The following is a 57,671-nucleotide window of genomic DNA, read 5'->3' on the forward strand; positions in this document are numbered from 1 at the left end:
CTCAAGTTGTATCGACCGTACAGCAAAACCTGCTGCCGAATCTCGCTTTTGGTATCCTTTTATGTCTGAGCCGGAGAAAAGCGCCTCTTCCTGACCTGTGCACAAAAACAGCTGAAATACTTGCCACATTGCGGAATTGCGACCTCAACAGCTCGTTATAAGGCGAATGATTCAGCCCGACCCCACAACGATCGAGCATCCTGACATTCAGGACGGAACGATCGACCAGTGTGGGTTTCAACACGTGCGAGGTTGGCGTGGAGACAGCCTCCAACAGCTCCTCAACCTGGCCGTATTGACAAGCGGCTGATGCCATCGATCGCCGCGTACCACACCTCCAAGGAAAGCACATGACGACAACCATTGAACGATTCGAAACGGGTCAGCGTATGAGCAGAATCGTGCGGCACAATGGCTTAGTGTATCTGAGCGGGCAGACGGCCGCGAGCGGTGCCGGAGACGTGGTCCAACAAACACAGGAAGCCTTAGCTCGCGTGGATGGGTTGCTCGCGCGGACGGGAACTGACAAGACCCGCATCCTGTCGTCGCTGATCCACTTGCGCTCAATGAGCGACTTCAGATCAATGAATACAGTCTGGGAAGCCTGGATGCCTGTTGGTGCGGCCCCGGCGCGCACTACAGTCTAGGCCTCGCTGGCCGCGCCCGAACTACTTGTCGAAATAACTATCGTGCGGTGGCCGATGCTGCGGCTGCTTAACCGGCTGAGGCTGAGATGTTAAACACCAGACATTTGACACAGTATCATACCCGTAGCGGATGGAATGCCCTGCTGCCTCCACGCGTACCGCACGATCAGAAGCCGGCGAACACTCGCTTTGCTTCCATCGTGATCGGGGCGGGGTACACTGGTTTGGCAGCGGCCCGCCGCACTGCCGAACTTGAACCCGCCAAGGAAGTGCTCGTGCTGGATGCGTCGGAGATTGGCGAAGGACCGTCCGGGCGCAATTCTGGTTTTGCGTCGGTCTTCCCATCGAATCCGACGGCGAGCGAATACGGCTCTGCAGATCATGACGCCATCCGGAAGGTCCGAATATCTATGGCCGGACAGGAGTGGCTTCGCTCGTTGATCCGGGAGCACAACATTGATTGTGATTGGGACGAAGAGTCGCTGCGCATTAATGCCGCCGCGACGCCCGAGGGCGGCGTGGCCGCCAAAAACTGGCTGGTGTCACTCCGCAGGTGGGGCTTCAATTGTAGGGTCCTGACCGACGAGGAACGTGTGGCTCAGCTCGGGACGAATTACTACACGACGGCTTTCGATGTCCGCCCTCGCGCACTCGTTCAACCTGCCGCCCTAATCCGTGGGCTGGCAGCAAGCCTGCCGGCGAACGTGACGCTCCTCGAGAGAACAGTCGTGACGCGGGTCGAAGGCAACGGCCCGTTTAAAGTCCATAGCGCGAAGGGCACCTTCACCGCTGACCGACTATTTATTGCCAACAATGCGCAGGCCAGGGATCTTGGGATCCTGCCTGACCGCACCGTCACCATCCTGACGTATGCCGCACTCACGCCTAGCCTGGACCAGGACGAGCTCGCCAAGCTCGGTGCCGCTCCGATCTGGGGGATGACGCCTATCAACAGCATGGGCATGACTATGCGCAAGCTGAAAGACCGCTTCCTGGTGCGAAGTATGTCTTCATACGGCAGGGAGACCGATCCGAAGACTGTACGCGAGGAGCTGACCCGTCTGTATCGCAACCGCTACCCTCGCATGAGCTCACACGAGTTTGAGTACGTCTGGGGAGGCGCCATGGCGTTCACCGGGAACGGCGGCTTTTATTTCGGCGAAGCGAGGCCCGGCATCTTCGGCGCTGTCGGCTGCAACGCCGCGGGCGTGGTGAGGGGCACGATTCATGGCAAGTTGCTTGCCGAGTCGGCTTGCGGTTCACAGTCGGAGCTCTTGACTGACCGCCTAAGGCAGACCGGACCCAACTGGCTACCGCCGGAGCCATTCCGCGGCATTGGCGCCATGTCCCGCATCGCTTGGCTACGGCACAAGGCCGGGCGTGAATACTGAGCTTGTTGATTTTCGAGAAGGGGCAACTCCTGCCTCCTGCCCCCCCACTGAACGATTCCGGGCGCTGTTAGGAAGGAGTTTGGCGCGCGAGTTGAGTTTGCGCATGCCGCAATAAAATTGGCGCCTGAATAAATCCAATGAATAATTTGTCGGGGAAAGGTCAGCCCATTTTGATCCGTTAGAGGCGCGTCGATCGCCGTATTTGGCCGCTAGATGATGCGCTCCCGAGAATCGAGTCCGCAGCGAGCTAGTCCGGCAGACAACCGTGAGACGGCAGTGTGTGACCGACTGTGCGTGCCCGGTGGAGCGACTTTGATCGTCGGCTGAGTGAAGTCGCCAACACGGTGACTTCAACGCCGGCGTCAACCAGGGCGGCAAGTGCAGAATCGTCAATTGTGGCCGAAGCGATCGTGCCTGTGCGCGAGATCGTTCAGTAGCCACATTTGCACGTCACGGAAAGTCAGCCGCCGGCGGCGCAAACGCCCGACCTCCTCCAGGTCAATGGTCGTAACCAAGAAGTCCTCCCTGTCCAGCGCCGCCTCCGCGATGACATCGCCCGCCGGACTGACGATCTTGCTGCCACCGGCAAACACCGAGTCTTTCTGCTGTCCGACTGCATTGCAGTAGACCGTCCACATGAGGTTTTCGATAGAACGCGCTCGCAAAATCGAATCCCATCCCTGCGTCGAGCCGCGAGGGCCAGCCGAGATCACCAGGTTCAGTTCAGATCCTTGCAATGCGAAGTGCCGCGCCAGCTCAGGGAAAAAAGCGTCGTAGCAAATCTGCAGAGAGCAACGCCCGAACGGTGTTTCGAACACTGGCGCGCGGTTACCTGGGGCAAAGTGGACGCCCTCGGTATACGGGTGAAATGTTGCAGGATGCACCTTGTCGAAGTAGTTCACCGAGCCGCCCGGCCCAGCGAATGCGACCGAATTGTAGACGGCGTGGGGAAATGATTCGCTGCGGCGCGCCATGCCCATTGCGACATACACACCCGAGTTCGACGTAGCCTCCGAGAGTGCGTCAGCCGCGGGGCCGGGAATTGTTTCCGCCTGCTGGGCAAACAGGTCGTCCGCACGATAGCCTTGCAGATGCAGCTCCGGCAGCAACAGGAGCTGCGCACCCTCCGTCGCTGCCCGAGCAACACACTCGAGGGCGCGCGCCAAGTTGCCAGCAGTGTTCCCAGGCTCTGAGGCAATCTGAGCAAGTGCTATCGTGAGAAGTCTGCTCATGATCATTCGGCCAGCGACAGCGCACCGAAGTACTGGAACCCGCCAGCCGAATATGTGAGGCCCTTGAGCTTGCTGGACGTCATTACTAAATCGAGGTTCTCGCGGATCGGCATCAACACGCCGCTGTCGACAATCAGTTTTTGCGCGGCCTTGTAGAACTGCGTGCGCGTAGTTGCATCGTTCTCAGTCTGTGCGCGCTTCAGCAATTCCTGGAGGCTGGCGTCCGAATATCGGGTCCAGTTCAGGTAGGCGCCAGGCATGAAAAGGGCGTTCAGGACCCTCGGATCCGTGCCGACCAGCTGCAGTGTGGTCATGGAGTAGTCGCCGTTGATGCCGCTGGCGAACCAGGCTGACAAGGCCTGCTGCTCGACCTGAACGTCCATGCCCGCCTTGCGCAGGTAACCTTGGATTGCCTCAGCAATGCGCACATAGCCCGGCAAGGTCGAGATCACCGGGAAATTGAGCGTGAGCCGCTTGCCATCCTTTTCCCAGAACTCGCCGTTCTTCTTCCAACCCGCCCCCGCCAGCAGCTCGGCGGACTTCTTGAGGTCATAGGGATAGGAATCCTCTAGCGAGGGGTCGTAGGAGGGCATACCTTTCGAAAGAGGCGTGTTCGACACCGGGAACACACCAACTTCCGTCAGCTGGATCAACCCCTTCTTGTCCACGGCGTGCTGAATTGCCTTGCGAACGGCCGCATCGTCGGTCGGGAACCGTCCGGCGTTCATCTCGACGAAGATCCCGAGCCCGCTGACCGGGACGGGCAACTGCGCGAACTTGGCATTGCTCTTGAGCGAATTCCAGTACACGCCCGGCGTCTGGTTCATCCCCTGGGATTGACCGGCCATCATTTGGTTGTATCGCGACTGCGCGTTGGGCACTATCTGGAAGGTCAATGAGGCGATCTTCGGAGGCCCCTTGTAGTTCAGCGCCGGCGGGCTCCAGTCATATTTGTCGTTGCGCGTCAGCACGACGCTTTCGTTGGGCTTGTAGCTGGAGAAGACGAACGGGCCGGTACCAGTCGGGTGCAGTCCGATGTCGGCGCCGTGATTCTTAATGGCTTCGGGCGATTGGATTCCAAGATAGGGGGTGGCGAGAGTAGCCAAGAGCGGCGCATACGGCTCCGTGCAGCTGATCTGCAAGGTCAACTCGTCGGTCGCCTTCGCTGTAAGGCAAGGACCCAAGCTTGCCAGCGCTGAGCGGGTTTTCGAGTTCTTGTCGGTGATGTAGTCAAAATTAGCGACGACGGCAGCGGCGTTGAACGGCGTGCCGTCATGGAACATCACGCCGCTGCGCAGCTTGAACGTGTACAGCTTGCCGCCTTCGGTGATCTCCCAACTGGTCGCCAAGTGCGGAGTCATTTTGAAATCGGGGGTAGACCACACGAGCGTGTCGAATATCGCACCCACGATCGGACCGACATCTCTCAAGGTCGTTCCTGCCGGGTTGAGGGTGTCCACCGCCTGCTCCCACCCAATGACTACCGCGCCCTTGCCATCCGCAGCAGCAGGGACAGACGATGCCGCCACCATAGCCGCGACAAACATAGTCGCCTCAAACTTGAACCGACCCAGAATCGTTGCTCCTTGCTGCATTACTCTCACCTTTCTGCCAATTTAGCGGTTCGTTGATTCTCAGCCCCGAGTGCTGAGTAACTAAACTACGCGCGCGTAAGCGAACCCGAGCCGCTCGGTGACTGACCCATAAGTCGTCTTGAGGTCGGCTCCGGATGTGATCTTCGACATGTAGTCGACGACCTTCTGCGCGCGTGGGTCGCCGACCTTCAGCGGGATTGCATGGTTTTTGCCGTCGATCATGCAGGGGAAGAAGCCGAATGAGGTCAACTTCCTGCCGTCGAACTCGCAGGCGGCCACCATCGTCATGCGCGTGTCCTCTGGGAACGGCGACAACGGATGGCCGGGTCGCGGATAAATACACTCGTCGCCTAGCTCTTGGCGCAAGTAGCCACCTTGGACGCACTCTTTGCCCGTCAGATCGAACACAAAATGACCTAGGCCATAGAAGATCGGCTTTTCTTTGTACACCTCGATGCCGCGCAGGAAGTGGTGGTGGTGGCCCAGGACGATGTCGGCGCCAGCGTCGATCGCCACGCGCGCGAGCGACTGCTCGTATTCGGTGAGGTAGACGGAGCGGTACTGTCCCCAGTGATGGCTCACTACGACGATGTCGACCTGCTTGCGCAAGCCCTCGATGAGCGACTTCATCAGCTCGACGTCCTCCGGATACACGTTGCTGCGGATATGCGGTGGGACCCCGCTCTCGAGGCCATAAGCGGTATTGATCCAATAATGCACCCGCATGGGTGCTAGACCCGGCCTGTCGGCACGGGCTTCATAGCCGGACGGATACACCGAGGCAAACCCGATGAAACCGATTTTCGCCCCCTTCCGGTCGAACGTGGCGGCCGCCAGAGCCTCTGGCAGGCTGGCGCCGGCGCCGATCGTTTCGATGCCTTGGTTCTGAAGCAACTTTAGGGTGTCGAGCAGGCCGGCGTGGCCACCATCGACGCTGTGATTGTTGGCTACCGACATCACATGGAAACCTGCCTTCGCAAGGTGCGCACCATTTGCGTGCGGAGCCACCACGCGCCAGCCTACGCTAGGCGGGTACACCGGGCTATCGGTATAGGCGCCCTCGCAGTTTCCGAACAATAGGTCGAGTTGCGTCAGCAGCTCAACCGATGCAGTGAAGGCTGTCTGGGGATGCGGGCGGTCGATGAAGACGTCACCGACAGCACCTAAAGTCCAAGTGGTCATGCTATGATCGTGGGCTGGCGACCCGGTCGAATGCCGGCCTCGCGGGTTTCGTTTTTGAATGGCTGGTTGCCGGGCGTCTCGGGCCAAGGCTCCAGCTGTTCGGCGAAGTGGCAGGCCGCCCAATGGTGCGGCTTGATCTCGCGCAGAGGTGGCTCGACCTGGGCGCAAATTTCCCTAGCCATCCAACACCGTGTGCGGAAGGGGCAGCCGGACGGCGGATCAAGCGGGCTGGGAACTTCGCCCTTGAGAACGATGCGCTCGCGTTTACGACCGTTTGTTGCGTCCGGTGCGGCTGATAACAGAGCCAGCGTGTATGGCATGCGCGCGTCGGCATACAGCTCCCGCGCATCGGCCAGCTCGACAAGCTTACCGAGATACATCACGCCAACGCGATCGCTGAAGTACTCGACGACCGAGAGGTCATGCGCGATGAACAGAATGGTCAGCCCGAAGTCCTTCTGCAACTGCGTCAGGAGGTTCAGCACCTGAGACTGCACTGAAAGGTCCAGCGCGGATACCGGCTCGTCGGCCACGATGAATTTCGGCTTGAGCGCAAGCGCGCGCGCAATGCCGATGCGTTGGCGCTGGCCACCACTGAATTCGTGCGGATAACGATCAAGGTGTTCGCGGCGCAATCCGACGCGGTCGATCAGCTGCTCCACAAATTCCCGCCGTTCCCCCCGGGCCATCTTGCCCTGCACGGCAAGGCCTTCGGAAATGATGCTGCGTACGTTCATCCGCGGGTCGAGGCTGCCGTGGGGATCCTGAAAGATGGTCTGCACATCGCGGCGAATGGCCCTGAGGCGCTTCGCCGAGGCTTCAAGGATGTTCTCGCCCTCGAACCGGATCTCCCCGGCCTGGGGCGTATCCAGGCGAAGGATCGAGCGCGCAAGTGACGACTTTCCGCAGCCCGACTCGCCTACCAGCCCGAACTTCTCGCCGCGCAGTATCTGCAGCGACACATCGTTGACCGCCTTCACCCACTCGATCTTGCGATTCAGAAAACCGCTGCGGATCGGAAAAAAGGTTTTTAGATTGCGTATGTCGACAAGCACGTCGGTGTTAGACGTACCTGACGGCGGGATCTGCACAGGGTTTGATGTGTTCGACATTCGAGCCTTGGAAGAATTCATGCGAGCCAGCACGCCACCTTGCTATTGTCGGGCTTGCTCTCAAGCGGGGGCATTTCCATGCACTTGCGAATGGCCTGCTTGCACCGGGGCCGAAACGGACAGCCGCGGGGCATGTTCAGGAGGTTGGGCACCGCACCACCAATAGTATGAAGAGGCTTGCCACGCATCTCTGGGTTAGGGATGGAGGAGAGCAGCCCACGAGTGTACGGATGCTTCGGCGCGCGGGTGACTTGGTCCACTTGCCCCCACTCCATGACGCGTCCCCCATACATGACGACAACTTCGTCGCAGATTTCGCGCACCACGCCAATGTCGTGAGAGATGAGAAGGACAGTTGCGCGCTTGAGACCGCGCACGATGTCCAGGATCTGTGCCTGAATGGTCACATCGAGTGCCGTGGTCGGCTCGTCGAGGATGAGAAGCTCCGGTTCATTGGCAAGCGCCATAGCGATGGTGACGCGCTGACGCATGCCGCCACTTAGCTTGTGCGGAAACTCGTCCACCCGCCGCTCGGGCGCAGAAATTCCTACCATCCTGAACAGCTGGATGGCGCGCTCCCGGGCCTCGCTATTGCTCAGGGTCCGGTGGGCCCGAAGTGCTTCGATGACCTGCGCGCCGGCCGTGTAGACCGGATTGAGAGCAGACATTGGGTCCTGAAACACCAGCGAGAGCTCCCGCCCCCGCAGCTCACGCATCTCCCCTTCCGTAAGCGTGGTTAGGTCGCGTCCTTTCAGGAGGATTTCGCCCTCGACGATGCGCCCTGGCAGATCTATGAGGCGCATGATCGACAGAGAAGTGACGCTCTTGCCAGAGCCCGATTCTCCAACGATGCCGAGGCGCCCCCCAGCTGCGATGTGGAAACTCACGCCATCGACGGCCTTGACCGTTCCTGCCTTTGTCGGGAAATGAGTCTTCAGGTTCCGGACCTCGAGTAATGGAGGCGCCGGGGTCAAAATGTTTCCCATTTGTTGGCTCTCGCGAGTCTGCAATTTCGGCCTCATTCGGCCAGTGTCGCAGCGCCGAAATACTGGAAGCCGCCGGCGCTATAAGTCACGCCTTTGAGCTTACTAGACAAAGTCATGAGATCGAGGTTCTGCTGGATCGGCATCAGAACGGCACTGTCCATGACGAGTTTCTGCGCTTTCTTGTAGGTGGCGACGCGCGTGTTCTCGTCGGTCTCGGCCATGCCTTGTCCCAACAGCGCCTCCAGATCAGTGTTCGTGTACTTGTTCCAATACATGTATTGACCCGGCATGAAGATGCTATTGATGACAGACGGGTCGGTGCCTACCATCTGCATCGGGGTGAGCGAGAACTCGCCGGCTATGCCACCAGCGAACCAAGCGGAGAGAGCCTGCTGCTCGATTTGCACGTCGATGCCCGCCTTTCGTAGATATTCTTGCATGGCTTCCGCAATCCGCACGTAGGCTGGGCGGGAAGATATAACCGGCAATTTGAGGGTCAGACGCTTGCCATCTTTCTCCCAGAAGTCCGCGTTCTTCTTCCAACCGGCGCCGACGAGCAGCTCGTCTGCCTTTTTAGGATCGTACGGATAGAGGTCCTCCAGCGAAGAGTCGTAGCCAACCATGCCCTTCATCAACGGTGTGTTTGCTATGGGGAAGACGCCGGAGGCGGCAAGCTGCACGACGCCCTTTTTGTCAACCGAGTACTGAATAGCCTTGCGCACAGCAACGTCATCCGTCGGGAACCGGCCCGCATTCAATACTACGAAGATGCCCAGCCCACTGATCGGAACTGGCAGTTGCGTGAATTTGGGATTGTCCTTCAGGGAATTCCAGTAAACGCCGGGTGTGCGATTCATGGCGTGCGATTGGCCAGCCATGAACTGGCTTACGCGCGATTGATCGTTCGGCACGATCTGGAAGGTCAGTGATGCAATCTTCGGCGGCCCCTTGAAGTTGAGAGCCGGTGGATTCCAGTTGTACTTGTCGTTGCGTGTCAGTACGACACTCTGATTCGGCTTGTAGCTGGAGAAGATGAAGGGCCCCGTGCCGGTGGGGTGCAGGCCGAGTTCCGTACCGTACTTCTTGATCGCAGCTGGCGACTGGATGCCCAGATTAGGAAGGCCCAGGCCGAGCAAGAGCGGCGCGTGAGGCTCCTTGCAAATGATTTGAACAGTGAATTCATCGACTGCCTTAGCCGTTAAGCAAGGACCGAGTGTGCTCAAACCACTCCGAGCCTTTGAGTCCGCGTTGGCGATGTACTCGAAGTTGGCGACCACGGCTGCGGCGTTGAACGGCGTGCCATCATGGAATGTGACGTCTTGGCGCAGCTTGAATGTGTACAACTTTCCGCCGTCCGAGACGTCCCAACTGATCGCCAGATCGGGCGTGATCTTGAAGTCCGGCGTGACCCACACGAGCGTGTCAAAGATGTTGTTGTCGATAGGTGCAACATCCCGCAAGGCCGTCACCGCAGGGTTGAGAGTATCCACGGTCGACTCCCAGCCGACGACGACGCCGGCTTCTTGCGCGAGCGCTGGAAACAAGTTCAACGCCAAAGCACTGATCGCTATGACTGCGCCTTTCGCACCCAATCCACTGAATAGTTTCACTTGTGTGTTCATGATGACCATCCTTTCCTGATTCAAATTTATCTAGGGGCGAGTGTGGGATCGATTTCATCGCGCAGGCCATCGCCTACGAGGTTTGTGCCGATCACGAAGAGCGAGAGGAAGATGCCCGGGCAAACGCTGATCCACCAAGCCAACGAGATGTAGTTCTGTCCGTCATTCAAGATCGTGCCAAGTTCGGGTTCCGGCGGCTGCACGCCTAGACCCAGAAAGCCCAATGCAGTAATCCAGAGCGCCCCTATGCCCAGCCAAGTCGTTGTCAGGACAATCACGCCTGAGAGGACGTTGGGCAGGATGTGACGTAGGATAATCCAGGTCGGGCCTGCTCCGAGCGCCACTGCGGCTTTTACATACGGCAGGTTGCGCACTTCGGCTGTGGCACCCTCCACCATCCGTGCATAAACCGGTACGAGTACTGTCGCGATCGCAATGACCCCATGGCCAAGCCCCGGCCCCAGGATAGCGGTAACGCTAAGGGCGAGGAGGATGCCGGGGAAGGCGAGAAGAAGGTCCACGAGTCGCATGATGCAAAAGCCGAAGATGCCGCCGAAATAGCCGGCGACGAGACCGATGATCGTCCCGAGCACAGAGCCGAGTACCACGACACAGAGGCTGGCGAGCATGGTGGTCCGAGCGCCATATAGCACCCGAGCAAATAGATCGCGCCCGTACGCATCCGTCCCCATCGGCGCGGCCCAAGATGGCGGCGCAACTGTGAGCATCGGGTTCTGGGCGCTTGGATCCGCGGTCACCAGAAGGGGCGCCGCCGCAGCTAGCGTTGCCAGAACGACGCAGATAATCAGTCCAACGCACAGGCTGCGATGTCGAAGCGCACGAACGAGCCGATGGAAGGCCGTCTCGCGTGGACGCACGATTTCAGCTGCGGATGCGGCCGCATCGTCCGGCATTTCGGTGACGTCGGAGATCACTTGTAGCTCCATGCAATGCCTCACCGATGCCCGATCCGCGGGTCCAGCACAGGATAGAGCATGTCCACGACAAAGTTTGTCGTTGCGTATGCCAAAGCGAGGATGAGGATAACTGCTTGAACCGCCGGGTAGTCCTTTGCGAGAATAGATTGCACGAGGAGACGACCGATTCCCGGGCGGGAAAATACTGTCTCTACTATGACCGTACCCGCCAGCAATCCACCGATTTGCAACCCGACGATGGTCAGTATCGGCAAAAGCGCGTTGCGCAGAACGTGTCGCATGAATACGCGCAGGCGCGACAAACCTTTCGCACGGGCGGTGATGACGTGCTGCTGCACCATCGCACCGATAACGGCGGACCGAACAAAACGTGCGTTGTAGCCGATAGCTCCCATCGCCAATGTCAGCGCCGGCAGTATCGTTCCTTTCAGCGACGTGCCTCCCACCACTTCGAACCAGGGCAGGGTCACGGCGAAAGCAAGAATTAAGAGCAATCCGAGCCAGAAGCTGGGAATGGACATCAGTACCAGTGCGACGCTCATCGTGGCGGTGTCGAGCATCCGGTTTCGGTTGAGAGCTGCGATGATTCCGAGGAGCAGACCAAACACCACCGACAGAGCCAAACTGAGCATCATGAGCTGGACTGTGGCCGGGAAATTGGCCGCGAGCAGCATGGCGACTGGACGATCCTCGCCATAGGAGTAGCCGAAGTCGCCCCGGAAAAGGTCTGTCAGCCAGGTCACATATTGCACGTATAAGGGCTGGTCCAGTCCGAGTTGGTGCCGCAAGCGAATCACGAGCGCTTGGTCACCAGCATTCATGCCTAACATCGAGATTACCGGGTCACCCGGGATGAGCCGCAGGATGAGGAAGACTAGCAAGCTGATGCCGAACGCCAGGGCAACAATCGCGAATAGGCGGTGGGCGATGTAGCTGCTCATCTCGGTCTCCCAACCCTGTCAAATCGCTCAGCCTTCATTGGGCACCTGCATGCGGTGAACCGAGGCCGCGACCATCTCGCGCACCATGACCGGATCGACCTTGCCGAGCGACTTCGAAGCCGCGGCTCGTACCTCATGCTGGATCGCAGTGCGTAGACCCGGGGGCGCTTGGAGGATGGCATCCGAGAAGGCGATGTTCGTCTCTGTTGGCCAACGCGCCTCGTAATCCAGACGCAGCTTGCCATGCCTAACGTTGGCGAGATTCGTCTTCATCTCAGCGCGCGCACGCGCCGTTGCGGCGGCGTCAACCTCCCCGTCCCGGATGACAACGCCGTAGGATTGGAGAGCGTCGCTCTCACTGAGAAGTTGTTCTCGAACGTCGTGAGCCACCATCTCCGGCAGGCGCGCTAGCGGGTCACCAAAGCCGCCGCCGGACGGAGACACCATCCGCAGCACATCACCCGATGACATCGGAAGCAGTCCGAAGCGGCCTAGCGATACCTTCTCGTCGCCTCCAGCTTTGATAAACCATGTCTCGCCATTGCGACCTGGCGAGCCGCCGCGAGCACCCCAGGGCTGAAATTTGAAGCGCTCCAGGCCGCGCACGGTGACGGCTGCCTGAGAGCTCGCGCATTCGAGCTCGATACTGATGGACGTGCCGCCCCGATACTGCCCATGGCCGAAGCTGCCCGGCACCAGCGCATGGTGTCGTACCAGAAAAGGGGTTTCGGCTTCTACATGCTCCACCGGGGTGCTCTTTAGGAAACCAAGCATCGTGTCGATCCCGTCTACGCCGTCCGTACACATGCGGCCGCCAGAGCCGCCGCAGAACGGCTCAACAACGGCCACCTTGCTACGACCCGTGCGCGGATCCAGCCAGGAGGCAGCAATGATTCCCGCCTGACCCGCTCCGCATGCTGCAAGGCCTTCGGGAATGGCTTGGTTCAGGCAACCCATGAGAGCGTCGTAACAGCGCATCACGGTCATCCAGCGGTTGCCCATCGCGGCCGGAAATTCGGCGTTCATGACTGTCCCAGAAGGCGCAGACGCTCTGATTGGCCTGCAAATGCCGTTATTGCGCGGAATCGAAGGCTCCTTGGTCATGATGTAGTTGGTCAGAGCCGAACAGCCCAACCCGACCGGCGTGGCATGTGGAAAATTGAGTGCCGCATTCACCTGCGGACTGCTGCCTACGAAATCCACGTGCGCTTGGTCCCCATCGATGGACAACTTGCAGTGGATGTGTACGGCGTCATCAGTTCCTTGCCCGTCGAGGTAATCCGAAAATTCATAGACGCCGTCACGTAGGCTGGCGATTACTGAGCGCGCCTTCGCTTCGGAATAGTCCATGACGTCGTTGATTCCCTGGCGGAAGGCGTCTGTACCGACTTTGTCGCATAGTTCGATAACGCGCTGCTCCATCAGCCGCATCGCGGCCATCATCGCTTCCAGGTCGCCCCACAGCGCATCTCCCATGCGGGAATTGTCCTTCATGATGTTGACGATGTCCTGGTTCATCACTCCCTTGCGGATGAGCCACGTAGGCCGGATGCGGAATCCCTCCTGAAAACATTCGTTCAAGTCCGGCGCGACGCTGCCGGGAACTGCACCGCCGATATCGGTTGCATGGACGAAGGCCCAGCTGAAAGCGACGAGTTCGTCCTTGTAAAAAATCGGCTGCGCGAGATTGATGTCCATTTGGTGCGTCACGAGCCCGTCCGTGTTGAAAGGGTCGTTGGTCACCACAACGTCGCCTGGCGCGTAGTCATCAAAGTGACGCGTCATCCCTGCGATCGTGCCACCACCGCTACCGCCAGCGCCAGCGGACATCGGTGAAGCGAACCGCTCCCCGTTAGGAAGTGCCAGGCACACCGCGAAATCCTGCGTCTGCTTGACGAGCGTCGTGTGCGCCGTGCGATATGCCAGCGTGACTGCTTCCTCCACCATCGCGGCGAAGCGGTTCTTCATGATTTCGACGCGTGCGAGATCCATTGATCAGCTCTCCTTCGTCATCACAATATCGCCCAGAGCGCCGATCGCAGCGCGGAAGTCTGGCGGCACGAGCACGGTCGACAGTTCGTGCTCGATGACTGCAGGGCCGATAGCTGACCAACCTGCAGCTAGTTTCGTTCGGTCGAATACCGCACAAGCCGGCCACCAGCGCCCCCGCAATCGCAGATCGCGACATGAGGCCGGGGCAACCTTGTCCGTCTGCTGCCGCGTCGAGCCGCGGGCGTTGGGCTTGGCTTGATGACCGGAGGTGCGTACCATGAGCTCATTGAACGCAACCGGCGTACCGGGATTAGAGAAGCCGAACAGCGCTTTGTGCTCCTCGTGAAAAGCTTCGTAGAAGCCATTCAGGCCGGTGCCTTTGCGAACGGCCTCCGTCAAATTAACCGGAATGGTGAAGGACTGCGCCGAGTAGCGCATCTCCGCGAGATAGAGTTCGTCGATGCCTTCGAGCGTTCTGCCGGCTGTCTGCCTTTGAACCCATTCTCTACCGGACTGGGTAAGCTCGTCAAAGATGCGTATCAGCGTGTCCTCACTGGAGTGGGGCCCGGTAACACTACGTACCCCGTCGTGCACAAGGTCAGCGGCGAGTCCTCCGAAGGCACAGAAAACGGATGATAACCGCGGCACGATGATGCGCTTGATGCCAAGCTCCTCAGCCAGCAGAGGGCCATGAATACCGCCGGCGCCACCAAAGATCATCAGCGTGAGATCCGCAGGCCCCGCGCCCGCGCGTGCCAAGAATGGCAACACCTTGGCGAGCATATTGCTGGTAGCGATCGCGACAATGCTTTCTGCAGCTGTGACGGCATCGCTTCCGCTCGCTATAGTGAGCATCGCCTGCTCGGCCATGTCACGCGATAGCGGGAGCTTTCCCCCCAGCAGTCCGCGCGGCGAAAGATAGTTGCAGAGCAGGTAAGCATCAGTCAAAGTCGGCTCGGTCCCGCCAATGCCGTAGCAGGCCGGCCCAGGCTTGGAGCCAGCGCTGCGCGGACCGACCTTCGGCACTTTTCCATCCAGCCACGCGATCGATCCGCCGCCGGCACCCATGGCCTCGATCGCGGTGACCGGCAGCAACAACGGAAAGTCGCCGACTTCCGCTTGCGCGGTCAGCGTGGGACGCCCAACTCGCACCAATGCAACGTCGGTTGACGTGCCGCCCATGTCCATCGTCATGACACTGGGGTTCTGGGTCCACTCGGCAAGGATGCGCGCCGCCGTGACGCCGGCAGCAGGGCCCGACAAGAGGGTGTGGACCGGCAGTCGACAAGCTTCTTCCGCCGCCATGACACCGCCGTTCGACTTTGTCACGAGTAGTCGCGCATTGGGCATCGTCTCTCGCAAGAAGCCATCGATCTCGCCGATGTAGTCAGCCATCACGCGCTTGACGTACATGTTCAGCAGCGTGAGCATCGAGCGCTCGTATTCCGACTGCTGCGGCCAGATTTCGTGCGATGCCATAACGTCCAAATCCTGGAACTGCTCACGCGCGATCTGGAGAATCCGGGCCTCGTGCACTGGATTCCGGTAGCCATGCAACAAGCAGACGCCGACCGCCCTCACACCAGCGTCGCGCGCCTTCGTCAACGCGGTCACGACCGAGGAGTCTTCGATCTGGGTTTTCACACTGCCATCAGCTCGCAGGCGCTCATCCACCTCGAATACCCGAGAGCGAGACACGAGTGGCGCCGCCCGGCGGTTGAACAGGTCGACAGGCTTGTTAAGGCGAAGTCGTGCGATGCCCAGTATGTCGCGGTAGCCCCGGGTTGTGATGAGCGCGACGGGCCTCTCCGAAAGCTCGATGACCGCGTTAGTTCCGACCGTCGTGCCATGCACCACCAGCAGCGGATCCGTCGAGCCGAGCTCGTGCCGCCGGGTTATGCGGCTAATTCCTTCGATTACCGATTCCGCAAAACGCGGACGGGAGGTCGGGATCTTCTCTGCGTCGATTTGGCGATACCCATCGCCTTCATCTTTCCAGATGGCGAAGTCGGTGAAGGTGCCACCGATATCCACTCCAATTCTCAGCATGCAATTTTCCTGTGCTCGTTAGCGCACTTACATTGATTTCCGATTAGCGTCGTAGCAGCCAATCATTGAAGCAGGACGCTTCACTGGACTTAGTGGCGCATGGGCTACCTGCACCGCAGCATTGCGAATTGAAGCACGTAGCGAAGCGGAATGCGCCCACTTCAAGATAATGCCCCCTTGAAATGTGTCATACTACGAACGTAACTTGCTTGTAGGCCTATCTGCGTCGACGTGCGCTCGAAGTCTATCTTCGGTGCTCGGTCGTATTGCGGCCATGGATAATGCAAAGCCGCTTTATTCCTGCGTGCGAAGCGGTTGGAGCGCAGAATTCGTGCGCGCATAATCTTGGAGCGACGCAATCTCGAATGCGGGTTGCGACATCGATCGCGGTCGGCTGATGGTTGAGTGCTCGGTAAGGTGAGCATTTGGAAGCGGCAACGCGGAAGAGACGAGTTCGGCCTACATGGGGTTGCGCGGCGCTCGCGCCAAGCGTTATGGCCGGCCGGCGAGACCTCGAGCACTGCACACATCAGCTGCACCGGATACCTGTCGCGATGGTCGTCGACGAAGCGGACGCTCATATCCGAGCTCGGGCAAAGGTACTACGCCGAGTCGCGCAGACCGGGTTCCTTGGCGACTAACGTGCTGCGGACCGCCTTCTCGGTCTGCACTCCACGTTTGCTGATCAAATGAGTCATTAGAGTTGACGTCAACTTTCGAATTGCCGCCATTAAGCCCTTCAGCGCGCCGAAACGCCAATGTGGCGATGGCCGTGTCCTGAACACCGGTTCCGGTTAGGTCGGCAATCGTGATGTCTGACTTATTTTTCGGCCAACCTTAACACCAGCAACGATTTTGCCCAATTCCGGAAATTGTGCGTCGCTTGAAATAAGACCGGCCTGGATCGCATGGTGAATTTCACCAAGCCTACGCGTCTGTTTAAGGCTATCCGGCACATAAAGATCGGCGCGCAAGATCGCGGACGGGTCGATCTCGTTCTTGTGTTCGGCGTCCGAACCCATCACTATGACATGCTGGCCGGGCTCGAGCCAAGAAGCATACAGGATCGCCGGTGAGCGGGTGTGGCTGTGACGTTTGGGATCTGCAACGGCATTGATAGGAAAGCCATGCACCAGCACCCGAAAGCCAAATACCGCAGTAATTCGGCGATCTTTCGCGCCCACTTGCAGAATTTCAAAGTGACGGCCAACCGAGCCGATTTGGTCAAGGCGACTCAAAGAGACTGACAGAGAAAAGCGGCGACCCGCGTTATCGACCTTGATGGCGATTCGATCAGTGGTTATTTGGGCCGCATCGGATGGATCGACTTCTTCCTTGCTTTGCCCCATTCTCAAAGATGTTTCATCCAATAATGCGAGTAGCGCCTGCGCGGGTTCATCAACGATGGATCGAGTTTTTCAACGGTTTGCTGAACGGCTAATCGAAAGCACACACACCGAGGCCGCTCAGCAGAGCATGGCCGACATCACCGCTGCGCTGAGATTGTCTTGTTTCGCATACCTCGCTCTGCCGCCTAGGCCAGGTTCTCCCCCTAACCTAATTTCGAATATCCGTGCTCCTGGACCGCCCTCTATTTGCGGCGCAGGTACCAATCTGTCGATCCTGTGGTCCGCCGGGCGATCCGATAGGCCAAGCCGTTCTTATGGGGGATCGATTTCGAACCACGCGCTCGCCTGGATTCTGAACGGGCGTTGTTCGAAGAAGCCGCGACATTTGGAATCCGTTATGGGTTTACATTCCCAATACACGATGACAACGGGGGGATCGCCGCGCTGAGCTTTGCGACCGACGAGCCTCGAGCTCGTTTCGAACACTTTATGCTCGAGCACGTTCAGAGCCTGCGACTCATCGCAACATTTTTCCATGTACAAGCAAAGCGCTTCTGGGTGACCGATCACATGATCAGTGGGGTGTTGCTGTCTCCTCGTGAGTTCGAGTGTCTCGAGTGGTCATCTCGTGGCAAATCCATTTCTGACATTGGGATCATTCTCGGAATTCCGCGGCGGACCGCCGCATTTCATCTGGATAACGTCCGGGCGAAGCTTGGCGTTCGCACGATCTGCCAAGCCGTTGCGCGCCTCGCTGAGGCAAACTCACGAAGATAGTTCAGGTCACGCCAGTAGGGTGACCGATATGCGCCCCTCGACAATCGCGAAGGTTCATGTGTCAAGCATGCGACAACGGAAGATCATGCACAAATATCAAATATTGGCGGATGCATTCATCCTTGATATAGATCGCTCATGGGTGTGAAGCTCAACCATCGGAATGTTGAACTTTTTCAGGCGATTATGGCCGCCGGCAGCTTGACTTGCGCGGCTGAGCAGCTGCAGACCTCGCAGCCGACCGTGAGTCGGGAATTGGCAAGTTTGGAACGAAAGCTCGGCTTTAAGCTGTTTGAACGGCGGTCGCGCCGTATCTTCGCGACCGAGCAGGCAGTACAGTTTTATGCAGAGGTGACGCGTTCCTACGCGAGTATCGACCACCTCTCGCAAGTCGCCCAGGCCATTCTCGACAGTACTTCCTCGCACATCCAGATTGCCTGTCTGCCGCTCTTCTCTGAAACTCTAATGCCACGCGTATGCAGCAGCTTGATGAACGACGGCACGAGGGCACGCGTCACGTATCATTCGTTAGACAATGCCGAATTGATGCGGGAGTTGCTGTCGCTTCGCTACGAGCTTGGTGTTGTGGAGGTGGGCGTCGCTGTTGATGGCGTTCACATGCGGCAATTTAAGATCGGCGACGAAGTATGTATCCTTCGCTCTGTCAGCCCGCTGGCACGGTTGGATGTTATCCACCCGATAGATCTACGTAACGAATGTCTAGTCACCTATCCCCAAGGCGATCGATACCGCCGCCGTTTCGATGATGTTTTTGCAGAGGTCGGATTGTCGAACAACATCCGCGTGGAGACCAACACGGCCGGATCCGTTTGCGCTCTGGTAGAGCAAGGAGTGGGAGTGGGGCTCGTCAATCCAATTACTGCCCTGCAGTGGCATGGTCGTGGCATCGCGGTGCGCAGGTTGTCAACCTCGATTCCATTCGTAGTCGGTATCTGCCGACCCTTGGGCCGTCCGGAGAGCAGCCTCGCGGCACGCGTGACCCAACTACTGCTGGATGAGTGCAAGAGTGTGCAAAAGTATTTGATGTCCCACCCTATATGAACCACGGGATTCCTGTCTGGGGCAGAGTTGAATCTGCTTGGATGGAACGGCGTCGTCATCTGGCGGTCTCTATTAGTTTTCCGCTGACCCGATTGTCTTCACACGGCAGCATTGAAGTGGGCCTAGGCCTCCATTCTTGTATGATCGGGCTTGGTGATCGGCGATAGTCCGTGCGAAGTCTCGCTTCGCCACGATGGGTCGCATTGCCGAGCTCTGACTGCATCTTTTTTCCGAACTATCAAGCAATTTATGCATCAGCGCTGGACAGCGCAGTACGGTAAGCGTCGTTCTCAGGCCACGGCCTTGAGAGCTTGAGCGCGGTAGGCCCATGGCAGTAGCTGGTCGATGTCGCGGTTGAGATGACCTTTGACGATCCTGGTCAGGACGTCGGTGAGATAGGCGAGCGGATCGACGTCGTTGAGCTTGCAAGTCTCGACCAAGGACGCGACGACAGCCCAGTGTTCGGCACCACCGTCGGATCCGGCAAACAGCGCGTTCTTGCGACTGAGCTTGATACCACGGATTGATCGTTCGACGGTATTGTTGTCGAGTTCGATGCGGCCGTCTTCGATGAAGCGCGTTAAGCCTTGCCAGCGCGAGAGGGCGTAGCGGATGGCTTCGGCGAGCTTGATCTTCTGGCTGATGAGAGCCAGCTTGGCGCGCAGCCAGGCCTCGAAGGCATCGGCCAGCGGCCGGCTCTTCTGCTGCCGCACGAGGCGACGTTCCTCGGCGCTGCGGCCGCGGATCTCCTTCTCGATCGCATAGAATGCAGCAATGTGCTTCAGCGCCTCGCTTGCGATCGGCGCGGGGCCGGCTGTCGCGAGTTCGTAGAAGTTGCGCCGCATGTGCACCCAGCAGAAGGCGAGCTCGACCTCACCGCGGTCGGCAAGCTTTGGGTAGGCGATGTAGCCATCGACCTGCAGGACGCCCTTGAAGCCGGCAAGATGGCTGAACAGCCGCTCGGCTTTGCGGTCGGGTGCATAGACATAGGCGATGCCGGGCGGATCGAGGCCGCCCCAGGGCCTGTCGTCGGCGGCATAGGCCCAGAGCTGGCCGGTCTTGGTGCGCCCTCGACCGGGATCGAGCACCGGCACCGTCGTCTCGTCGGCGAACAGCTTGGACCTCGCGCGAAGCACCGTGAGAAGGCGCTCATGCAGGGGGCGCAGATGGAAGGCGGCATGCCCAACCCAGTCCGCCAGCGTCGATCGATCGAGAGCGGTCCCTACTGCACCCAGATCCTCGCCGACCACGGCGCCGACGTGATCAAGGTCGAGCCGCCCGCGGGCGACGAGGTGCGCGAATGGGGCCCTCCGTTCCATGAGGAGGATGCGGCCTATTTCGTCGGCATCAACCGCAACAAGCGCTCGATCGGCCTCGACCTCGCCTCCGAGGGCGGCCGAATCGTGCTGCTCAAGATGCTGGAGACGATGCCCTGGCGGGCATAGATCTGGGCCTGCCGGTAGAGCGGCAGATGATCGGCATATTTGGACACCAGAACCTGGGCGACGGTTGCCTCCGTCGGCAGTCCGCCCTCGATCAAGCGGGCCGGAGCCTCGGCCTGCAGGACGCCATCTTCGCAGGCTCGGCAGGCGTATTTGGGACGTCGGGTGACGACAACGCGGAACTGTGCCGGCACCATGTCCAGCCGCTCGCTCTTGTCTTCGCCGATCCGATGTAGTTCGCCCTGGCAGCAGGGGCAGGTCTTGGCGTCGATGTCGACGACGACCTCGATCCGCGGCAGATGCGCCGGCAGTGCCCCGCGGTTGACGCGGCGCTTGCGCGCCCGTTCCGCCCGGCCTTCCGGGGCGGTCTCGTCCTGACCGGCCTCGGCAGAGGCCCCGACCTGCTCGACGTCCTCGAGGCCCAGCAGCATCTGTTCCTCGGGAAGCGACTCCGCCTTCCGGCCAAAGCGATGACGCTGCAATTCCTTGATGATCTGGCGCAGCCGCTCGCTCTCGTGCCGCTCGGCAAGCAGCATCGCCTTCAGCGTCTCGGGATCATCAGGAAGGTTATCGCTCACAGGCAAATCAGAGCATATTCGCGCCCGCCTGACGACGTGCTCGATGCCCCTGATTCACTTCGCCGCAGCGCGGCCCACAATTATCCGGCTTGCGTCGGGACGACCGTCTCCCGTGCCGCGTGCACACGCCGCCAATCAAGCCCTTCGAGCAGCGCCGACAATTCCGCCGCCGACAAACGCATCACGCCATCCTCGATCTTCGGCCAGCGGAAGACGCCTTCCTCGAGCCGCTTGGCGAACAGGCACAAACCCGTACCATCCCAGAAGATCAGCTTGATCCGGTCCGCCCGCTTGGCACGGAACACATAAACAGCACCCGAGAACGGATCGGCCTTCATGTGCTCGCGTACCAACATGGCAAGCCCCTCCATTCCCTTGCGGAAGTCGACCGGCTTGGTTGCCACCATCACCCGGACAGTGCCGGACGGGCCGATCACCGGCTTGCCTTCAGCGCATGGACGATGGCCGCAATCATCGCCACGTCCGCGCCTCGGCCAACCCGGATAGTGACGCCTTCGGCTTCGATCTCGATGCCCCCGACATCCGGCTTGGCCTTGCATCGCGCTGGCTTGCGCTCATGGCCAACCGCCACGGCCGGTACCACGGCGTCTACCACCGCCGGTACGAACGGCGGATCGTCAGCCATCGGCGTCGGCAACTGGCGTGCTTGCCGGCGCCAGGTGAACACTTGTTGTGGGGTCAGCCCGTGTCGCCGGGCAATCTCGGAAACGACCGCGCCTGGTACCAGCGTCTCCTCGACAATCCGGGCCTTGTCGTCCTTGGAGAACCAACGACGGCGTCCCGTCTCCGTGATCACTTCCAGCCGGCGCGCCGTCACGTCCGACTTAAGCGTATGGTCAAGCATAGACATGAGCCGATCCCTTCAAAGAGATCGTGAACCTCCCCTATCCCATGTGCCGCGAGAAGGTGGGAACGGAACGACGCTTACGCAGTACGCCAAGAGGCTGGCTTCTCTAGTTCGAGTAGGTCTTGAATAGTTTGGCGCCGACGGATGACGCGGAAGCGGTCTCGATCGACGATTATCTCGGCAATCAAGTCACGAGAGTTATAGGTGGAGGCCATTGATGCACCATATGCACCCGCACACGCAAACGCGACCCTGGCACCCGATTTAAGGGAGGGTAGAGTGTTGTAAGTTCCAAAGATGTCCGAAGACTCACAGACTGGACCGACAATCTGGTAGGTGTGCGCGCGCCCGCCCCTGTTGTCCTGCAATGGCAGGACCGGATGGATCGCTTCATATAGGGCTGGTCGCATAAGGTCGTTCATCGCGGCGTCGACGATAGCTATTGATGTGCCGCCGGATTCTTTGAGGTTAAGGACTTCAGTGACCAGAAGTCCAGCGGGACCAACAAGCCAACGTCCCGGCTCAACTGTCAACTCGCAGCTCAGCTCGGTCACAGTCTCGTTTACGATGGCCGCGTACTCACCAACATCGGGGCCAGCGCCGAAGTTGTAGTGTATTCCCAAGCCGCCGCCGAAATCTAACCTGCGTACCGACAGATCGTGGGACCGAAGCTCTTTTACAAGAGAAGCGAGATGACGGTATGCAGCGCGATAAGGAGACAGGTTGATAAGCTGCGAGCCGATATGCACGGCTAAGCCAGCAACATCGAGTTCGGGAAACGTAGCAGCCTTCGCATAAACGTTCAAAATATCCTCAAGGCTGATACCGAATTGTCCCCCTTTCTGCCTGTGCTGATTTTCGCGTGGGTCTGTGCATCCACATCCGGATTTACCCTAAAAACAACGGGTGCCCGGCGATTGAGAGCTCGTGCCACTTCGCGAATTGCGTCAAGTTCAGCAGGGGATTCCACATTGAACTGGTGAATTCCTACTTCAATCGCACGCGCTATTTCGGCGCGCGTTTTCCCAACGCCGGAAAAGACAACCCTTTTTGGGTCCACCGAAGCTGCGAGCGTTCGCTCTAGTTCCCCCCGGAGACTATGTCCATCCCGCACCCCAATTCAGAGAGAAGTTTAAGAACAGAAATATTGCTGTTCGCTTTTACAGAAAAGCAAATGGAAGCGCCCAACGGTCGGAGCTTTTCCGCAAGAAGCCTATAGGCGTTCCGCATTGTGGAGGCGCTGTAACAATAAAAAGGCGTAGGGATATCGGCGGCAATATCATCCACTGACAGGTCTTCAACATACAAGCGACCATTCCGATACCTGAAGCTATCGTGGTTCAACACTGTCGATCTGTTTTGGTGTGCATTCGTCGGTTTGTTTGCCATTTGGCTTCCATGACTGAGGTATTTCTGACTTGTGACCGGGAAGGAAAGTGGCTTCCAACCGCGTTAGTGCTCCGCACAGTTTGCAGTTCTGACTTGAGCGCCCACGGGGCTGCCGCACGCGCGCCATCCGTCAGCAGAAATTCTGCGATCGAGCCCGCTTGCGCCGGTGACCAAGGGGCGCTCATGCGGGAATGCATGTTGACGAACCAGACGATGCGAAATCGCGACGCTCGAACTTGTTGCGGCACGCAACCAGGGAGCTGAAACATAGGAGGGGCGACCAGCGAGTTTGAGCCCCCGGGAGAGGATTTGAGGTAACGAAAGAGTCCCCAAGTAATCGACGTAGCCCGATTGAGCTTCCTTCGGCTAGGCTGCCCCCTCAAACAGTGCTACTTCCGAGTTACGTCAATTGGTTCACCGCAAGCGCGATCCGCTCGCACGCGTCCTCTAGCTCCGCAAGTGTGGTGGCATAGGAAAGCCGGAAATACGGCGCCAGCCCGAACGCGGAACCGGGGACGACGGCGACGCCGACGCTGTGGAGGAGATATTGTGTAAACGCCGTATCGCTGTCGATCCGCTGACCATCCGGCGCAACTCTACCAATCAAGGCCGCGCAACTGGCAAAAGTATAGAACGCGCCTTCGGGCATCCGGCAGCCGATACCTTCAATTCTATTCAAAGCGGCCACAACGAAGTCGCGCCGCGCCTGGAACGATCGGCAACGCTCTCTCACGACATCTGCGGGACCATTGAGTGCGGCAACAGCGGCAGCCTGGCTGATCGACGATGGGCAGGACGTTGACTGGCTCTGTACGACTGCCATGGCGCGAATGAGCGCGGCCGGTCCACCCGCGTAGCCAATCCGCCAGCCGGTCATCGAATAGGCTTTGGAAACGCCATTGACCGTGAGGATGCGTGCACGAAGCGAGGGCTCGATCGCGGCGGGTGTCACGAAGCGGAAATTGTCGTAGACAATGTGCTCGTAGATGTCGTCCACCATGAGCCAGACATGCGGATGCGCCATCAACACGTCGAGGATGGGCCGATAAGCAGCCTCCGAATAGGCAGCGCCGGAAGGGTTGGACGGCGAGTTCAATATCACCCAGCGCGTGCGCGGCGTGATTTCCCGTGCGAGATCCTCTGCTGTCAGCCGAAAACCGTTGGCTTCCTGACACGGCACAAGCACGGGTTTGCCGCCCATAATCAGGACGATGTCGGCATAGGTCACCCAGTAAGGCGTCGGGACGATGACCTCATCGCCCGGCTCGAGCGTCCCCATCATCGCGTTAAACAGGATCTGCTTGGCTCCGGCCGAGACCGTGATCTCGTCCTGAGCAAATTCGAGGCCATTGTCGCGCTTGAACTTCGCGCGAATTGCAGCTTTGAGTTCGGGCGTGCCATCGAGGGCGGTATATTTGGTCGCGCCGGCGTCCATCGCCCGCCTCGCCACGTCCTTGACGTAGTCGGGCGTATCGAAATCGGGTTCGCCCGTTCCGAGCGCAATGACGTCCCTGCCCTGCCGCTTCATGTCTGCGGCAAGGCCCGTGATCTTCAGGATATCCGAAACGCCGATCGCCGCCAGACGGCTCGCTGGCCGCAGCAGGGATGCGGCTACTTGAACAGTAGCGTTCACGCCTAATCCTCTCTCACACCACATCGAACTTGACGCCTTGCGCAAGCGGCAACGTCCGGCCGTGATTGATTGTGTTGGTCGCACGGCGCATGTAAGCCTTCCACGCATCCGATCCAGATTCCCGGCCGCCGCCGGTTTCCTTTTCGCCGCCGAAGGCGCCGCCGATCTCGGCGCCGGACGGACCAATGTTGACGTTCGCAATGCCGCAATCGGAGCCGCGCACCGACAGGAAGGCTTCGGCCTCGCGCAGGTCATTGGTGAAGATCGAGGATGACAGGCCCTGCACAACAGCGTTGTGCAGATCGAGCACGGCATCGAAGTCACTGTACTTCATCACGTAGAGAATCGGCGCGAATGTCTCGTGCTCGACCGGACCTGTCTGCGCGGGCATTTCGACCAGCGCCGGCCGCACGTAGTAGGCGTCAGGCGCCCCCTCAATCGCAACACGCTCGCCGCCATGAACGATGCCGCTTGCGGCTTTCGCGGCTTCAAGCGCGCTTTGCATACGGCGATAGGCAGCCGCCTCGATCAGCGGACCAACCAGCGTCTCAGTCTGAAGCGGGTTGCCGATCGTGACTGATGCAAAGGCCCGCTTTAGGGGCGGCACGAAGGAGTCATACACGCTCTCATGCACGAACAGGCGGCGCAGCGTCGTGCAGCGCTGGCCGGCGGTGCCCATGGAAGCAAAGGCGACGCCCCGGAGCGTCAAATCGAGATCGGCGGTCGGCGCGACGATAGCTGCATTGTTGCCGCCGAGTTCGAGGATGGCGCGCGCAAAGCGCTTGGCGAGCCGCGGTCCGACCGCGCGGCCCATCGCCGTCGAGCCGGTGGCCGAGACCAATGCGACGCTGGCGTGATCGACGAGCAGTTCGCCGATCTCGCGGCCGCCAAACAACACTGCCGAGAGACCATCTGGCGCGGTACCGCCCTCCTGCTTGAAGCGCTTGATGGCGCGGTCTAGCAGCACTTGCGTCGCCAGCGCCGTCAATGGTGTCTTCTCCGACGGCTTCCAGACGATGCTGTTGCCGCAGACGAGTGCAAGCGCTGCGTTCCAGGCCCAGACAGCGACTGGGAAATTGAAGGCCGAGATGATTCCGGCGACGCCGAGCGGATGCCAGCTCTCCATCATCCGATGCTCGGTACGCTCGGTCGCGATCGTCAGGCCATAAAGCTGCCGGGACAGCCCAACGGCGAAATCGCAGATGTCTATCATCTCTTGGACTTCGCCAAGACCTTCGGAGATGATCTTGCCAACCTCGATCGAGACCAGCTGACCCAGAGCCTCCTTGTGGACCCGTAACTCTTCACCAAGCAGCCGTACTAGTTCACCACGCTTCGGCGCGGGCACCAGTCTCCAGACGCGGAACGCGGTGTGTGCCGCTTCGATTACCGCGACAGCCTCGCTCGCGCTCGTTTCCTGGACGTCCCCGATGATTTCGCCGGTGATCGGCGTATGCACCTTGAGCGCGCCATCCATATAGTGAGTTCGGTCCACGCCGAGCTCGGCGAGCAGCTCGCCGACGTCACGAGCGAGATCCGAATTGAAGGTTTTCGCTTGTATTTTGGTTGAAGCAGACATGGTGTCTTTCCTAGGGTCGAGCCTTGATTTCAGATGTTCATAGGTGAAGTGGCACCAAGATGTCCGGCCCATCAATCTGCCTGACGTATCGCGCTCGCGATCATGTTCCCGCATAGGCAGAGACGATCTCAGCAGATCCAAGCTGTTTCAGAGCGCGCTCCAACGACGTTCTCTCCGCCTGGGCATAGAGTTCCAGCTCATCATGGACCAAGGCGCCAAGCGCCGCTTCGAACTGAGCCCGGTTGGATTGTGCCGCGTAGTTCTTCTGCTCGTCTGTGCCGAGGTTCGACTGGAATATACCGGCTGCACTGACCGGCAGGAAATCCTCATACACGATGGGATCAAATTGCAAGAGACCATCCGCGATTAATTCGTCGACGGTCGCGGAACGAGCGTCGCAGCGGCTTGATGCGAGCCCGGCCGGAGTAGCTGAATAGCGGAAGAACGCAAGTCTTCGCGAACGCAATTCGGCCCAGTCGTCCGGAAATGATGCGAAGCACTTGGACAGTTCGGCAGCATAGGCCGGCGCATTCGAACCTGCGGCGCTGATCTGAACATCGCAACGGACCGATGCTAGAAGTTCATCATAGAGCCTGCGTCCCTCGGCCGTCAGGGCGGCGCCGCGTTGCTCGATCTCACCGAAGCGTGCAGTGTGCGTCCCAGTAGCGTGTTCGCCCGCACCGCATTTGAACATGACGGGCTCTTCCAACGCCTTGAAACTGGTCTGTCTGAGCAGGATCGGGCACTTGCGACGCGGCGGTCCTTCGATAACCGCTTTGGGCGCAATCCCGCGTCGCGGCATTCCGGCCTGCACGGCGTCGATATCCAGAGTTCGCGGCGTAAGATGATTGATGTGTGGGCCTTTGAAGCTGACGATGTCCGCGATCAGCCGGTGCGCATCGTGCAGCTTTCGATAGGTGTCAACATCCACCGTTGCATCACTGTGCCAGCGAAAAGTCCGCAATGCCTCGCGAACAAACTCTTCCGCTTCCGGCTGCGTCAATCCACCTTCTGTTTCAAACACATCCACAAGCTCGAGAGTACGAGCCGTGAAGATCTGACGAGCAGAAAGTATTCTTTCGGCCTCAGCGCGCAGTGCAAGATCTTCGATCAAGTCGAGCCGGAGTAGCGACGTGAAAACACGAAACGGATTACGGTTAAGTGCAGCCCGGGTCGTCGGGCGAAAGGCCGTGGAATGAACGGGGACACCGGCGATCGAGAGATCGTAATAGCCAACGGGTTGCATACCTAAGACGGAGAATACGCGACGAATGTTGAACAGCTCCTGAGCGGTGCCGAGCCGGATCGCGCCGTGACGTTCGATTCCCAGCCGTTGGATCTCGCAGCTCTGTTCGAGGCTCGCACGCACCTCAGGATCGGCGCTCAAGGTCTCGGCATTGACGTCCGCAACAAGCTCCAGGAGCGCCCCATATTGCGGAACCTCAGCGCGATACATGTCGGACATTGCACGCGAGAACAGGTCACGAATGTCATCCGAATGCGCGTGCCGTGTGGCCATTATTAGCTCCGTTGCTCACATCCGCGCATACTGGGCTGGTATATCTCGCAAAGATTATCCTTGTGTTTTCTAGGCGATCAAACGATCTTTCCTTAAGATGTCATTCTAAACTGGAATGAACATGCATACGCCCCGCCGTTTCCTACCGTCGACCGCGCTGCTGGCTGCTTTTGAGGCCGCGTCACGGACGGGCAGCATCACTCTGGCGGCCAGGGAGCTCAGCTTGACGCAGAGCGCGGTCAGCCGACAGATCAAGCTTCTCGAGGACCAGCTCCAGGTTGAACTCTTTGCCCGCGAGCGGCAGACCATTCGCTTGACGGCCGCGGGCGAGGCTTATGCGAGGGAAATTCGTGAGGCGCTGCGCAAGATCAGCTCCGCTTCCTTCAATCTTCGCGCTAATCCTAAGGGCGGAACACTCAATCTCGCGATACTGCCAACTTTCGGCACGCGTTGGTTGGCGCCGCGACTTCCCAAGTTTCTCTCGCACAATCCAGGCATCACCATCAATCTTGCGACTCGGCTCACCTATTTCGATTTTCGGAGCGAGTCTCTCGACGCGGCCATTCATTTCGGGCCGCGGGACTGGCCCGGCGTTGAGATGGCGCTGCTGCGCTCAGAAGAAGTCGTCCCCGCCTGCAGCTCCGAGTTGAAGAACCAATACAGGTTTCGCACGGCGGCTGATCTCAAGAAGGTACCGCTGCTCAGCATCTCGACACGGCAAAATGCGTGGGATCTGTGGTTCTCGGCGCAGTCCGTAGCTGGTGGGCCCGGACAGACGATGTACTTCGATCAGTTTGCCACCGTTGCCCAGGCAGCAATGGTCGGTGTCGGTGTTGCCCTGCTGCCGACCTTTCTGATCCAGGACGAACTGGCAAGCGGCAAGCTTGTTCGCGCTCTCAACCTGCCCGTGGAAAGCGCCGAGCGATACTATCTGGTGTGGCCGTCCGAGCGATCAACCCACCCACCTCTCATAGTATTTCGCGATTGGCTTCTGGCGGAAAACGCCACCGACCGATGAATAACAGAATAAGCGCGCCGGGCACGCGCCATAGCGGCTCGTTGGGAGCACCCTCTTGAAATTATTGGGGGCGACTCGGCCAGAAGCGAGCACTCGTCAAGGAACGGACAAGGACCAGTATTGAACGAGCGTTGCAACTATACAGAATTCAGCGCATTCTCGCAGAAGCTTGAAAACGTCAAAGGCAGCATGTGCTAGGGCAGGTGGGTTCTGTTGCGTAACTCGCTCGCTGCCAAGCGCGAAAAATCTCGAATGTGCTGCAATCTGACATTCGGGGCGAGGGAAGTCGTTTTCGAGTGGGCGTATATTGGATCAATCCGCTCTTTCAACAGCTTTGTGAGAAATCGGGTACGCCAAATCGCAACGCGCTCTCTCAGAGCCAACATGTTAGCCCTGACACGCGTTAAGGTCGTCAGTTTAGACGTAAGGGACTCAACGCAAGAAATGCGTGGACAGAATAATCGAGGACAGCGTCCGCTCTACCCCTTCGATGGTTCTGATTCTGCCTACCAGTTGATCTAGTTCGGGCATGGAGGGCGCTGCCATCATTGCGATCAAGTCGAAAGAACCGCTCACCGAATGAAGAGCGGTGACTTCGCGCACCTTTTCAAGCGAAGACCTGACCTGCGTCTCCGCCTTTGGCGCAATCGTGATCAGGATGTGTGCCCGGATTAAACTTGAAGAATATTCCTCTGACAGCCGGACACTGTAGCCGGCGATCACCCCTTCTCTCTCCAGCCGCTCGAGCCGGGCCTGAACGGTGGTGCGCGACAAAGACAGTTTCTTCGCCAGCGCCACTACCGGCATCCTGGCATTCTCACTCAAAAGCGCGAGCAGTTCTCTGTCTTTAGCGGTGGGAAGCACAGGTGTTTTCGCAGATTGTCGCTTTGGGTGGTCAATCTGACCAAAAATATACGCCGAAATGCACAGTGTGTCGCTATAATTCGACTACTCCCCACCTAAACTCATAAAAATCTAAACACAAAGGGGGAATTAGAGATGCAGGTCCTAGTCATTGGCGCAGGCAAAATTGGCGGCGCGATCGCCTCTATGCTTGGCGACACCGGCGACTACAAGGTCGACATTGCTGACCGCAGCGCCGAGCAGCTTGCCAAGATCGATCGCCATCCGGCGGTCTCGACCGCAACACTAGACATCACTGATCATAGGAGTGTAGTGGCCGCCCTCAACGGCAAATTCGCGGTGCTCTCGGCCGCTCCGTTTCATCTAACAGGGAAGATCGCCGAGGCTGCGCGAGAGGCAAACGTGCACTATCTCGATCTGACCGAGGATGTTGCAACGACCAAGAAAGTGGAGGCACTGGCGCAAAATGGTAACACGGCGTTCATCCCTCAATGTGGTCTGGCGCCCGGCTTCGTTTCCATCGTGGCTAACGATTTGGCATCGCGTTTCGACAGCCTCGACAGCGTGCGTATGCGCGTGGGTGCGCTGCCGCAATATCCTTCAAACGCACTCAACTACAATCTGACCTGGAGCACCGACGGGCTGATAAACGAATATATCGAACCGTGCGAAGCCATCCTGGAGGGTAAACTCGTGAATGTGCCAGCCCTGGAGGAGCGAGAGGAGTTTTCTCTAGATGGTGTGACCTATGAAGCGTTCAACACTTCCGGCGGCCTCGGCACGCTTGCCAAGACGCTGGAGGGCAAGGTGCGCAACATGAACTACCGCACCATTCGTTATCCGGGTCATCAGGGAATTATCAAGGCGCTGCTCAACGACCTCAATCTGAGAAACCGGCGTGATGTTCTGAAGGATCTGTTCGAAAATGCCATTCCTGCAACAATGCAGGATATTGTTGTCGTGTTCGTTACCGTTTGTGGCTGGCGCGATGGACGTTATTTGCAAGAAACATACGCGAACAAGGTCTACGCTGGAACTGTTGCTGGACGAAAAATGAGCGCCATTCAAATCACGACGGCGGCGGGCATTGCTGCTGTCTTCGATCTTCTGGCGCAGGGGCGGCTTCCAACCAAAGGCTTTGTACGACAGGAGCAGATCGCATTGACGGACTTCCTGCAGAACCGGTTCGGTCAAGTCTACAATCCCGACGCGATTCGAATGAGGCTGGTCGGATAGATAGCTTGCAAATGGGGTTCCTCTCAGCTGGCGAAGCGGCCCGAGGCCAGTGACGGCCGTTGGCGATAAGTCCCGGCAACGGCCTCGCCCGGCTCGGCCGGCAAATGCGCCAAGCCCGTCTGCTCGGCAAGCCGACGACCGACAGTGTCGAGCTCGCGATTGCGCAGGGTACCGAATCAGCTTGCGGCCAAGGGTGACCTTGTCGCCGTCGCGGCGGGCAAGCCCCTGCTCCGCCAGCACGTCGATCCGCCGATCGAGCGCCGCGCGGACCTCCGCACCAAAGCCGGCCCGCGAGATATCGACGGGTTCACGAGCGACCAGGCGCCGGTCGAGCCAGGTCGCCCCTTCCGCCGCCACTTGCTGGTCAAGATTGAAGTCCGAGCGGACGGCCAGCGCGATCCGCTGCCGGCCCCTTGCATCCTCGAAGCGCCGCATCTCCACGATGCCGCCGATGGCTCCATCGCCAGCCGCATCGAGGTCCGGCAGCTTCAGATGATGCACGCGGCCATCGATGCCGTCGACGACCGCGAAGGCGGAGCCCCGGAGTTCATTATCGAGCCCGCGAGCGATGAGGCGACCGATCACGGGTTCGCCGTGGCGTTCACCTTCGAGTGCCCAGGACGAAGGTCCGCGCGTGGCGCCATCCCTGGTAAGGCTCTTGTGCAGCCGCTTGATAATGTCGCCACGCTCGCCAAGCTCTCGCAGGCGCTGCTCTGCATCTGCCGGCAGCACCCAGCGCGCCGGACCGGCTGGGTCAGCCAAGCCGAGCTGCTCGAGTTTACGCATCCTTCCGATCCGCATTTCCCGCAACGGGTCTCGCACGGCTTGCCCGTCCGGTCTCAGGTCAACGACCCCGTCCGCCGCCCCGGCTTGCCGGGCCAGCACCCGGTCGAGCCGCGTCCAGCGTTCGACAGTCACCTCTGCCTCGAGACGCTGGCGGATTTCAAGCTCTGACCGCGGGCCGAGCTCACGGGTGACGAGATCGGCAGCGCGGGCACGCAGGCCGGTGGAGATATAATCGCGGCTGATGACGAGGTCCTCTCCGTCCTCGTCACGGCCCCTCACAAGGATGTGGATATGCGGGTGCTCGGTATTCCAATGATCGACCGCCACCCAGTCGAGCCTGGTGCCGAGACCACGCGAGGCCTGATCCATGAGCTCGCGGGTAAAGCTCCGCAAGCTCCCGAGCTCGCCGGCATCATCGGGCGAGACGATGAACCGGAAATGATGCCGGTCGTCTTCACAACGCTCGGCAAAGGCGCGGCCAGCGGCCTCATCGCTGGAGGCGTCAAACAGTCTGCCGGGCTGCCCATCCCGGGTCACCCCATCGCGCTGAAGGTAACCGATATGGGCACGCAGCGCGCCCGGCGAACGCATGCGGCGCACCACCCGCGCCTTGACCATGGCACCGCGGGTGCTGTTGTTCAGGAGCTTTGAGGCGGCAAGGCTCGCCGCGCGGCCGCGTCCGAAGGTACGCCCCCGCCTCTGGCTGCCGCGTGAGAGGCCGCCGGCTTTCTGTGCAGCCTTGAGCGCCTGCGCCAGGAACGATTTGGCTCGCGGTGCGCGCGTCGAGCGGATGCGGCCGGGCCGGATGCGAAAATCGTCTTTTTTTGACATCGCAAGCTCACAGGGTGTCGAAAGTTGAGCAACGATGATGGGTTGCTCCAAATCGCAAGTTGCGCGGGATGGTCCGCAATGTTTGCAAGATCACTGATTTTGAAGGCTCTCCCTGCCCGACCGACCGCGCGCACCTTGCGCCTTTTATCCTGCCGTCTTAATCGGTCGTGTCGTCTCTCTGATCTTAGCCATTCTCGCTTCCTTTCTCGCTTACGACAAGCCGCTCTGATCCACGCCATGACACGATGCGCCGCGATGGTCATGAGTCCTGATGCGCCGTGCAGTCTTCCGCGCTCAGCGACGGCACAAGGTCGCTTCAGCAAGGCAGCGCGGACGCCGTCGCGGCGCATCTTTCCATCGGTGTGACGGAGCCACATCACAGGCAATCCGGCGCGATCGGTCGGCATCCGAAGATGCATCGTCGCAGGCAAGATAACGTGCGTTCCGTCGTCTTTGTGCTGCACCAGTCCTCATCCGCTCACCGCGGAGCTCCATGTTCAGGTCGCGGCCATCGCCGCCTCGGTCCCAGCTCGAGAGATCACGCAGCTCATGCGTAAACTCCGAGCAATTTGCGCTGCTTGGCGGCGGTTTCGGCGCGCGTCTGCGCCGCAGATGTGTCCGGATCGCCGCAATAGAACGTGCCGGTGGTCCACATCGCATGCATGATCACGGCCAGCTTGCGCGCCACCGCCACCGTCGCCTTGCGGTGCGAGGCGCGCTTGGCCAGGGCCAGACCCCAGGTCTTGACTTTGTCCTTTTTCTTGTAGCGCGTCAGCAAGGCACTCGCCGCCTCGTACAGCGCGCGCCGCACGTCGCCGTCACCGGCCTTGCTGATCCGGCCCTTGACGTCGATCGAGGAGCCGGACTGCCAGCGTCGCGAGGTCAGGCCAAAATACGCCGCCACGTCGCGCGAACGCTTGAAGCGCGAGGGATCGTCGACCGCCGTCATGAAGCTCAACGCCGCGATCGGACCGACGCCTGGAATCTGCATGAAGCGCCGGCACAGCTCGTGCCCGGCAACCAGCCGCACCACCAAATCGTGCAGCCGGCAATACTCCTTCCACAGCGCCGCCCGCGCGTTCAGCATGGCGTCAATCAGCTCACTGACCAGCGCATCGTGCGCCACCGCCTCGCGCACCACTTGCGCAAAGCCGCCCCGCCCGACCCGGTTCAGGCGGATGCCAAACACCTTGAGCGAATGCCGGATGGCATTCTCAAGATCCAGAAACTTGCGCTTCAAATTGCGCCGGTGTGTCAATAACAGCCGCAGCCGGTAGCAGGCTTCGCTCTTGATATGTGCCCGTCTGAACCAGCCGGTGCGCATGATGTGGGCAATGCCGAGCGCGTCCGCCTTGTCGGTCTTGTTGCGCTGCGCCTTCAGCGCTGCACGCACGTGCAAGGTTTCCAGACAGACTGCCGGCAGGCCGAGCTTGAGCAGTTCCGGATGCAGCCAGGGCGACAGCGAGCCCGCCTCGTGGCCGAGCCGCCGTAGCCGGCCGAGATACGGCGTCAACGCCGCCTTGATCGCGTCCGGATCGGTCACCACCGCAACCTCCAGCGCCACCTGGCCCTTGTCATCCACCACGCAGATTGCCGTCTCGTCCATGCCGACATCCAAACCACAGAAGAATTCCATCACACGCCTCCCGCGTTGCTGAGGCGGCGCAGTTTGCGGCTTCTTCATCGCGCAAGCCACTTGATCTGCCGCCGCAACGCCCGGAGCAGGCCGATTACGGGCGGCCGTCCCGCTACCCTCCTCGCAGTCTCGTCGGTCACTGGTTCCCAAAGTCCGACTTCCAAGCAAATAGACGCTCGGTGCTTGCGGCGATTTGCGACAAAATGCAGTTCGGGTCATTGCGGTCGATCCTTCAATTGCGCCTTCCCGAACACGTCGGCTGGTGGCCGCTTCATTGCGAAATAGCCGCTGCGACTGGCCAGTCGATTTGCAAAGCCGCCGCCGTTTGCGAGCGAAGCGAGCGCTTGCGATAGCGATCGTCACCCGAAGGGCCGAGACACCCGAAAGGGTGGCTCGGTGAGGAGCGAAGCGACGAGTAGAGCGCGGGCCGAAGGCATCGCCCATATGCCACTCATATGTCACCAGTACGTTACAATCGCACTCCTTTAGCGAACCCTTACCGGCGTGAGCGAGTGCCCCATGACTAAACCCGAAAGTATTGGCGTCATGATCCTTCTGCCGCGTTTCGAATGCAAACCAAATGTCCGTCATGGCCCGCCAGCTAACATTAGAAAGGCTTGCGGCTGATATCACCAGCTGTCCGATGTGCGGCCGCCGGACGCTTAAGACCTGGCCTATGCTCTCTGCCATCCGCGCTCCAGACTGCAGGAACCTGCGACAGCCCGCGGCCACATGCGATGACATCATTGCTGCCGCACGTTGGCTGAACGAGGCACGAACAGATCGACTGCGTGAGATCCAAGTGCAAATGAACTTGCAACAGGCGCCTCTTTTGACGGCCCCAGCGATTGCTGACCCGATGCCGATGAACCGGCAGCCAATGAGCTGCCGGATATGCGAACGAATACGCGCGCCTGCCGCCAATCGGCCGCTTGTCTGACGTCCGCACGACCCCGCCCTGCGCCATGAGTGCCTAGCAACTCCGTTAGACGCAGGACGTAAACTTGCGTTTCATGCGGGAGCGGCCGTGCGGTCACCAAGTGTTCCTCGTATCGCTTCGGACCAGCGTTATAGGCGGCGAGAAAGCCTTCCGATCCAAGGCGATCGAGCATCTCGCGAAGATACGCCGTCCCGGCCATGATGTTGTCGTGAGGATCAAACGGATCGAGGCCAAGGCCGTATCGAACGCTCAATTCGACTCAGGTCTGCGGCATGATTTGCATCAATCCCAGTGCTCCGCGCGCCGATATCGCATGCGCATTGCCGCCGCTCTCGACCTCGATAACTTTCAGGATCCAGTCCTCCGGGATCTTAAACCGCTCCGCGGCTTCGGACACCGAGGCGGCATTTGCCCCGACACCAGCAGCGCTCGAGACGAGGCGAGATTCTGCGCGTTGAGCGGGTTCTGCGCCGGCGAATGAGGGCAATCCGAGCGTTAGCAGGACGTCGAGACAGCAAGCAATCATGACGAGCTGCAGCTGGCGCCTGGCCGGTAAGGAGAAGAGGCCTGGCTCCCGCCCTCGCGGCAGGATCGAGCGAGAGATATGCCTGCGGAGCTTCGCCAGTATAACGGGAAGGCAGGACAAGCATTGGCGCAGGCAAGACGGCTTGGTGACCAGCGAACCCAGGAATTCGGACAAGATCACTCCTCCCTCGTCCATACCGGCAGCGCCTGTCCTGCCACCGCAGACCGCGCGATCGGCCCGAAATAGCGGCCGTCGAGCGAGTCGGGCGATTGCCAGTTCATGAGAAAGACCTCGTCCTGTGCAATCACCCGGCAGCCCTGCCAGGCTGGCAGCGGCCGGCCGCGAGCATCGCGCTCGCGTGCCTCGCCCATCTCGATGTTGTCGACGATAATTGTGCGCCCCGTCCTGCACACGGTTTGTCCCGGCAAAGCCAGAACGCGTTTGAGCATCGGAACACCGAGGGGCAAATACCCGTTGAAATCGAGAAAGCTTGCCAGCGGCTCGGGCGGGCGAACGGCGACGAGTTCGGTGACCTCCAACGCTCCCACTTCCTGCAGGCGATAGAGTCCGATCGGAACGCTATCTGATGTGTTCCAGATGTAGAATGGTGTTGGGCGCTTGCCCGAAGAAAGCGCGAAAGCCGTGGCCACACACATCGCCAGAATGACCGGGTTCCGTGTCATCTGGCCTCGATCAGTTGCAGGACACGCTCCACGGTGAAAGCCTGCTGCGGTTGTCCGGCTGGCCAAAGGTGATGGGTTCTCGTTGACAGAGAGGCGGTTGTGCACACGTGGTGCCAATATTCCGGCGCGGCGGCGCGCAAGATGTCGACACGAGACAGCACGGTCCCGAAGTCATTGGTGCTCCAACGCACGAATGCAAAGATACTGCCCGGCGCGAACGACATGACGCGCCGATGACCGTCAATGATCTCCTCGGAGGCGGCCCGGCCGAACCGGATCCGGTTCTCGATCCGTTTGTCGAGCCATAGGAGTTCAACACTGGTATGGTCGCTCATCTAACGACCATCCCGATTGTCAGCTGGGATCTGTGAGACAGGCCGCCGCACCATGGAGGCGCATGGCAAGCGCTCCGGCTGGACGCCCCAACTGAAGCTTGAACGCATCCGTGCTGCCGAGGTCCGGCAGGCCGGCGCGCTCCGCTGTGAAGTCAATGTTGGCGTACGATCTTGTGAATCGCTTCTTCCGCATTGGCGATCGGGCGCCGGTTCGAGGCTTGCGAACCGAGGACCGATCGCCTCTCTACAGCGCGATCCGCGTCGATCGTTACAACTTGGAGCGAAAAGCTTTTGCGTAAAGTTCGGCTCCGGGCTTGCAATTCCTGACCGCAAGGCATCGGGCGATTCCGCCGGACCTGGGACGGTCCGTGACGCCGTTGTCGTTTTCCCTTGAATCCGAGTCCGGCGCGGGCGGAAGGTTGAGTCTTTGCAAGCGTTTGGGCATCGTCCGTTTTCCCTTGAATCATAGACTGGGTCCTTAAATCGTGGACTGACTGCAACGTCTGGGCGTAGACTCGCCTTGCACGATGGTGAGTCGGAGGGGGCGGTGAGACGCATCCCACTCAGTCGGCGTTCGCACGTCACGGGCTTTCGGCCGGTCGATGGGGATGCGGTCGAGCATGAGAGCGCGCTCGAACGTGACTTCGTGCTTCTAGTGGCCTTCCTCGATCCCGGCGCGACGATCACCTCGCAACCAGTTACGATTTGGTTTGACGACGGCGCGCGGAGGCGACGGTACACGCCAGATTTCCGCGTGAGCTGGAGCAGCGGCGGTACCGAGCTGGTGGAGGTGAAGTACCCGCTGATCTGCGTGCGCAGTGGGCACGACTGAGACCAGGCTTCGTCGCAGCTCGAGAAGCAGCCGAGAAGGAAGGCGGACGCTTCCGGATCGCCACGGAGCGCGCCATTCGCGCGCCGATACTCGATAACGCCAGGCGATTGCTCCCGCTGCGCGGCACGCCGCTTGATCCGGCCATATCCGAGCAAGCATTAAAGATTGCCGAGTCGCTTAGCGAACCAACCTTCGCGAGGATCGTCGACGCGATGCCGTGTGAACGTGGTGCAGCTTTAAGCGCAGTTTGGCGGCTAATCGCGCACGGTGTGTTCAGCGTCGACCTTACCGCGCCGATACGGTCCGGCTCACCGGTGAGGCCAGCATGACCCACACCGCAAGTACGACCGATCTCGCGGACGTGTCTGCTGCCGATTGGTGCGAAGCGCGGCGCCGCTTCGAGGTCGTCCGCGCGCTGGCCGAGATCCCCGAGCGGTCGCGAAGCGATGCTGAGGCGGCAGCCGAGAGGCTGGGCTGCAGCACATCTTTTGTCTATCGGCTGCTGGCGCGCTATCTCGCCGATGCACGCGTCACCAGCCTGTTGCCGGGACGTCGCGGCCGGCGGCAGGGACAGCTCGTGCTGCCGGCCGAGGTTAACGAGGTGGTTGAGGCCACGATCAACGAGGTGTTCCTCAGTCGCCAGCGGCCGCGCGTCAGTGATCTCGTCATTGAGGTGCAGCGCCGCTGCCGGGCGTTGGGCTTGCCGAAGCCCAGCCGGAAGGCGATCAGCTTGCGGATAGGTCAGCGCAAGTCGGCCGACGTCGTGGCAAGGCGCTTCGGGCGGAAGGTTGCGCGCGACCGCTTCGCATCCGCGACCGGCTCGCTGACTGCGCCTTGGCCCCTGGCTCTGGTCCAGATCGACCACACGCTGGTGGATGTAATCGCGGTCGACAGCATCACGCGACAGCCGATTCAACGGCCTTGGTTGACCATCGCAATCGACGTTCATTCGCGGTGTGTTGCGGGCTTCCACTTGGCGCTCGAAGCGCCGTCTGCGACCTCGGTTGCACTGTGCATCGCGCACACAGCTCTGCCGAAGGCTGGATGGCTGATGGCGCGCAGCGTCGCCGGTGAATGGCCAGTCGAGGGGCTGCCCGAGCGACTGCACCTCGACAATGCCAAGGAGTTTCACTCGGAGGCCTAGAGGCGGGGATGCGAGCAGTACGGCATCGCAGTGGATTACCGTCCCGTGCGAACGCCCCACTACGGCGGACACATCGAGCGGCTGATCGGGACAATGATGGGCAAGGTCCACCTGCTCCCCGGCACCACATTCTCGGACATCCGCGCCAAGGGCGACTGGAAGCCGGAAGACACGGCCGTGATGACGCTCGATGAGATCGAGCAATGGCTCGCCCACGCAATTGTCGGCGTCTATCACCACGATCTGCATCGCGGAATCGGTACGACGCCGATTGCGGCCTGGCAGCGCGGCATCCTGGGTGACGGTCAGACGCCGGGTCGAGGAACGCCGACCCGCGTGAACGATCCACGTCGTTGCCTGATCGATTTTCTGCCGATGGATCGCCGGCTTGTCCGTCGAGAAGGCGTATTTCTGCACTCGATCGGCTATTGGTCCGACGTGCTGCGGACCTGGGTTGGCGAACAGGAACGCATGATCATCCGCTATGATCCGCGCAATCTCAGCCGCATCTACCTGCTCGCGCCCGATGGGCACTACTACGACCTGAGCTACCGTGACCTGCGACGTCCGCCGATCAGCCTCTGGGAACATCGGCTGGCGCTGAAGCGATTGCGCGAGGAAGGCCGCGAACAGGTCGATGAGGATGCCATCTTCGCCGCGATTGATGTGATGCGCGGCATCGCGGACCGCGCCAGCGCAACGACGAAGACCGCGCGTCGCCAACACGAACGGCGCCGTCGGCTCGACGCTGTCGCAACGGAACGACAGCCGGCAGGAGTCGTAACGGAACCAACCGCACCCGTCGGACCGCTGCCCCAGATCAGCGCCTGTTTAAGAACGTTGAGGAATGGACATGAGCAATTCCTCTTACCCGCATCTACTCCCTCAGCTGCAGTCGTTAGCAGATGCGCCCGCCGAGATTCGCATCCAACGCATCCGAGCAGATCGATGGATCGGTTACGCACGGGCAGAAGCCGCCCTGGCGGCAATGGAGGACCTGCTGACCTTCCCGAAGCGAACCCGCATGCCGAACCTGCTGCTGGTCGGGCCCAGCAACAACGGAAAGACCAAGATCATCGAGAAGTTCAGACGTGACCAATTGCGCGGCGCGCCGGGAGCTTTCGAAGGCGCAATTTCCGTGCCGGTCTTGAACGTCCAGATGCCGCCTGCACCGGACGAACGTCGGTTCTTTGCCGCGGTGCTGGAGGCGCTCGGTGCACCTGATCGCAACAACGAACGATTGGCCGCGAAGCAGGACACGGCGATGCGGATGCTGCGCGCGACCGACGTGCGCCTGCTCGTCATCGACGAAGCACATAACATCCTGTCGGGTTCACGGTCACAGCAACGCCGCTTCCTCAACCTGCTGCGCTGGCTTGGTAACGAACTGCAGATTCCGCTTATCGCGGCAGGAACCGCGGAGGCTTGGCGCGCGATCCAGAGTGATGACCAACTCGCCAACAGATTTACTCCTTTCAGTCTTCCGCCACGGCAATACGACGCAGAGTATTTGCGGCTGCTCAACACACTGGAAGCGATGCTGCCGCTCCGCGAGCGATCGGGCATGGAAGAGCAGGTTTTCGCGCAAAAGGTATTGAACGCCGCTGAGGGTATTCTCGGCGAAGTCGTCTGTCTGATCACGACAGCCGCGGCCGCAGCCGTCGCTGCCGGCGAAGAACGCATTCGCATCGAAAGAATCGACGACATCGGCTTCATTCCTCCACGGGAGCGCCGACGTGTCGCCGGCTGACATCTTCGAGGTTGAGCTCTGGGAGCATGCGGCGGTCAGCCCGCTGCCGTTGCGCGCGTTCGTCGCACCGCTGCCGGATGAAGCATTGCCATCCTGGCTCTTGCGCTACGCTCAGCCGTTTGCGGTTGCCCCGGATGCCCTGCTGCTCGGTGATGGCGAGCGGAATCGAGCGAATCACCCAGATTGGTGGCGCAAGCCTGATCCGCTCGTAGTCGCGGCGCTTGCCCGCGGGACTGGCGTATCGAGCGGACGGATTCGTTCGCTCACTTTCGCCGACTGGCCGGATGACGGGCATGCTGACGCCATGCCGGAGCGGTTTAGTCGGCAGCGCTTCGTTTCGGAGCGGCCGTCGCATCAGCCGCGGCGGATAGGCGTCTGTCCCGACTGCCTCGCCGAAGACGAGGCTCCTTATGTTCGGCGGACATGGACAATTAGCTGGCTGGTAGCCTGTCCGACCCATGGCACGGTATTGCTGCGGACCTGTCCCGAGTGCGGAGCGAAGCTGCGGCTGCCCGGACTGTCGAGTACTGCGCATTTTGCGCCGGACAGATGTCAGCGCTGCGCCCACCGGTTGGCCCGCGCCGCGAGCGAGTCGCCACGGAGCCGGTATTGCGATTTCAGCGACGTGTTCTTGAAGGTCGGCCAGGCGGAGCAATCGATTTGCCCGGGATCGGCCAAATCAGCTGGTCTGTGGCCGTGGCTCTGTTCGACGCCCTGCTCGGCGCGGTGTGGATCGATAGCAAGGCGGCCGCGCGCGAGGTGCAGTTCGCGCGGATCGCTCGGGATTTGGGCGCAGCATCGGCTGGCGAGCCGGCCGAGGCCTATCAAGGCCTGGCGATCCTGGCATGGATGTTTGAAGCCTGGCCAATGCGAACACAGGCGGCGCTTGCAATGTTGCGTGCCGTGCGCCCTCGCCGACAGATGCAGCGCTGGCCCGCACTTGATCCGGCGATACGCGGTCAAGTGGAGGCGTTGTTCCTGGCAGCCTGGCCGGACGAACGGAACAACGGCGAACGCGGCTGGTGGCGCGGCTGGATCGATGACTTGCCGGAGACTGGCGACGAGCTGCGCGCTCAGGCGGCGCGCGAGCGGCTGGCACATCGTCGCGCTCGGCTTATGGCGATAGCCGATGTGCGTGATGGCTTGTCGGTCGAGGCTACCGCAGAAGTCGCCGATGTACGCCCGCGCACCTTGTATCGCTGGATCAAGCGCGGCGCACAGGGAGGGCTCGAGGCTGCGCTCGAACGACCAAGCGGACAGCTCTCGGGACCGCAAGCCTCTGAGCTTGCCGATTGGATCGCCACAGCCTCGCCCGATGGGCCGCGCTGGCGGACAGATCGCGTGCAGAACGAAGCTATGCGTCGCTTCGGAGTCGAGATCACGATCTATGTCGCGGATCGACTGCTGCGCATGCACGGTCCGTGGCGACGCCGCAGGATTCTCTTGCGAAGGAGACTGACCGTTGCGCCGAGTTCTGCAAGCGACATGGCTATGGCGATCTCGCCAGAAAAACTGGCCGTCCGCGCGAGCAGTTCTTGGTTACCAGCGATGTCGCAACCGTCCTCGCCTATAACTCAGAGTTCCGTGGATTTGCGAACTACCATTCGTTTGCTGATGACATCAAGGGCGCCTTGGGGCTGTTGGAGCTTGTTGTGTTCCGTAGCCTCGTGAAGACGCTGGCGATGCGACATCGGACGACGAGAGCGAGAACCATGGCGCGTCTGTGGAATGGTACGGACTACGAGGTCAGCTCTGTGGTCCGTGGTAAGCTTCGCAGCATCAAGCTGTGGAGGTTGAAGCATCTGACCCAAACCTACTGAACAAGTCCTGTAGTCGACAACGTCACAGCAGGGGCGCGGTGGGTCAAAAGCCCAAATGATCTGATCGATCGCCTCAACGCTCGCAGATGCGAAGCGTGCAGCGATACGACCGGACCGTTTGAGATGCATCATCTCCGCCGCCTAGGTGACTTGCGAAGCGGATCGCTGACGGTCTGGAAACGGTCCGGTTGGCGGCGCAAGACCATTGTCCTGTGCCCGTCATGCCGTGCAGCCGTCTCCGGTCGAGAGCATGCGCGTACGGAAAGCAGTGTGCATTGAAAAGTGCCCGCACGGTTTGGGGGGAGGCGTAGGGATATCCTCTTCGAGGTGTCCCGCGCCTACCCTACGAGACGCGTAGCGGCTCGGTTGACGAGAGCCCGCTGCGGCGAAAGCCGCACGCGCCCAGACGAAAGAATTCCACGAGACTTAAGCCGGGAGACCTGAAATTCCTGCAGCCCATACCAGGATCGAAAGCATCCAAAGGCGCCAATTGAGAAGGCGCCGAGGCGTTCCCAATCCCATCCAGGCGGGCCTGCGGCCTGGTTCCCTCACCAGAAGAATGCCGCCCACTCTTTTATCATTGCCGACGATCTACCCACCAAGTCTGGCGGCGACTTGCTTTTCGTATTCAATGACTTGATCCAGCAACGCCGATACAATCTTGGTAAGAGAGGGAACGTTGGGAATTGCGGATCTAGAAAGATCGTTGAATTTCGAGTGCGGGGCACACGAGATTGCGCGCAGATCGCTTGACACAGGGCGTGAGCACAATCAGCCCTTCCTGGTGGAAACGTCAGGGCCATCTCATGAGATGGACAGCCCCGGAAGGGGTCAAGAGGTTCGCCCCGAGACACCTCATGTCGCATAGGCCCGAAAGAGCCTTTTTGTTTTCTACCAGGCCCCTTGCTTGTTTTCTACCAGGCCTCCTGCGCTTGCGATCGGAGTTGCGGCGTGGCGATTGATGTGGTGGACGACGCCCGCTCCAAGCATCGAATGTGCCAAAGGGGTGATCGTTGAACAACGAATCACCGGAGGGGGTCGTCCACATGCATGTTAACACCATCGGCGTTGATCTCGCCAAGAATGCATTCCAAGTTCACGGCGTAGATAGTGCGGGCAAGGTTGTCATCACCCGTCAGTTGCGACGGAAGCAGGTTTTGGATTTTTTCAGCAAGCTTCCCGGTTGCCTGGTCGGTATGGAGGCCTGCGGCACCGGTCATCATTGGGCACGTGAAATCTCCAAGCTTGGTCACACTGTTCGCCTGATGCCGCCGAGCTATGTGAAGGGCTATGTCAAACGGTCGAAAAACGATGCTGCCGACGCAGCCGCGATCTGTGAAGCCGTGGCACGCCCATCGAAGCGGTTCGTGCCGATCAAGTCGACCGATCAGCAAGCCTTACTCATGTTGCATCGAACGCGGGATCTTTTGATCCGACAGCGCACGCAGCTGATCAACGCGCTCCGAGCCCACCTTGCCGAGTTCGGCCTCGTTGCGGAGACGGGACGCGAAGGTCTCGCGCAGCTGGGCGCGATCATCACGGACGAGAATAATCACGAATCTCTTCCATCTGCGATGAAACAGGCACTGCAGGCTATCGTCGATCAACTCGCTGCTCTGGAATTGCAGGTCGGGGCTCTGGATCGCGCCATTCACGCACATCATCGTGCCAATGATATGAGCTGCCGCCTCGAAACCGTACCCGGGATAGGCGTGATCGGGGCCACGGCCATCGCTTCCACTGTCACAGACCCGAGTGGCTTCAAATCCGGGCGGGATTTTGCAGCATGGATCGGACTTGTGCCGCGGCAGCACTCGACGGGTGGCAAGGAGCGGCTCGGCGGAATCTCCAAGCAGGGAGATCGCTATCTCCGACGGCTGCTCGTCATCGGCGCAACGGCCGTTGTTCGACAAGCCCGGCTGCATCCGCAAAAGCATCCCTGGATTATGAAGCTGCTGGCCAAGAAGCCAGCCAAGCTCGTCGCCGTTGCGGTGGCCAACAAGATGGCGCGGATCGCTTGGGCGATCATGGCCAAAGGAGGATACTATCGAAGGCCGGAACTCGCTGCAGCCGCCTGAAGAGGCTTGGCAATGGGAGCATGAGGCGACGGTGTAGCGAACAATCGAATTGCGAGGGTGATGATGGCGTGATGCGAAACGGTCGAGCCGTCGATTGGGACAACCCGCTTCTGGGTCATGGGCGTCAAAGCCCGGGCGATTGATTGGGACCCGATCCGCGGACTACATCAGGGCCAGCGGTCATGGTGCCGCGCAACAGGCCGGACACATGACTTGCACCCGACCGCAAGCCGAACGTCAGAATCTTCTTGCAACGCGGGCGTCGTCCACACATGACCCTTCGACGCCAAATTGATCAGGGTTGCAAATTTCGCCTGGCCGAAGGTTGCGACGCGCCTGCTTCAGTCGGCACAAAGGCGCTGGACGCGCATCTTCAATTAACGCGTTCGTCTCCCTTCCACTGCTCAAGCGTAAACGGAATCACGTAGGTAGCGGATTTTCGCCCTCGCCCGCGGCCAGCCGTCATCCAACTAACAAGACGGCCGATCGCAATCATCGCCGAGATCTTCCGCACCGCGGCTCAAGACATGCGCGCCGGCTGACCCTCCACGGCGATCGCGCAGCAATTCGGCGCAGAAAAGGAATTCGTTGCTGGAATTCTGCTGCAAATAAGCGGTAGTCTCAGACACGAAATTGGAATCAGCCGGGCCTCGAACGACAGGCCTGAAGAAGGCCGACCGTTCGTGTGCCCAGATCCTTCTTTTCGCTCGCCGAATCGCCCGGATTCGGTGTCGATTGAGCAGACAGATCGGCCAACAAAGGAACGCGAAGAGCCGCCAAGTACGCCCGCCAAGCCGAAGCCGCTCCGCACCGCCGACACCGATGGCATCACCGCTCCACTGCGGCACCGCACGTTCCGCAGGATCTGGGTTGCCAGCCTGGTCTCCAATCTGGGCAGCCTGGTGCAGGGAGTTGGAGTGGCATGGGCGATGACGGAAATGTCATCGTCGGCGGACAAAGTGGCGCTGGTTCAGACGGCCCTCGGACTGCCGGTGATGCTGATCGCGATTCCGGCTGGGGCGATTGCCGACCTGCATGATCGCCGCATCGTGGCTTTGGTTTCACTCGGCATTGCTCTGACGGCCACAGCCACGTTGACCGTGCTGGCCTGGCTGGCGCTGCTCACGCCAGACCTGTTGCTCGCACTGTGTTTTGCAGCAGGTTGCGGCACCGCGATGCTGGGACCGGCCTGGCAGGCGGCGGTGAGCGAACAGGTGCCACCACACGCAGTGCCAGCCGCCGTCGCGCTGAACGGAATTAGCTATAATATCGCCCGCAGCGTGGGTCCCGCGATCGGGGGCATCATTGTCGCAACGGCAGGGACCGTTGCCGCATTCGCTCTCAACGCCCTATCTTTTTTGCCCCTCATTGGTGCGCTCTATCTGTGGAAGCGCGCCGCTGCGCGGTCGCGTCTGCCGCCGGAACGGCTCGGCCGGGCCATCATTCTGGGCGTCCGCTATATTGCGAACTCTCCCTCGATCATGATCGTGCTGGTCCGCACGGTCGTCATGGGCTTGATCAGTGGCGTGATCCTGGCGCTCCTGCCCTTGGTGGCACGCGATCTTCTGCTGGGCAGCGCGCCAACATACGGCCTGTTGCTGGGGGCATTTGGCCTCGGAGCCGTCATCGGCGCCGCCAATATCGCTCGGGTGCGCAAACACCTCAGCAGTGAAGCTGCGATGCGATGTTGCGCCCTCGCCATGGGCGCGGGCATCGCGGTGATTGCGGTCAGTCGTAACCCGCTGCTCTCTGCATTGGGTTTGGCCGTAGCCGGCGCTGGCTGGACCCTGTCCTGGACCCTCTTGAACATTGGCGTACAACTTTCCGCGCCCCGGTGGGTCGCCGCGCGATCTCTGGCGGCTTATCAGGCGGCAGCATCCGGCGGCCTGGCACTCGGTAGCTGGGGGTGGGGTCATCTGACCGACGCCAGCGGTGTCGAAAACACCCTGCTGATCGCGGCGGGGCTGATGCTGGCGTCGCCACTGGTCGGTCTGCGTCTGCGAATGCCGCCTGTAGACGCTCGCGTCGAAGAAGGAAGCCTGCTGGAGGATCCGGCGGTCCGGATGCCCGTGGTGGGACGCGATGGACCCATCGTCGTCGAGATCGACTATCGGGTGATGGAGCCGAATTCACACGGGTTTCGAGAGATGATGCAAGGCCTTAGGCTGATCCGACAGCGTAACGGCGCCTATGCTTGGTCGATTGCGCGAGACATGGCGGATCCAGAAAGGTGGATCGAGCGCTATCAATTCCACACATGGCACGATTACCTGCGGCAGCGCAGCCGCCCCACCCAGGTCGAGCGGGCGCTGGAAGCCCGTGTCATCAAGGAATTCCACGAGGGGCCGGGCAAGGTGCGTGTACGCCGCACGATGGAGTGCAGCCGAGATAAAAACTAACCCGGTGGAGCGCCGTCGACGCAGGCGCTTAAGGACCGGACAGCTGGCTCGAAGACGCGCTCTGCCAGCCTGAATGCGCGTAGTGCCTCGGCACCGCGATCGCCTCCGAACTTGCGGTCTACTTTGCGGGCCAGGTCGAGCGCGCACGGCAAGACATCGGAGAACGAGCTATCGACAACACTCGCCGATGACATGTCAGCGCCACTGTCCTCCCTGCCGCTCGAATGCATAGGTGGGATTCAAGCCGCAATATGCATCGGTCCCTGATGCAGTGGCCGTGCACTGTTCATAGGTCGAAAACTGGCAATTGCCTGGGTATCCCCAGGCGCGTCCCTGCAAACAATAAGCGTCCTGTCGAGCTTGGGAGACGTAGGCGTGTCGTTGCGGAGCGGCAATCGAAGGCGATGCAAAGCCCACGAAGATAAGGCTGGTAAATACGCCGATAGAGACAGGATTGCGCATGAGACCTCCAGCACAGTTGAATATTGCTACAAGGGATAACGACTCCGGATTTGACATCTTGATCCTAATCAAAGCCAAAAGATTCCGTGAAGCATCCTACGAGCGCCCGGACGCATCAAGAGCCCGTGATCTGCAAGCCCCTGCAGCACCGCAGAGGGATCAGGCCGGTCAGCCTCTTCGTGGATCGCTACCGGTCGCCAGTTTTCCTTCCTGGCTGTGATCTGCTCATCTCCTCCGACGTGGACGAGTCCTGTTTGCCGCGACCGACTTTCCTGAGAATTCCAATGCCAGTCCTGCGGCAATCGAATTCGGAATAGAGCTGGTGGCGGCACGTTGCCGCCGGCTACCAGATCGCAATCGTTTCTTCGGTTTGGCTTGCGAACGCGAGCTGGCTAGGCACTGCAACGGCAATTGCAGGCGCGGGCCGATCTCCGCAAAACCTGCCTTGACGTACAAGGCAAGGCCAGGATTGCGGCTCCACATTGGCTGCCTTGGCGCCGCCAACTCAAGCTGAGTCCAGCCTTTCACCATGCCGAGCTCCACGGCAGCCTCGATGAGACGCATTGCGACGCCGGATGATCGCTGGTCTGGCACAACGTAGAGTTCGGTGATGGTGGCGTAGGTTCCCCGCGCAAAAAAAGCTGCGCTTTCCGACATCATGATAACGCCGACAGGGCGATCCCCGGTGAACGCTAAAAGGCCACAGATCGCTCCTTCATGGCGAGGAGTTCAGCAGCAAGCTGGGTATCAGGTGCGGCCTGTACCTCCCCACCCCCAAGTTCGGCAAGCAGCGCAACAACGATCCGGGTCACCGTTTCGGCGTCTTCGACCGACACTTCTCGCGTGGTCATCATATGTGTGGTCCTTCTCCAAGCTCAACTGACATAGCAGCCGATCCAGCGGCCGGATCGGGCTGGACCGGCGAGCAACATTCTATCGGTGCGGATAGGCTGCAATGTTGAAGTTGACATGACGACTTTGTTCGAACCGTCGAGCGCGAGTAACGTCTGCGTGTCATTTCCCGGCAGGCTGAAAGCCCGGACTCAGAGTCAATAATAATCAGCCAACAAGCACGAGCAACCGTTGATCGCGGCAGAGGCCGCCAGCGTCAAATCGCCACGGCTTCGGCTCACATCATCACGATCAGCCCTCGCTGCATGACGCAGGCATCATGCGCGGGCAACGCCATAGTGCCGTCACGCTGTTGCAAGGCCATTTCTTGGATGATCTGGTCTGGCGAGCCCGCTCGGCGAGAAGATTGTCATCGTCATCACGTGGACACATGCAGATGTGTGAATTCACTGAGATCGAGCTGGATGGCCGCGACCTCACGCGCGAGCTAAATCAATTGTAACCCTCAATTGTTTTTGATGCCTGCTATGGTGGATCCGCACTTTATCAGGTCACATAAAACGGTTACGGACATGTCCGTCGATTGGGAGTCAGCTGCGCGCCCATAAGACAAGTTGAATAGCCGGGAATCGTGACATGCAAGTCAAAGAACAACTCGACACAGCCGTTAGCGAATTGATGTGGAAAATCGTCGAGCTGCACTCGCAGTTCGAAGAGATACACAGGAGCTGGGCTCAGCTTCTCGGCATCACGGAACCGCAGTGGTTGATCTTGATGGCCATGAGTGAACTCGACGATGGTCGGGGGATCTTGAGCACTACAGTCGCCAACAAATCACGAATTCACCCAGCCTATGTCACCACCCTGACAAAGCAGCTCGAAAAGCTGGGGTTTCTGACCCGTGAAACTCTTTCGGATGAGGCGGGGTCCTTGCGTGTCACCCTGACCGAGGGCGCCCGGGCGAAACTCCGGAAACTGTCGGCCAAGAGACAGGCCCTCAGCTTCACGATGCTAGATGGCTTCGATGAGGAGGCAGTTCGCCACCTGAACAAGAGGCTCAATTTGCTTGCCAACAATAGCCGGCTAGCCTCGCAAAAGCTGAGTATTGGCATTCTGTAGGACAGGCACCCCGTGCCTTCCCAATACAAGGCACGGGGTCAGATCAAGCGCTCCGGTGTCGCAGCTGCAGCGCCCGGACCAGGATCAAGAACAAAGCTTGGGAAGGCGCAGCGCGCTGCATAAAAACCTCAGTGCGGATCGGCGGAGACACCAAGCTGTTCCACTGCCGCCGTTGCCGAGAAGAGCGATCAGACGGCCAAACTCATGACAGTCTTTGCTCTAGCCAGCCGAAGATTCGATCATCGCAAATCACGAAATTCTCGAGTTCGCCTGCATCAGTCATGGTGCTCGGCGAAATGATCAATTGCAGATCCATCCTTGCGACCGCGCAGGCATTTTGTAGCTCGATCGCCTCGGATGCGCTGACGATACCTCGCCCGCCGGCCACCACGAGCACCGGGCACTTCAACCGTCGAAGCAATCGCAAGCGACGTGCTGCTATGACCTCGTCGTCCGGCGCATTGGGAACTCCGGCAACCCATTCGACGGCAGCCATCGTCCGAGCCCAATTCCACAAGCCACCGTCGCAGACGGCGGCGGCAACGCGGCTATCAGACACAGCGAGATCGGTCGCCAAGGCTGCCGCCATTCCATCGCCATACACACCGATGCGCGTGGCATCGACGTCATCCCGCGTGGATAAGTAGTCCAGGCAGCAAGACAGTATTTCGTTGGAATGGCCCCTTCGATTGTCGGAAACATCATCATATGTGACCGCAAGAACTGACATCCCTCGATGAGCCGCGGCGGGTAATAGCCTTCCCAGCAATGTTGTCGACGTCTCATCTTCGGCGCTTATGCAAATGATTGCCGGTGCTCGCGAAGAACCGTCGGAGGGCAAGTAGTGAGCCTCTATCGCAGACTGATCGTAGCATTCGATTTGGACACGCTCGATCGGCTGCTTCAACGACCCGAATGTCTCAATTGCGCTTCCAATTCTGGCCGAAACGGCCTTGCCCTGCCCGGCTTGTTCTCTGGCAAGCCGCTTTGCGAGCTCAAAGGCTGTCAGCGCGCATAGCCATGCCTTTGCTGCCTCATCAACGTTCCCCTCCCTGCACTTTGCATTGCCCAACATGCCATGGGCATCCCCAATCTCAATCCACCTGCTGAACCACTCCGCACCCCCAGCGGCGCGGCTGGCATCCAAATTCTCCAGGAACGTTGCGGCGCTGTGCCGCGTCGATGCAAGATCGTCCCTCAGCCGAGGCCCTGTAGCGCGGTCCATCCCAATCGCCCTTGATGCGGATTTTCCCTAGATGGCCCGGTTGCGCGTGCCAGCCAAGTACCACGAGTTGCGCGGATACTATCGAGCGGCGGAGGCGATACGCTCTCGTGTGAAGCCTCCTGATGCTTAAATCCGGCGGGCAACCGGGAGAACGCGCCGCTTTTGTGCATTGCCTGGCCCTGCTGGTGCGAGAGATGGTGAGGGAGGTAAAGGTAGGCATATGGCCGCACGCCAAACCTGGCGTCCGCCAAACGGCGCATCGCCTCAAGGGAAACGGCACCCGGAGAGCGTGAGCATAGCGAACCGAAGGGGTACGCGGGTCCGAGTGCTGTGACGAGACCGGTTCAAGAGCGGCACCCGGGAACGGGGCAGTGATAGCGATCGTCGAAAGGCGAGCCCCTTCCCCGAGCGTCCCCGGCGAGGAGCTCCGCATTCTCTAACGCGAGGGATCAACGTCGCACGGCCGAGACTGTCGCGCGCCATGGAAAACTGCCCCCTCGGCGCCATGAGGAATTGCCCCCTCCTTGGATAGCCAAGGAGAGAGCAAATGAACGAGGAACGAATGACTAGAGGCTCGTCGTGGAGTGATCCACGGGGGCAGGTAATGAAGACGCCGGATGGCGTGGCGGAGATGTTGCGCCTGAGGGCGTGCTGATGGGGCTGAAGCGGATTGCGCGCGAGCTGGGCTGCAGCCATCACACGATGAAGGGTTATGTGGCTGCGAGCGGGGTGAAGCCGTTTAAGTCGCCCGAGAGGCCGCATCGGCTCCATGGCCTTGAGGGGCTGGCTGCGCGAGAGGTTCATTCGCCATCGTGGCAATGCGGACGTGGTGCGCCAGGATCTATTGACTGAGAAAGGCGTGACAGTCAGCCTGCGAACGCTGCAGCGCGCGGCAGCCTTATCGGCAGGCGCTGAAGGCGGAGGCGCTTGCGACGACGCGGTTCGAGACATCCGGGTCGCCAGCTGCAAATCGAGGTCGAGATCGGCGGAACGAAGGTCAAGGCATTCGTGTTCGTGGCGACGCTCGGACATTCGCGACGGCTCCATGTGCGAGCGTTCCGGGCCGAGAAGCAAGAATGTCATTCGGCCCTTTAATTGCGGTTTGATGTCAAGTGGTGTCTCCTTTCTTGAAGGCGGTAGCGCTCGACCTGTCGGAGCCCGCCGATTGCGTAGAGAGGCGAGCGCGGGTGATGACGTGCCAGTCCGGTTGCGGTTTGTCGTCCGCACTCCGCTGCAAACGTTGAGGCGCTCGATCCGGACATCATCATGAGGCGCTCGCGACCTCGGAAAGGACCATGACCCCAGCTACGACATCAATGCAGTTACGCCGAAGCCGCCAACGACATCGATTATTCAATGCCACTAGGCGATCGGCCATCCGCGATCGCTCCGTCTCCGCAACCTGACCAGCTCCGACGGAGCAATCGCTACCGGCGTGCCAATGGAGAGAAAGAATGGCAGCTTGACAACAACCCGCAATTGAAGGGCCGATTGACAGATCGCGGCGCAGCACCACCTGCACCTGCAACGACAATGAGGCGAAGCCTTTGCGCATGTCGGTGTGGCCCGTCGCCAGCCACACTCGAACTCCCGTAGGAACCGGGATCATTGCGGGTCCAGAGCCTCGATGATCCGGCGAAGTGCCTCAACGTCGACGCCCGCATCGACAATGACACGCCGCCCGCCGGCCAGCTCGATCTCAACCCGACGCTCCGTCGAATGGGCTGTCGTGCTCTCCGATGACGCCGACACCGACGCCACAGGCCCATCCTCGGCCACAACGGCCCTGACAAAGCCAGCCTCGGACTTGCTCCGGTTCTTCGCCAGAGCTCTTCGCCAGGTCACCAGCAGAGAACGCGACAGGCCGTATCGCCGCGCTGTCGCCGCAACCAGGCGCGGCTCGGACAGGCTCTCCAGAACAATCCGTGTCTTCTCCTCTTCAGACCAACGCCGCCGCCGGCCTGTCTCCACTACTTCTAGTCGATTCAGCGCACTGATCGTATGGCTGTCCATACGTACAGTTCTCAACCATCAGGCCGGCCCGCCGCAAGGCGTCTGTCCTCGGAGGCTTACGATCTCGTTCGGGCAAAGTCGCGTCCTTGTCGTCTGGACCGACATCATCCTCCCGAACGGCGCGACGCTGCAGATCGGAGGCATGGCAGGCACCGACCCCGAAGGGTATGGCGGCTTCAATGACGAGGTCGACAATCATTATTTCCAGGTGTTCGGATCGGCGATTCTGATCGCAACGCTCGGTGCCGGCAACGATATGTCGATGCCCGCAAGTTCACCTTACGGATATCAGCTAACGCCGACGGATGCCCCGCGCAACAGCTTTGCTGAGTCGTTCGGCCGCGTCGCTGAACAGACGATCCGCAAGAACATGAACGTCCAGCGCACTCTGGAGATTCGACCGGCTATGTGTTCAAATTCTTGTCGATCAGGACCTTATCTTTACCGCTGCGTATTATGAATGAAAATCCCCAAGCACCTCCACTGTGAACCACAGGATCTTTACGGACGTAGAAACCTCGACCACCATTGTGCAAGCGGGCTCAACACATAGGACGAGACGCCCCGATGGGCCACATGCGCATGCGCTCGCGACTGTCGCGAGCGCGTTGGTTCAGTTGACGATTTGCCCCAATTCCATCGCGCAGCTTCCTCGCTAGCAGCAAGGTAAGATGAACGGGAAAGAAGACACTAAACAATCGCAATTTTGGAGACGCTCAGCTCAAGTGCGCGAGAATAGTTTTCGCTCCGTTCTTGGTTAGGCTTTCAGGGCGCTGTTCCGCGCGGGCGCGGAAGAAACCGGACTCGGTTCTGGCCAGACTGGACTGGACGGCGGGCGGTTATTTGAGCGACAGATTGATCGATGACGAATGGGAGAATATCTGGCGCTGGAGCCAAGTGTACCAGAGTTCCTGGTGCTCGATGGCGAGTTTATCGGCCTGCTCGACATCCCGCTCCTGAATCGCTTTCACAATGAGAGCATGCTGCTCTAGCGTTAGGTTCACGTGCGCAAACAGGTCGGGATTCCTGCTTTCCGATAGGTCCTCGGCATCATCCTTAGCGTTGCCCGTTTGAGAGAACGTCGCTCCCGAAAAGCGCGACGAGGCCATCAGGTTCCGCCGGTAGAAATCAAAGAAATACGGATTCCGCGCCGCGTCTGCTATCGCCATGTGAAACGCGATGTTCGCTTCCTGGCGCTTCAGGTGATCGCCACTATACATGCTCTTCTCGAAACCTATGTGAGCGGCCTCGATCCGCTTAAGGTCAGCCGGGGTGCGGTTTTCTGCCGCGAGTCTGTCAATCAAACGACTCGCGATGAGCAGAGCACCGAACAGGCGGGGAATATCGTCCAGATTAAGCGGCGCGATGCGCGCCGACCTTCCATCTCGGATCACCAGGTCCTCGGAAATGAGCTGGATGATGGCCTCGCGAACCGGGGTCCTTGATACCTTCATCGACTGCGCCAGTTCAGCCTCATCAAGAACGGATCCTGGCCCGAGTTCCAGTCGCAGGATCCGCTGACGCAGCATGTTCAGCGCTTTGAAACCATCACGCTGCGGGTTTTTTTCATTCATCCAAGACCTCTTCGGAACGCTGGACCGCGGCTCAGGTTCGCTTAAGCAGCAAAGCCACCGTCACCGGCGAATACCTCACCTCGAGATCGATCCTTGTGGGCCTCGGCAATACGGTCCTGCTGGCCGTTTTGGCAATGCTGCTCGGCATAGCGCTCGGTGTGGTCATCGCGATCATGCGGCTGTCGGCCAATCCCATCATTAATTGGGTGGCGATTGGGTATGTGTGGCTCTTTCGCGGGATTCCCTCGCTCCTTCAGCTTCTCATCTGGTTTAACCTCGCCCTCATTTTTCCCACTCTGGGCATACCCGGTCTTTCTGAGTGGCGCACGGTGGACGTGATGACGCCCTTTGTGGCGGCCTTCCTTGGGCTGGGTATCGCTCAAAGCGCCTATACCTCGGAAGTCGTCCGCGCCGGACTGCTGTCGGTCGATAATGGGCAATACGAGGCTGCAAAGGCCATCGGAATGCACAGCCTCAAGGCACTGAGCCGAATAATATTGCCTCAGGCCATGCGCGTTATTCTTCCGCCGCTGGGCAACGAATTCATCGGAATGGTGAAATGGACGTCCCTGGCGAGTGTAATCCAATTCTCCGAAATCATGTATGCGGCTGAGAGTATCTATTACGTGAATAGTCGCGTGATCGAATTGCTGTTTGTCGCCACTTTTTGGTACCTGGCCGTCGTCTCCATCCTATCCGCACTTCAAAGCAAAATCGAACGCTACTTCGCTAAAGGAGCTCGCAATGCCTGAGCACATTGTCGGAGGCGGCAAGATGAATCCCACCATGAGAGTCAATGACGTTCGCAAGTCGTTCGGGAGCTTTGAGGCCCTGCGCGGCATCGACCTAGAGATCAACCTTGGCGAGGTTGTCTGTTTGATCGGGCCGTCGGGCTCCGGAAAAAGCACCATTCTTCGGTGTATCAACCAGCTCGAGACAATCGACGGCGGGGCAATCTGGATCAATGGAGAGTTGGTCGGATACCGGCGTTCTGGCAACCGTTTGCTTGAGCTGTCGGAGCGGGAAACCGCGCGTCAGCGGCTGTCGACCGGGATGGTGTTCCAGCGCTTCAACTTATTCCCGCACATGACCGCGCTACAGAACGTCACTGAAGGCCCGGTGCAGGTGCTGAAAGTCGGCTCCAAACAGGCCGAGGATTACGGCCGCGAGTTGCTTGTCCGCGTGGGCCTCGGCCACAAGTGCGACGCCTATCCCGTGGAACTGTCCGGTGGTCAGCAACAGCGTGTAGCGATCGCCCGCGCGCTCGCGATGAAACCAACACTCATGCTGTTCGACGAGCCTACTTCGGCCCTCGATCCCGAACTGGTGGGAGAGGTTCTGTCGGTCATGCGCAGCCTCGCTAAATCTGGGACCACGATGGTGGTCGTGACCCACGAACTTGGCTTCGCGCGCGAGGTCGCTAGCCGCGTGTTGTTCATGGACGGCGGGCTGATCGTCGAAAGCGGTCCGCCAGAACAGGTTCTCGTTAGCCCTACACACGCGCGAACGCGCGAGTTTATTTCAGCGGTACTCAACTGAAATCGCATTACCAACGTAGCAAACAAGGTAAGTAGCATGTCAAAACGCAGCAAATTGTTGAGCCTCGCTGTCGGCTTCGCGCTGGCGGTTGGCGCAGCCCACGCCCAGGAGGCGAAGACCCTCAATGTAGGAACAATCGTCAGCTACCCGCCGCTTGAGTTCAAGGATCCCCAGACGGGCCAGCTGACCGGCTTCAACCACGACCTGCTCGCAGCGATGGCCGAGAAGGCCGGAATCAAGCTCAACTGGATCGAATTCAGCTGCTCTGACCTGGCAAGCTTCGCGCTGCTCAATACTGGTCGCGTGGACATCTACGGCGGACTGATGGGAGACAATCCGACCCGCCGTGCGGCTGGCGTCAGCTTCCTCGATTTCATGTACGAGCCCTACTATCTCTACGCGTCCGGCGCCAACGCCGACAAATTCTCAAATCCGACCGCGCTGTGCGGCAAACGGGTGGCGAATACCCGCAGCAGTAGCGTGATGACGGCGGCCGTCGACAAGTGGAGCGCGGAGAAAACTGCGCCGCGGCAGGCCTTCCCGCGGTCGAGCAACTTGGCGCCAACAGCACTCCCGACCAGCAGTTGATGTTGAAACAGGGCCGCGTGGATGCCGGTTACACCGGGGTCGGTTCGCTGGTCCAGTCGAAGCGGTCCGGAGGGGATCAATACAAGGCTCTGGGAAAGCCGCTGGCCAAGCTCATGTATGGCTATACGTATCTCGAAAAGAATAGTGAACCCGTTAAAGCACTTCAGAAGGCCCTCAACGAGCTCATTGCCGACGGAAGCTATCTGAAGCTCATCGAGAAGTGGGGGCTGCCTGTCGAAGATAGCTCCATCGGCAAATGTGCCTCCATCAATGCGGGGCAGTAAGCGGCACGTATAGACACTGGCACTGGGGCGCTGGCCAGATCCAACTGCCAGCGCCCTGAACGCCGGTAGCAGTGGGTTACGGATGCTGCTCGCGCTGAGTGCCCGTGGCACCTCGCAGCAGAAGCATCACCTCAGAACGCCGAGGACGAGGTTGGGTCAATCACCCGGCCCGCGAAGGAGATAACATGACGTTATGTGTTAGGTCTGCACCGGCACAAGACACGCTTGAGTTCGCCGGCACGGCATACTTGGACGGGCGCGCGAGCGATCCGCGCCGGCTGGGCTGGATGCAGGGCTTTCCCCCGCCTCACGATAAGCAAATGGCAATAGCTTGTGGGTAATTGAAAGCTTCACCGGACGGATACGCAAGAAGCCGGCGTGCCGGACATCATTCGACTGAGTGAGCAAGATGCGTCCCGAGGTTTGATCAGAGGAGGGTGAGCAAGTGGCGTGCCAAGTCACAGCGCAGGATGCAACTCATGACCCCTGCCGATGGTCACAGGTGATGGTCGCGAGATGAGAGAGGTGGATGACGTCTGCACTTTGGGGCACTTGCAACAATCGGGGAAGGCCGACATCAGACAATGTTGCAGGGCATGCCGATCCTACCCAACTGCCCCTCACCGGTGAGGTGCGCATTGACCCTCGTGTGCCTGTCAGAAGTCAAGCCGTGGTGGGGCCGCGTAGGCGGTCGTTTGGTATGGCCATTGCTGTAATGAGGCCAGCGCGATGCGAAGACGAACGGCTCTCTACAATTGGCCGATCTTCCGGCGTCTAGCGCGCGAAGTGGCCCCGCCGTCTGACTCACGAAGACGCCGGGATAAGACAATGTGATCTCATATATTGGACCCTCGCGCATTTCTATCAAAGTAATGAAGTTCGGCGGATCGAGTTTTCGCAATGCGGAGTCCTATCACGCCGTTTCCAAACATATGCTGGACAGGCTTGCAAATGACGCTCACCAAGTCGTAGTCGTGGTTAGCGCGATGCAGGGCCATACAGAGGCACTCAAGTCCTTGGCGCTAGCTGTAAATGAGACCTGCAAGACCGCTGCATTGCATACCGTCCTCACAGCCGGAGAAATGATCTCCGTTGGGCTGCTTGAAGCAGCATTGCAACGACATTCAGTGTCGACATCGTCGCTCTTTGGATATTCGATTGGAATCAAAACATCCATGGTCTCTGGCAAGACTCTTATCGCAGAAGTCGACGATAAACCGCTCTTAAGGGCGCTGGATTTGGGCCGCGTGGTCA

46 protein-coding genes and 13 pseudogenes (2 of these 59 running past the window's edge) are annotated in these 57,671 nt (G+C 59.9%); 26 read left to right on the forward strand and 33 right to left on the reverse strand.

Features of this window, described 5'->3' with window-relative positions; translation table 11 throughout:
* From ACVWYQ_RS16925 to ACVWYQ_RS16935, 3 genes are all read left to right on the forward strand, one after another.
* Window positions 1–94: the final stretch of a hypothetical protein gene (locus ACVWYQ_RS16925; RefSeq protein WP_456726043.1), read on the forward strand. It extends 173 nt beyond the left edge of the window; 94 of the gene's 267 nt are visible here — the last part of the coding sequence; its start codon lies off the left edge, out of view; the stop codon is at window positions 92–94.
* A 256-nt stretch (window positions 95–350) separates the two neighbouring features.
* Entirely contained in the window at window positions 351–647 is a 297-nt protein-coding gene (locus ACVWYQ_RS16930) for a RidA family protein (RefSeq protein ID WP_456726044.1), read from the forward strand.
* Between the two features lie 86 nt (window positions 648–733).
* A complete protein-coding gene (locus tag ACVWYQ_RS16935; protein ID WP_456726045.1) occupies window positions 734–2,038 on the forward strand; it encodes an NAD(P)/FAD-dependent oxidoreductase in 1,305 nt (434 codons plus the stop codon).
* Window positions 2,039–2,427: 389 nt separating this feature from the next.
* Here ACVWYQ_RS16935 and ACVWYQ_RS16940 read toward each other — a convergent pair whose 3' ends face one another.
* From ACVWYQ_RS16940 to ACVWYQ_RS16990, 11 genes and pseudogenes are all read right to left on the reverse strand, one after another.
* Window positions 2,428–3,276 carry a carbon-nitrogen hydrolase family protein gene (locus ACVWYQ_RS16940; protein WP_456726046.1) on the reverse strand — a complete coding sequence of 283 codons (849 nt, stop codon included), beginning with the start codon at window positions 3,274–3,276 and terminating at the stop codon, window positions 2,428–2,430.
* On the reverse strand, window positions 3,273–4,865 hold the full coding sequence (locus ACVWYQ_RS16945; protein WP_456726047.1) for an ABC transporter substrate-binding protein: 1,593 nt from the start codon (window positions 4,863–4,865) through the stop codon (window positions 3,273–3,275). Before ACVWYQ_RS16945 ends, ACVWYQ_RS16940 begins: the two co-directional genes overlap by 4 nt.
* A 60-nt stretch (window positions 4,866–4,925) precedes the next feature.
* On the reverse strand, window positions 4,926–6,047 hold the full coding sequence (locus tag ACVWYQ_RS16950) for a CapA family protein (RefSeq protein ID WP_456726048.1): 1,122 nt from the start codon (window positions 6,045–6,047) through the stop codon (window positions 4,926–4,928).
* Window positions 6,044–7,159, reverse strand: coding sequence for an ABC transporter ATP-binding protein (locus tag ACVWYQ_RS16955; protein ID WP_456726049.1), 1,116 nt, complete (start codon window positions 7,157–7,159; stop codon window positions 6,044–6,046). Before ACVWYQ_RS16955 ends, ACVWYQ_RS16950 begins: the two co-directional genes overlap by 4 nt.
* 17 nt (window positions 7,160–7,176) lie before the next feature.
* On the reverse strand, window positions 7,177–8,145 hold the full coding sequence (locus ACVWYQ_RS16960) for an ABC transporter ATP-binding protein (RefSeq protein WP_456726050.1): 969 nt from the start codon (window positions 8,143–8,145) through the stop codon (window positions 7,177–7,179).
* A gap of 32 nt (window positions 8,146–8,177) precedes the next feature.
* Complete coding sequence (locus tag ACVWYQ_RS16965) at window positions 8,178–9,767, reverse strand: ABC transporter substrate-binding protein (RefSeq protein ID WP_456726051.1); 1,590 nt, start codon at window positions 9,765–9,767, stop codon at window positions 8,178–8,180.
* 26 nt (window positions 9,768–9,793) lie between these two features.
* Entirely contained in the window at window positions 9,794–10,702 is a 909-nt protein-coding gene (locus ACVWYQ_RS16970; RefSeq protein WP_456726052.1) for an ABC transporter permease, read from the reverse strand.
* Between the two features lie 20 nt (window positions 10,703–10,722).
* Window positions 10,723–11,646, reverse strand: a complete 924-nt coding sequence (locus ACVWYQ_RS16975; RefSeq protein WP_456726053.1) for an ABC transporter permease — start codon at window positions 11,644–11,646, stop codon at window positions 10,723–10,725.
* Window positions 11,647–11,673: 27 nt separating this feature from the next.
* Window positions 11,674–13,638, reverse strand: a complete 1,965-nt coding sequence (locus tag ACVWYQ_RS16980; RefSeq protein ID WP_456726054.1) for a hydantoinase B/oxoprolinase family protein — start codon at window positions 13,636–13,638, stop codon at window positions 11,674–11,676.
* 3 nt (window positions 13,639–13,641) lie between these two features.
* A complete protein-coding gene (locus ACVWYQ_RS16985) occupies window positions 13,642–15,687 on the reverse strand; it encodes a hydantoinase/oxoprolinase family protein (protein ID WP_456726055.1) in 2,046 nt (681 codons plus the stop codon).
* Window positions 15,688–16,404: 717 nt separating this feature from the next.
* Window positions 16,405–16,814, reverse strand: a pseudogene (locus ACVWYQ_RS16990) (ornithine cyclodeaminase family protein); the annotation flags it as partial.
* 277 nt (window positions 16,815–17,091) lie between these two features.
* Here ACVWYQ_RS16990 and ACVWYQ_RS16995 point away from each other — a divergent pair.
* A pseudogene (locus tag ACVWYQ_RS16995) lies at window positions 17,092–17,813 on the forward strand (LuxR family transcriptional regulator).
* Between the two features lie 138 nt (window positions 17,814–17,951).
* Window positions 17,952–18,875, forward strand: a complete 924-nt coding sequence (locus tag ACVWYQ_RS17000; protein ID WP_456726056.1) for a LysR substrate-binding domain-containing protein — start codon at window positions 17,952–17,954, stop codon at window positions 18,873–18,875.
* Window positions 18,876–19,165: 290 nt separating this feature from the next.
* Here ACVWYQ_RS17000 and tnpC read toward each other — a convergent pair.
* Window positions 19,166–20,092, reverse strand: a pseudogene (tnpC, locus tag ACVWYQ_RS17005) (IS66 family transposase); the annotation flags it as partial.
* On the opposite strand from tnpC, the pseudogene ACVWYQ_RS17010 reads away from it, so the two are divergent.
* A pseudogene (locus tag ACVWYQ_RS17010) lies at window positions 20,042–20,302 on the forward strand (CoA transferase); the annotation flags it as partial. The pseudogenes tnpC and ACVWYQ_RS17010 overlap by 51 nt on opposite strands.
* Here the strand turns inward: ACVWYQ_RS17010 and ACVWYQ_RS17015 are convergent.
* The 8 genes and pseudogenes from ACVWYQ_RS17015 to hglS all read right to left on the reverse strand — a co-directional run.
* A pseudogene (locus ACVWYQ_RS17015) lies at window positions 20,302–20,853 on the reverse strand (IS66 family transposase zinc-finger binding domain-containing protein); the annotation flags it as partial. The pseudogenes ACVWYQ_RS17010 and ACVWYQ_RS17015 sit on opposite strands and share 1 nt — an antisense overlap.
* Before the next feature lie 122 nt (window positions 20,854–20,975).
* Entirely contained in the window at window positions 20,976–21,332 is a 357-nt protein-coding gene (tnpB, locus tag ACVWYQ_RS17020) for an IS66 family insertion sequence element accessory protein TnpB (protein ID WP_063980520.1), read from the reverse strand.
* On the reverse strand, window positions 21,329–21,766 hold the full coding sequence (gene tnpA / locus ACVWYQ_RS17025) for an IS66-like element accessory protein TnpA (protein WP_456725919.1): 438 nt from the start codon (window positions 21,764–21,766) through the stop codon (window positions 21,329–21,331). Before tnpA (ACVWYQ_RS17025) ends, tnpB begins: the two co-directional genes overlap by 4 nt.
* 74 nt (window positions 21,767–21,840) lie before the next feature.
* The gene (locus ACVWYQ_RS17030) at window positions 21,841–22,317 is read right to left on the reverse strand and encodes a diaminopimelate decarboxylase family protein (protein ID WP_456727171.1); all 477 of its coding nucleotides are present in this window, start codon (window positions 22,315–22,317) and stop codon (window positions 21,841–21,843) included.
* Between the two features lie 9 nt (window positions 22,318–22,326).
* Window positions 22,327–23,152, reverse strand: a pseudogene (locus ACVWYQ_RS17035) (diaminopimelate decarboxylase family protein); the annotation flags it as partial.
* Window positions 23,153–23,552: 400 nt separating this feature from the next.
* The gene (locus tag ACVWYQ_RS17040) at window positions 23,553–24,785 is read right to left on the reverse strand and encodes a pyridoxal phosphate-dependent aminotransferase (RefSeq protein WP_456726057.1); all 1,233 of its coding nucleotides are present in this window, start codon (window positions 24,783–24,785) and stop codon (window positions 23,553–23,555) included.
* Between the two features lie 13 nt (window positions 24,786–24,798).
* A complete protein-coding gene (gene amaB, locus ACVWYQ_RS17045; protein WP_456726058.1) occupies window positions 24,799–26,364 on the reverse strand; it encodes an L-piperidine-6-carboxylate dehydrogenase in 1,566 nt (521 codons plus the stop codon).
* A 100-nt stretch (window positions 26,365–26,464) separates the two neighbouring features.
* A complete protein-coding gene (gene hglS / locus ACVWYQ_RS17050; protein WP_456726059.1) occupies window positions 26,465–27,883 on the reverse strand; it encodes a 2-oxoadipate dioxygenase/decarboxylase HglS in 1,419 nt (472 codons plus the stop codon).
* 115 nt (window positions 27,884–27,998) lie between these two features.
* Here hglS and ACVWYQ_RS17055 point away from each other — a divergent pair, with 115 nt between their 5' ends.
* Window positions 27,999–28,901: a LysR family transcriptional regulator gene (locus ACVWYQ_RS17055; protein WP_456726060.1), complete on the forward strand. Its 903-nt coding sequence runs from the start codon at window positions 27,999–28,001 to the stop codon at window positions 28,899–28,901.
* 432 nt (window positions 28,902–29,333) lie between these two features.
* On the opposite strand, the gene ACVWYQ_RS17060 is transcribed toward ACVWYQ_RS17055, so the two are convergent.
* Window positions 29,334–29,765, reverse strand: a complete 432-nt coding sequence (locus tag ACVWYQ_RS17060; RefSeq protein ID WP_456726061.1) for an Lrp/AsnC family transcriptional regulator — start codon at window positions 29,763–29,765, stop codon at window positions 29,334–29,336.
* A 135-nt stretch (window positions 29,766–29,900) separates the two neighbouring features.
* Here ACVWYQ_RS17060 and ACVWYQ_RS17065 point away from each other — a divergent pair, with 135 nt between their 5' ends.
* Window positions 29,901–31,001: a saccharopine dehydrogenase C-terminal domain-containing protein gene (locus ACVWYQ_RS17065; RefSeq protein ID WP_456726062.1), complete on the forward strand. Its 1,101-nt coding sequence runs from the start codon at window positions 29,901–29,903 to the stop codon at window positions 30,999–31,001.
* A 23-nt stretch (window positions 31,002–31,024) separates the two neighbouring features.
* On the opposite strand, the gene ACVWYQ_RS17070 is transcribed toward ACVWYQ_RS17065, so the two are convergent.
* Together ACVWYQ_RS17070 and ACVWYQ_RS17075 are read right to left on the reverse strand one after the other, a co-directional pair.
* On the reverse strand, window positions 31,025–31,114 hold the full coding sequence (locus tag ACVWYQ_RS17070) for a hypothetical protein (RefSeq protein WP_456726063.1): 90 nt from the start codon (window positions 31,112–31,114) through the stop codon (window positions 31,025–31,027).
* 118 nt (window positions 31,115–31,232) lie between these two features.
* Window positions 31,233–32,156: pseudogene (locus ACVWYQ_RS17075) on the reverse strand (DUF3363 domain-containing protein); the annotation flags it as partial.
* Here ACVWYQ_RS17075 and ACVWYQ_RS17080 point away from each other — a divergent pair.
* Entirely contained in the window at window positions 32,079–32,438 is a 360-nt protein-coding gene (locus ACVWYQ_RS17080) for a hypothetical protein (RefSeq protein ID WP_456726064.1), read from the forward strand. The pseudogene ACVWYQ_RS17075 and the gene ACVWYQ_RS17080 overlap by 78 nt on opposite strands.
* A gap of 727 nt (window positions 32,439–33,165) precedes the next feature.
* On the opposite strand, the gene ACVWYQ_RS17085 is transcribed toward ACVWYQ_RS17080, so the two are convergent.
* The 4 genes and pseudogenes from ACVWYQ_RS17085 to ACVWYQ_RS17100 form a co-directional block, all read right to left on the reverse strand.
* Window positions 33,166–34,254, reverse strand: a complete 1,089-nt coding sequence (locus ACVWYQ_RS17085) for an IS110 family RNA-guided transposase (protein ID WP_456727172.1) — start codon at window positions 34,252–34,254, stop codon at window positions 33,166–33,168.
* A gap of 743 nt (window positions 34,255–34,997) precedes the next feature.
* Window positions 34,998–35,915 (reverse strand): annotated as a pseudogene (locus ACVWYQ_RS17090) (lytic transglycosylase domain-containing protein).
* Window positions 35,897–36,403 (reverse strand): S26 family signal peptidase, encoded by a 507-nt coding sequence (locus tag ACVWYQ_RS17095; RefSeq protein ID WP_456727173.1) that lies wholly within the window; start codon window positions 36,401–36,403, stop codon window positions 35,897–35,899. The pseudogene ACVWYQ_RS17090 and the gene ACVWYQ_RS17095 overlap by 19 nt, the downstream one beginning before the upstream one ends.
* A gap of 30 nt (window positions 36,404–36,433) precedes the next feature.
* Window positions 36,434–36,738, reverse strand: a pseudogene (locus tag ACVWYQ_RS17100) (DUF2840 domain-containing protein); the annotation flags it as partial.
* 547 nt (window positions 36,739–37,285) lie between these two features.
* On the opposite strand from ACVWYQ_RS17100, the gene ACVWYQ_RS17105 reads away from it, so the two are divergent.
* From ACVWYQ_RS17105 to ACVWYQ_RS17150, 10 genes and pseudogenes are all read left to right on the forward strand, one after another.
* A complete protein-coding gene (locus ACVWYQ_RS17105) occupies window positions 37,286–37,570 on the forward strand; it encodes a Tn7 transposase TnsA N-terminal domain-containing protein (RefSeq protein WP_456726065.1) in 285 nt (94 codons plus the stop codon).
* 325 nt (window positions 37,571–37,895) lie between these two features.
* Window positions 37,896–38,714 carry a hypothetical protein gene (locus ACVWYQ_RS17110; protein WP_456726066.1) on the forward strand — a complete coding sequence of 273 codons (819 nt, stop codon included), beginning with the start codon at window positions 37,896–37,898 and terminating at the stop codon, window positions 38,712–38,714.
* Window positions 38,715–39,089: 375 nt separating this feature from the next.
* Window positions 39,090–39,236: pseudogene (locus ACVWYQ_RS17115) on the forward strand (Mu transposase C-terminal domain-containing protein); the annotation flags it as partial.
* Between the two features lie 331 nt (window positions 39,237–39,567).
* The gene (locus ACVWYQ_RS17120; protein ID WP_456726067.1) at window positions 39,568–40,464 is read left to right on the forward strand and encodes a TniB family NTP-binding protein; all 897 of its coding nucleotides are present in this window, start codon (window positions 39,568–39,570) and stop codon (window positions 40,462–40,464) included.
* Window positions 40,451–41,590, forward strand: a complete 1,140-nt coding sequence (locus ACVWYQ_RS17125) for a TniQ family protein (protein ID WP_456726068.1) — start codon at window positions 40,451–40,453, stop codon at window positions 41,588–41,590. The genes ACVWYQ_RS17120 and ACVWYQ_RS17125 overlap by 14 nt, the downstream gene beginning before the upstream one ends.
* Window positions 41,581–41,712, forward strand: a pseudogene (locus tag ACVWYQ_RS17130) (helix-turn-helix domain-containing protein); the annotation flags it as partial. The gene ACVWYQ_RS17125 and the pseudogene ACVWYQ_RS17130, both read left to right, overlap by 10 nt.
* A 173-nt stretch (window positions 41,713–41,885) precedes the next feature.
* Window positions 41,886–42,284 (forward strand): group II intron reverse transcriptase/maturase, encoded by a 399-nt coding sequence (locus tag ACVWYQ_RS17135; protein ID WP_456726069.1) that lies wholly within the window; start codon window positions 41,886–41,888, stop codon window positions 42,282–42,284.
* A 63-nt stretch (window positions 42,285–42,347) separates the two neighbouring features.
* On the forward strand, window positions 42,348–42,563 hold the full coding sequence (locus tag ACVWYQ_RS17140) for an HNH endonuclease (RefSeq protein WP_456727174.1): 216 nt from the start codon (window positions 42,348–42,350) through the stop codon (window positions 42,561–42,563).
* 767 nt (window positions 42,564–43,330) lie between these two features.
* The gene (locus ACVWYQ_RS17145) at window positions 43,331–44,362 is read left to right on the forward strand and encodes an IS110 family RNA-guided transposase (protein WP_456727175.1); all 1,032 of its coding nucleotides are present in this window, start codon (window positions 43,331–43,333) and stop codon (window positions 44,360–44,362) included.
* A gap of 827 nt (window positions 44,363–45,189) precedes the next feature.
* A complete protein-coding gene (locus ACVWYQ_RS17150) occupies window positions 45,190–46,761 on the forward strand; it encodes an MFS transporter (protein WP_456727176.1) in 1,572 nt (523 codons plus the stop codon).
* Between the two features lie 195 nt (window positions 46,762–46,956).
* On the opposite strand, the gene ACVWYQ_RS17155 is transcribed toward ACVWYQ_RS17150, so the two are convergent.
* From ACVWYQ_RS17155 to ACVWYQ_RS17165, 3 genes are all read right to left on the reverse strand, one after another.
* The gene (locus ACVWYQ_RS17155) at window positions 46,957–47,223 is read right to left on the reverse strand and encodes a DUF3551 domain-containing protein (RefSeq protein ID WP_456726070.1); all 267 of its coding nucleotides are present in this window, start codon (window positions 47,221–47,223) and stop codon (window positions 46,957–46,959) included.
* Between the two features lie 225 nt (window positions 47,224–47,448).
* Window positions 47,449–47,883, reverse strand: a complete 435-nt coding sequence (locus ACVWYQ_RS17160; protein WP_456726071.1) for a GNAT family N-acetyltransferase — start codon at window positions 47,881–47,883, stop codon at window positions 47,449–47,451.
* Between the two features lie 32 nt (window positions 47,884–47,915).
* Window positions 47,916–48,077, reverse strand: coding sequence for a hypothetical protein (locus ACVWYQ_RS17165; protein WP_456726072.1), 162 nt, complete (start codon window positions 48,075–48,077; stop codon window positions 47,916–47,918).
* A gap of 634 nt (window positions 48,078–48,711) precedes the next feature.
* Here ACVWYQ_RS17165 and ACVWYQ_RS17170 point away from each other — a divergent pair.
* Window positions 48,712–49,194 carry a MarR family winged helix-turn-helix transcriptional regulator gene (locus ACVWYQ_RS17170; protein WP_456726073.1) on the forward strand — a complete coding sequence of 161 codons (483 nt, stop codon included), beginning with the start codon at window positions 48,712–48,714 and terminating at the stop codon, window positions 49,192–49,194.
* 202 nt (window positions 49,195–49,396) lie between these two features.
* On the opposite strand, the gene ACVWYQ_RS17175 is transcribed toward ACVWYQ_RS17170, so the two are convergent.
* Both ACVWYQ_RS17175 and tnpA (ACVWYQ_RS17180) read right to left on the reverse strand, forming a co-directional pair.
* A complete protein-coding gene (locus tag ACVWYQ_RS17175) occupies window positions 49,397–50,269 on the reverse strand; it encodes an alpha/beta hydrolase family protein (protein ID WP_456726074.1) in 873 nt (290 codons plus the stop codon).
* A 1,755-nt stretch (window positions 50,270–52,024) separates the two neighbouring features.
* Window positions 52,025–52,432: an IS66-like element accessory protein TnpA gene (tnpA, locus tag ACVWYQ_RS17180; protein WP_456727177.1), complete on the reverse strand. Its 408-nt coding sequence runs from the start codon at window positions 52,430–52,432 to the stop codon at window positions 52,025–52,027.
* A gap of 61 nt (window positions 52,433–52,493) precedes the next feature.
* Here tnpA (ACVWYQ_RS17180) and ACVWYQ_RS17185 point away from each other — a divergent pair.
* A pseudogene (locus tag ACVWYQ_RS17185) lies at window positions 52,494–52,896 on the forward strand (TrbI/VirB10 family protein); the annotation flags it as partial.
* Window positions 52,897–53,271: 375 nt separating this feature from the next.
* Here ACVWYQ_RS17185 and ACVWYQ_RS17190 read toward each other — a convergent pair.
* A complete protein-coding gene (locus tag ACVWYQ_RS17190) occupies window positions 53,272–54,006 on the reverse strand; it encodes a GntR family transcriptional regulator (protein ID WP_456726075.1) in 735 nt (244 codons plus the stop codon).
* Between the two features lie 89 nt (window positions 54,007–54,095).
* Here ACVWYQ_RS17190 and ACVWYQ_RS17195 point away from each other — a divergent pair.
* The 5 genes and pseudogenes from ACVWYQ_RS17195 to ACVWYQ_RS17215 form a co-directional block, all read left to right on the forward strand.
* Window positions 54,096–54,758, forward strand: a pseudogene (locus ACVWYQ_RS17195) (amino acid ABC transporter permease); the annotation flags it as partial.
* Window positions 54,759–54,780: 22 nt separating this feature from the next.
* Complete coding sequence (locus ACVWYQ_RS17200) at window positions 54,781–55,545, forward strand: amino acid ABC transporter ATP-binding protein (protein ID WP_456727178.1); 765 nt, start codon at window positions 54,781–54,783, stop codon at window positions 55,543–55,545.
* A 36-nt stretch (window positions 55,546–55,581) separates the two neighbouring features.
* Window positions 55,582–56,133, forward strand: a complete 552-nt coding sequence (locus ACVWYQ_RS17205; RefSeq protein ID WP_456726076.1) for a transporter substrate-binding domain-containing protein — start codon at window positions 55,582–55,584, stop codon at window positions 56,131–56,133.
* Window positions 56,133–56,417 carry a hypothetical protein gene (locus ACVWYQ_RS17210; protein ID WP_456726077.1) on the forward strand — a complete coding sequence of 95 codons (285 nt, stop codon included), beginning with the start codon at window positions 56,133–56,135 and terminating at the stop codon, window positions 56,415–56,417. The genes ACVWYQ_RS17205 and ACVWYQ_RS17210 overlap by 1 nt, the downstream gene beginning before the upstream one ends.
* An 830-nt stretch (window positions 56,418–57,247) precedes the next feature.
* A protein-coding gene (locus ACVWYQ_RS17215; protein WP_456726078.1) for an amino acid kinase family protein crosses the window boundary here: on the forward strand, window positions 57,248–57,671 show its start. It continues 683 nt past the right edge of the window; 424 of the gene's 1,107 nt are visible here — the first part of the coding sequence; its start codon is at window positions 57,248–57,250; its stop codon lies off the right edge, out of view.

This window comes from Bradyrhizobium sp. USDA 3397 (assembly GCF_054060965.1).

Coding starts and splice junctions, on each gene's coding strand:
- ACVWYQ_RS16930 (WP_456726044.1), top strand. CDS start 351: ATGACGACAACCATTGAACGATTCGAAACGGGTCAGCGTATGAGCAGA.
- ACVWYQ_RS16935 (WP_456726045.1), top strand. CDS start 734: ATGTTAAACACCAGACATTTGACACAGTATCATACCCGTAGCGGATGG.
- ACVWYQ_RS16940 (WP_456726046.1), bottom strand. CDS start 3,276: ATGATCATGAGCAGACTTCTCACGATAGCACTTGCTCAGATTGCCTCA.
- ACVWYQ_RS16945 (WP_456726047.1), bottom strand. CDS start 4,865: ATGCAGCAAGGAGCAACGATTCTGGGTCGGTTCAAGTTTGAGGCGACT.
- ACVWYQ_RS16950 (WP_456726048.1), bottom strand. CDS start 6,047: ATGACCACTTGGACTTTAGGTGCTGTCGGTGACGTCTTCATCGACCGC.
- ACVWYQ_RS16955 (WP_456726049.1), bottom strand. CDS start 7,159: ATGTCGAACACATCAAACCCTGTGCAGATCCCGCCGTCAGGTACGTCT.
- ACVWYQ_RS16960 (WP_456726050.1), bottom strand. CDS start 8,145: ATGGGAAACATTTTGACCCCGGCGCCTCCATTACTCGAGGTCCGGAAC.
- ACVWYQ_RS16965 (WP_456726051.1), bottom strand. CDS start 9,767: ATGAACACACAAGTGAAACTATTCAGTGGATTGGGTGCGAAAGGCGCA.
- ACVWYQ_RS16975 (WP_456726053.1), bottom strand. CDS start 11,646: ATGAGCAGCTACATCGCCCACCGCCTATTCGCGATTGTTGCCCTGGCG.
- ACVWYQ_RS16980 (WP_456726054.1), bottom strand. CDS start 13,638: ATGGATCTCGCACGCGTCGAAATCATGAAGAACCGCTTCGCCGCGATG.
- ACVWYQ_RS16985 (WP_456726055.1), bottom strand. CDS start 15,687: ATGCTGAGAATTGGAGTGGATATCGGTGGCACCTTCACCGACTTCGCC.
- ACVWYQ_RS17000 (WP_456726056.1), top strand. CDS start 17,952: ATGGGTGTGAAGCTCAACCATCGGAATGTTGAACTTTTTCAGGCGATT.
- tnpA (WP_456725919.1), bottom strand. CDS start 21,766: ATGTCTATGCTTGACCATACGCTTAAGTCGGACGTGACGGCGCGCCGG.
- amaB (WP_456726058.1), bottom strand. CDS start 26,364: ATGTCTGCTTCAACCAAAATACAAGCGAAAACCTTCAATTCGGATCTC.
- hglS (WP_456726059.1), bottom strand. CDS start 27,883: ATGGCCACACGGCACGCGCATTCGGATGACATTCGTGACCTGTTCTCG.
- ACVWYQ_RS17055 (WP_456726060.1), top strand. CDS start 27,999: ATGAACATGCATACGCCCCGCCGTTTCCTACCGTCGACCGCGCTGCTG.
- ACVWYQ_RS17065 (WP_456726062.1), top strand. CDS start 29,901: ATGCAGGTCCTAGTCATTGGCGCAGGCAAAATTGGCGGCGCGATCGCC.
- ACVWYQ_RS17080 (WP_456726064.1), top strand. CDS start 32,079: ATGCGGGTGCTCGGTATTCCAATGATCGACCGCCACCCAGTCGAGCCT.
- ACVWYQ_RS17085 (WP_456727172.1), bottom strand. CDS start 34,254: ATGGAATTCTTCTGTGGTTTGGATGTCGGCATGGACGAGACGGCAATC.
- ACVWYQ_RS17095 (WP_456727173.1), bottom strand. CDS start 36,403: ATGACACGGAACCCGGTCATTCTGGCGATGTGTGTGGCCACGGCTTTC.
- ACVWYQ_RS17110 (WP_456726066.1), top strand. CDS start 37,896: ATGACCCACACCGCAAGTACGACCGATCTCGCGGACGTGTCTGCTGCC.
- ACVWYQ_RS17120 (WP_456726067.1), top strand. CDS start 39,568: ATGAGCAATTCCTCTTACCCGCATCTACTCCCTCAGCTGCAGTCGTTA.
- ACVWYQ_RS17145 (WP_456727175.1), top strand. CDS start 43,331: ATGCATGTTAACACCATCGGCGTTGATCTCGCCAAGAATGCATTCCAA.
- ACVWYQ_RS17155 (WP_456726070.1), bottom strand. CDS start 47,223: ATGCGCAATCCTGTCTCTATCGGCGTATTTACCAGCCTTATCTTCGTG.
- ACVWYQ_RS17160 (WP_456726071.1), bottom strand. CDS start 47,883: ATGATGTCGGAAAGCGCAGCTTTTTTTGCGCGGGGAACCTACGCCACC.
- ACVWYQ_RS17165 (WP_456726072.1), bottom strand. CDS start 48,077: ATGATGACCACGCGAGAAGTGTCGGTCGAAGACGCCGAAACGGTGACC.
- ACVWYQ_RS17170 (WP_456726073.1), top strand. CDS start 48,712: ATGCAAGTCAAAGAACAACTCGACACAGCCGTTAGCGAATTGATGTGG.
- ACVWYQ_RS17175 (WP_456726074.1), bottom strand. CDS start 50,269: ATGTTGGGCAATGCAAAGTGCAGGGAGGGGAACGTTGATGAGGCAGCA.
- tnpA (WP_456727177.1), bottom strand. CDS start 52,432: ATGGACAGCCATACGATCAGTGCGCTGAATCGACTAGAAGTAGTGGAG.
- ACVWYQ_RS17190 (WP_456726075.1), bottom strand. CDS start 54,006: ATGAATGAAAAAAACCCGCAGCGTGATGGTTTCAAAGCGCTGAACATG.
- ACVWYQ_RS17200 (WP_456727178.1), top strand. CDS start 54,781: ATGAATCCCACCATGAGAGTCAATGACGTTCGCAAGTCGTTCGGGAGC.
- ACVWYQ_RS17205 (WP_456726076.1), top strand. CDS start 55,582: ATGTCAAAACGCAGCAAATTGTTGAGCCTCGCTGTCGGCTTCGCGCTG.
- ACVWYQ_RS17210 (WP_456726077.1), top strand. CDS start 56,133: ATGTTGAAACAGGGCCGCGTGGATGCCGGTTACACCGGGGTCGGTTCG.